The organism is Streptomyces sp. NPDC003300 (genome assembly GCF_040610915.1).
Classification (GTDB): Bacteria; Actinomycetota; Actinomycetes; order Streptomycetales; family Streptomycetaceae; genus Actinacidiphila.
In genome coordinates, this window is sequence record NZ_JBEXNE010000021.1 from 53249 (window position 1) to 101421 (window position 48173).

General features: G+C 69.8%; 88 protein-coding genes, 1 other RNA gene and 1 pseudogene (1 of these 90 cut by a window edge). 24 read left to right on the forward strand and 66 right to left on the reverse strand.

Going from position 1 to position 48173, the window contains the following annotated elements:
- From ABZX65_RS26805 to ABZX65_RS26845, 9 genes are all read right to left on the reverse strand, one after another.
- A protein-coding gene (locus ABZX65_RS26805; protein WP_355345072.1) for a DUF2637 domain-containing protein crosses the window boundary here: on the reverse strand, positions 1–1119 show its 5' portion. It extends 3 nt beyond the left edge of the window; 1119 of the gene's 1122 nt are visible here — the first part of the coding sequence; the start codon lies at positions 1117–1119; the stop codon falls past the left edge of the window.
- Positions 1120–1164: 45 nt separating this feature from the next.
- Positions 1165–1338 carry a hypothetical protein gene (locus ABZX65_RS26810; RefSeq protein ID WP_355345075.1) on the reverse strand — a complete coding sequence of 58 codons (174 nt, stop codon included), beginning with the start codon at positions 1336–1338 and terminating at the stop codon, positions 1165–1167.
- Complete coding sequence (locus ABZX65_RS26815; protein WP_355345078.1) at positions 1335–1460, reverse strand: hypothetical protein; 126 nt, start codon at positions 1458–1460, stop codon at positions 1335–1337. The genes ABZX65_RS26810 and ABZX65_RS26815 overlap by 4 nt, the downstream gene beginning before the upstream one ends.
- A 39-nt stretch (positions 1461–1499) precedes the next feature.
- Positions 1500–1634: a hypothetical protein gene (locus tag ABZX65_RS26820; RefSeq protein WP_355345081.1), complete on the reverse strand. Its 135-nt coding sequence runs from the start codon at positions 1632–1634 to the stop codon at positions 1500–1502.
- 65 nt (positions 1635–1699) lie between these two features.
- A complete protein-coding gene (locus tag ABZX65_RS26825; protein ID WP_355345084.1) occupies positions 1700–1861 on the reverse strand; it encodes a hypothetical protein in 162 nt (53 codons plus the stop codon).
- Positions 1861–2010 (reverse strand): hypothetical protein, encoded by a 150-nt coding sequence (locus tag ABZX65_RS26830; RefSeq protein ID WP_355345087.1) that lies wholly within the window; start codon positions 2008–2010, stop codon positions 1861–1863. Before ABZX65_RS26830 ends, ABZX65_RS26825 begins: the two co-directional genes overlap by 1 nt.
- Positions 2007–2345, reverse strand: a complete 339-nt coding sequence (locus tag ABZX65_RS26835) for a hypothetical protein (RefSeq protein ID WP_355345090.1) — start codon at positions 2343–2345, stop codon at positions 2007–2009. The genes ABZX65_RS26830 and ABZX65_RS26835 overlap by 4 nt, the downstream gene beginning before the upstream one ends.
- A gap of 81 nt (positions 2346–2426) precedes the next feature.
- Positions 2427–2642, reverse strand: a complete 216-nt coding sequence (locus ABZX65_RS26840; RefSeq protein WP_355345093.1) for a helix-turn-helix domain-containing protein — start codon at positions 2640–2642, stop codon at positions 2427–2429.
- Positions 2643–2769: 127 nt separating this feature from the next.
- A complete protein-coding gene (locus tag ABZX65_RS26845; protein WP_355345096.1) occupies positions 2770–3531 on the reverse strand; it encodes a GntR family transcriptional regulator in 762 nt (253 codons plus the stop codon).
- A gap of 142 nt (positions 3532–3673) precedes the next feature.
- Here ABZX65_RS26845 and ABZX65_RS26850 point away from each other — a divergent pair, with 142 nt between their 5' ends.
- The 3 genes from ABZX65_RS26850 (at position 3674) to ABZX65_RS26860 (ending at position 6512) form a co-directional block, all read left to right on the forward strand.
- Positions 3674–4456, forward strand: a complete 783-nt coding sequence (locus ABZX65_RS26850) for a GntR family transcriptional regulator (protein WP_355345099.1) — start codon at positions 3674–3676, stop codon at positions 4454–4456.
- A gap of 956 nt (positions 4457–5412) precedes the next feature.
- Positions 5413–5727 carry a hypothetical protein gene (locus ABZX65_RS26855; protein WP_355345102.1) on the forward strand — a complete coding sequence of 105 codons (315 nt, stop codon included), beginning with the start codon at positions 5413–5415 and terminating at the stop codon, positions 5725–5727.
- Complete coding sequence (locus tag ABZX65_RS26860) at positions 5724–6512, forward strand: Bro-N domain-containing protein (protein WP_355345105.1); 789 nt, start codon at positions 5724–5726, stop codon at positions 6510–6512. Before ABZX65_RS26855 ends, ABZX65_RS26860 begins: the two co-directional genes overlap by 4 nt.
- A 374-nt stretch (positions 6513–6886) precedes the next feature.
- On the opposite strand, the gene ABZX65_RS26865 is transcribed toward ABZX65_RS26860, so the two are convergent.
- Both ABZX65_RS26865 and ABZX65_RS26870 read right to left on the reverse strand, forming a co-directional pair.
- Entirely contained in the window at positions 6887–7603 is a 717-nt protein-coding gene (locus tag ABZX65_RS26865; RefSeq protein WP_355345108.1) for a hypothetical protein, read from the reverse strand.
- A 29-nt stretch (positions 7604–7632) separates the two neighbouring features.
- Positions 7633–8148, reverse strand: coding sequence for a hypothetical protein (locus tag ABZX65_RS26870; protein WP_355345111.1), 516 nt, complete (start codon positions 8146–8148; stop codon positions 7633–7635).
- Positions 8149–8420: 272 nt separating this feature from the next.
- Here ABZX65_RS26870 and ABZX65_RS26875 point away from each other — a divergent pair, with 272 nt between their 5' ends.
- Together ABZX65_RS26875 and ABZX65_RS26880 are read left to right on the forward strand one after the other, a co-directional pair.
- Positions 8421–8927, forward strand: a complete 507-nt coding sequence (locus ABZX65_RS26875; RefSeq protein ID WP_355345114.1) for a hypothetical protein — start codon at positions 8421–8423, stop codon at positions 8925–8927.
- A gap of 222 nt (positions 8928–9149) precedes the next feature.
- Positions 9150–9431 (forward strand): hypothetical protein, encoded by a 282-nt coding sequence (locus tag ABZX65_RS26880; RefSeq protein ID WP_355345117.1) that lies wholly within the window; start codon positions 9150–9152, stop codon positions 9429–9431.
- A gap of 326 nt (positions 9432–9757) precedes the next feature.
- Here ABZX65_RS26880 and ABZX65_RS26885 read toward each other — a convergent pair whose 3' ends face one another.
- The 3 genes from ABZX65_RS26885 to ABZX65_RS26895 are packed head-to-tail and all read right to left on the reverse strand — an operon-like array spanning position 9758 to position 10417.
- The gene (locus ABZX65_RS26885) at positions 9758–9964 is read right to left on the reverse strand and encodes a hypothetical protein (RefSeq protein WP_355345120.1); all 207 of its coding nucleotides are present in this window, start codon (positions 9962–9964) and stop codon (positions 9758–9760) included.
- Positions 9961–10170 carry a hypothetical protein gene (locus ABZX65_RS26890; protein ID WP_355345123.1) on the reverse strand — a complete coding sequence of 70 codons (210 nt, stop codon included), beginning with the start codon at positions 10168–10170 and terminating at the stop codon, positions 9961–9963. Before ABZX65_RS26890 ends, ABZX65_RS26885 begins: the two co-directional genes overlap by 4 nt.
- 1 nt (position 10171) lies before the next feature.
- Positions 10172–10417, reverse strand: coding sequence for a type II toxin-antitoxin system prevent-host-death family antitoxin (locus ABZX65_RS26895; RefSeq protein ID WP_355345126.1), 246 nt, complete (start codon positions 10415–10417; stop codon positions 10172–10174).
- 123 nt (positions 10418–10540) lie between these two features.
- On the opposite strand from ABZX65_RS26895, the gene ABZX65_RS26900 reads away from it, so the two are divergent.
- The 10 genes from ABZX65_RS26900 (at position 10541) to ABZX65_RS26945 (ending at position 13843) form a co-directional block, all read left to right on the forward strand.
- Positions 10541–10843 (forward strand): WYL domain-containing protein, encoded by a 303-nt coding sequence (locus tag ABZX65_RS26900; protein WP_355345129.1) that lies wholly within the window; start codon positions 10541–10543, stop codon positions 10841–10843.
- Positions 10844–10852: 9 nt separating this feature from the next.
- Positions 10853–11122 (forward strand): hypothetical protein, encoded by a 270-nt coding sequence (locus tag ABZX65_RS26905; RefSeq protein ID WP_355345132.1) that lies wholly within the window; start codon positions 10853–10855, stop codon positions 11120–11122.
- Positions 11123–11288: 166 nt separating this feature from the next.
- Entirely contained in the window at positions 11289–11573 is a 285-nt protein-coding gene (locus tag ABZX65_RS26910; RefSeq protein ID WP_355345135.1) for a hypothetical protein, read from the forward strand.
- A gap of 111 nt (positions 11574–11684) precedes the next feature.
- A complete protein-coding gene (locus ABZX65_RS26915) occupies positions 11685–11954 on the forward strand; it encodes a hypothetical protein (RefSeq protein WP_355345138.1) in 270 nt (89 codons plus the stop codon).
- Complete coding sequence (locus ABZX65_RS26920) at positions 11951–12364, forward strand: hypothetical protein (RefSeq protein ID WP_355345141.1); 414 nt, start codon at positions 11951–11953, stop codon at positions 12362–12364. Before ABZX65_RS26915 ends, ABZX65_RS26920 begins: the two co-directional genes overlap by 4 nt.
- The gene (locus tag ABZX65_RS26925) at positions 12361–12711 is read left to right on the forward strand and encodes a hypothetical protein (protein ID WP_355345144.1); all 351 of its coding nucleotides are present in this window, start codon (positions 12361–12363) and stop codon (positions 12709–12711) included. The genes ABZX65_RS26920 and ABZX65_RS26925 overlap by 4 nt, the downstream gene beginning before the upstream one ends.
- The gene (locus tag ABZX65_RS26930; RefSeq protein WP_355345147.1) at positions 12708–13124 is read left to right on the forward strand and encodes a hypothetical protein; all 417 of its coding nucleotides are present in this window, start codon (positions 12708–12710) and stop codon (positions 13122–13124) included. Before ABZX65_RS26925 ends, ABZX65_RS26930 begins: the two co-directional genes overlap by 4 nt.
- Positions 13121–13438 (forward strand): hypothetical protein, encoded by a 318-nt coding sequence (locus ABZX65_RS26935; protein WP_355345150.1) that lies wholly within the window; start codon positions 13121–13123, stop codon positions 13436–13438. Before ABZX65_RS26930 ends, ABZX65_RS26935 begins: the two co-directional genes overlap by 4 nt.
- A complete protein-coding gene (locus ABZX65_RS26940) occupies positions 13428–13649 on the forward strand; it encodes a hypothetical protein (RefSeq protein ID WP_355345152.1) in 222 nt (73 codons plus the stop codon). The genes ABZX65_RS26935 and ABZX65_RS26940 overlap by 11 nt, the downstream gene beginning before the upstream one ends.
- Positions 13646–13843: a hypothetical protein gene (locus ABZX65_RS26945; protein ID WP_355345155.1), complete on the forward strand. Its 198-nt coding sequence runs from the start codon at positions 13646–13648 to the stop codon at positions 13841–13843. The genes ABZX65_RS26940 and ABZX65_RS26945 overlap by 4 nt, the downstream gene beginning before the upstream one ends.
- Here the strand turns inward: ABZX65_RS26945 and ABZX65_RS26950 are convergent.
- The 5 genes from ABZX65_RS26950 to ABZX65_RS26970 all read right to left on the reverse strand — a co-directional run bounded on the left by ABZX65_RS26950 (position 13840) and on the right by ABZX65_RS26970 (position 16079).
- The gene (locus ABZX65_RS26950) at positions 13840–14730 is read right to left on the reverse strand and encodes a Ku protein (RefSeq protein WP_355345157.1); all 891 of its coding nucleotides are present in this window, start codon (positions 14728–14730) and stop codon (positions 13840–13842) included. The genes ABZX65_RS26945 and ABZX65_RS26950 overlap by 4 nt on opposite strands.
- A gap of 90 nt (positions 14731–14820) precedes the next feature.
- Positions 14821–15036 (reverse strand): DUF6011 domain-containing protein, encoded by a 216-nt coding sequence (locus ABZX65_RS26955; RefSeq protein WP_355345160.1) that lies wholly within the window; start codon positions 15034–15036, stop codon positions 14821–14823.
- On the reverse strand, positions 15033–15506 hold the full coding sequence (locus ABZX65_RS26960) for a hypothetical protein (protein WP_355345163.1): 474 nt from the start codon (positions 15504–15506) through the stop codon (positions 15033–15035). Before ABZX65_RS26960 ends, ABZX65_RS26955 begins: the two co-directional genes overlap by 4 nt.
- Before the next feature lie 196 nt (positions 15507–15702).
- Positions 15703–15870: a hypothetical protein gene (locus tag ABZX65_RS26965; RefSeq protein ID WP_355345166.1), complete on the reverse strand. Its 168-nt coding sequence runs from the start codon at positions 15868–15870 to the stop codon at positions 15703–15705.
- The gene (locus ABZX65_RS26970; protein WP_355345169.1) at positions 15867–16079 is read right to left on the reverse strand and encodes a hypothetical protein; all 213 of its coding nucleotides are present in this window, start codon (positions 16077–16079) and stop codon (positions 15867–15869) included. The genes ABZX65_RS26965 and ABZX65_RS26970 overlap by 4 nt, the downstream gene beginning before the upstream one ends.
- Positions 16080–16243: 164 nt before the next feature.
- Between ABZX65_RS26970 and ABZX65_RS26975 the strand changes: the two genes are divergently transcribed.
- Positions 16244–16540: a hypothetical protein gene (locus tag ABZX65_RS26975; RefSeq protein WP_355345172.1), complete on the forward strand. Its 297-nt coding sequence runs from the start codon at positions 16244–16246 to the stop codon at positions 16538–16540.
- Positions 16541–16736: 196 nt separating this feature from the next.
- Here the strand turns inward: ABZX65_RS26975 and ABZX65_RS26980 are convergent, their stop codons facing one another.
- The 16 genes from ABZX65_RS26980 to ABZX65_RS27055 form a co-directional block, all read right to left on the reverse strand.
- Complete coding sequence (locus ABZX65_RS26980; RefSeq protein WP_355345175.1) at positions 16737–17660, reverse strand: hypothetical protein; 924 nt, start codon at positions 17658–17660, stop codon at positions 16737–16739.
- On the reverse strand, positions 17657–17911 hold the full coding sequence (locus ABZX65_RS26985; protein ID WP_355345178.1) for a hypothetical protein: 255 nt from the start codon (positions 17909–17911) through the stop codon (positions 17657–17659). The genes ABZX65_RS26980 and ABZX65_RS26985 overlap by 4 nt, the downstream gene beginning before the upstream one ends.
- A complete protein-coding gene (locus ABZX65_RS26990; protein WP_355345181.1) occupies positions 17904–18281 on the reverse strand; it encodes a hypothetical protein in 378 nt (125 codons plus the stop codon). Before ABZX65_RS26990 ends, ABZX65_RS26985 begins: the two co-directional genes overlap by 8 nt.
- 444 nt (positions 18282–18725) lie before the next feature.
- Positions 18726–19127 (reverse strand): hypothetical protein, encoded by a 402-nt coding sequence (locus ABZX65_RS26995; protein WP_355345184.1) that lies wholly within the window; start codon positions 19125–19127, stop codon positions 18726–18728.
- A 40-nt stretch (positions 19128–19167) separates the two neighbouring features.
- Positions 19168–19983: a hypothetical protein gene (locus ABZX65_RS27000; RefSeq protein ID WP_355345187.1), complete on the reverse strand. Its 816-nt coding sequence runs from the start codon at positions 19981–19983 to the stop codon at positions 19168–19170.
- Entirely contained in the window at positions 19980–20363 is a 384-nt protein-coding gene (locus tag ABZX65_RS27005) for a nucleoside 2-deoxyribosyltransferase (protein ID WP_355345190.1), read from the reverse strand. Before ABZX65_RS27005 ends, ABZX65_RS27000 begins: the two co-directional genes overlap by 4 nt.
- Positions 20360–21052, reverse strand: coding sequence for a VUT family protein (locus tag ABZX65_RS27010; RefSeq protein ID WP_355345193.1), 693 nt, complete (start codon positions 21050–21052; stop codon positions 20360–20362). The genes ABZX65_RS27005 and ABZX65_RS27010 overlap by 4 nt, the downstream gene beginning before the upstream one ends.
- The gene (locus ABZX65_RS27015; RefSeq protein ID WP_355345196.1) at positions 21049–21333 is read right to left on the reverse strand and encodes a hypothetical protein; all 285 of its coding nucleotides are present in this window, start codon (positions 21331–21333) and stop codon (positions 21049–21051) included. The genes ABZX65_RS27010 and ABZX65_RS27015 overlap by 4 nt, the downstream gene beginning before the upstream one ends.
- A 283-nt stretch (positions 21334–21616) precedes the next feature.
- On the reverse strand, positions 21617–22030 hold the full coding sequence (locus ABZX65_RS27020) for a hypothetical protein (protein ID WP_355345199.1): 414 nt from the start codon (positions 22028–22030) through the stop codon (positions 21617–21619).
- 13 nt (positions 22031–22043) lie between these two features.
- Positions 22044–22361: a helix-turn-helix domain-containing protein gene (locus ABZX65_RS27025; RefSeq protein ID WP_355345202.1), complete on the reverse strand. Its 318-nt coding sequence runs from the start codon at positions 22359–22361 to the stop codon at positions 22044–22046.
- Positions 22358–22669 (reverse strand): hypothetical protein, encoded by a 312-nt coding sequence (locus ABZX65_RS27030; RefSeq protein ID WP_355345205.1) that lies wholly within the window; start codon positions 22667–22669, stop codon positions 22358–22360. Before ABZX65_RS27030 ends, ABZX65_RS27025 begins: the two co-directional genes overlap by 4 nt.
- Positions 22666–22938 carry a hypothetical protein gene (locus ABZX65_RS27035; protein ID WP_355345208.1) on the reverse strand — a complete coding sequence of 91 codons (273 nt, stop codon included), beginning with the start codon at positions 22936–22938 and terminating at the stop codon, positions 22666–22668. Before ABZX65_RS27035 ends, ABZX65_RS27030 begins: the two co-directional genes overlap by 4 nt.
- Positions 22935–23267: a hypothetical protein gene (locus ABZX65_RS27040; protein ID WP_355345211.1), complete on the reverse strand. Its 333-nt coding sequence runs from the start codon at positions 23265–23267 to the stop codon at positions 22935–22937. Before ABZX65_RS27040 ends, ABZX65_RS27035 begins: the two co-directional genes overlap by 4 nt.
- Complete coding sequence (locus ABZX65_RS27045; protein ID WP_355345214.1) at positions 23264–23536, reverse strand: hypothetical protein; 273 nt, start codon at positions 23534–23536, stop codon at positions 23264–23266. Before ABZX65_RS27045 ends, ABZX65_RS27040 begins: the two co-directional genes overlap by 4 nt.
- 17 nt (positions 23537–23553) lie before the next feature.
- Positions 23554–24273 carry an ATP-binding protein gene (locus tag ABZX65_RS27050; RefSeq protein ID WP_355345217.1) on the reverse strand — a complete coding sequence of 240 codons (720 nt, stop codon included), beginning with the start codon at positions 24271–24273 and terminating at the stop codon, positions 23554–23556.
- Between the two features lie 3 nt (positions 24274–24276).
- Positions 24277–25185, reverse strand: a complete 909-nt coding sequence (locus ABZX65_RS27055; protein ID WP_355345220.1) for a hypothetical protein — start codon at positions 25183–25185, stop codon at positions 24277–24279.
- A gap of 177 nt (positions 25186–25362) precedes the next feature.
- On the opposite strand from ABZX65_RS27055, the gene ABZX65_RS27060 reads away from it, so the two are divergent.
- Positions 25363–25623, forward strand: coding sequence for a hypothetical protein (locus ABZX65_RS27060; protein ID WP_355345223.1), 261 nt, complete (start codon positions 25363–25365; stop codon positions 25621–25623).
- Positions 25624–25638: 15 nt separating this feature from the next.
- Entirely contained in the window at positions 25639–25881 is a 243-nt protein-coding gene (locus ABZX65_RS27065; RefSeq protein WP_355345226.1) for a GIY-YIG nuclease family protein, read from the forward strand.
- A gap of 87 nt (positions 25882–25968) precedes the next feature.
- Here ABZX65_RS27065 and ABZX65_RS27070 read toward each other — a convergent pair whose 3' ends face one another.
- The 27 genes from ABZX65_RS27070 to ABZX65_RS27200 form a co-directional block, all read right to left on the reverse strand.
- Positions 25969–26160 (reverse strand): hypothetical protein, encoded by a 192-nt coding sequence (locus ABZX65_RS27070; protein WP_355345229.1) that lies wholly within the window; start codon positions 26158–26160, stop codon positions 25969–25971.
- Entirely contained in the window at positions 26157–26888 is a 732-nt protein-coding gene (locus tag ABZX65_RS27075; RefSeq protein ID WP_355345232.1) for a hypothetical protein, read from the reverse strand. Before ABZX65_RS27075 ends, ABZX65_RS27070 begins: the two co-directional genes overlap by 4 nt.
- The gene (locus ABZX65_RS27080; protein WP_355345235.1) at positions 26885–27211 is read right to left on the reverse strand and encodes a hypothetical protein; all 327 of its coding nucleotides are present in this window, start codon (positions 27209–27211) and stop codon (positions 26885–26887) included. Before ABZX65_RS27080 ends, ABZX65_RS27075 begins: the two co-directional genes overlap by 4 nt.
- Positions 27212–27302: 91 nt before the next feature.
- Positions 27303–27647: a hypothetical protein gene (locus ABZX65_RS27085; protein WP_355345238.1), complete on the reverse strand. Its 345-nt coding sequence runs from the start codon at positions 27645–27647 to the stop codon at positions 27303–27305.
- Positions 27644–28408 (reverse strand): hypothetical protein, encoded by a 765-nt coding sequence (locus tag ABZX65_RS27090; RefSeq protein WP_355345241.1) that lies wholly within the window; start codon positions 28406–28408, stop codon positions 27644–27646. Before ABZX65_RS27090 ends, ABZX65_RS27085 begins: the two co-directional genes overlap by 4 nt.
- A gap of 74 nt (positions 28409–28482) precedes the next feature.
- Positions 28483–29010, reverse strand: coding sequence for a hypothetical protein (locus tag ABZX65_RS27095; protein WP_355345244.1), 528 nt, complete (start codon positions 29008–29010; stop codon positions 28483–28485).
- Positions 29007–29432, reverse strand: coding sequence for a hypothetical protein (locus tag ABZX65_RS27100; RefSeq protein ID WP_355345247.1), 426 nt, complete (start codon positions 29430–29432; stop codon positions 29007–29009). Before ABZX65_RS27100 ends, ABZX65_RS27095 begins: the two co-directional genes overlap by 4 nt.
- Complete coding sequence (locus tag ABZX65_RS27105; protein WP_355345250.1) at positions 29429–29686, reverse strand: hypothetical protein; 258 nt, start codon at positions 29684–29686, stop codon at positions 29429–29431. Before ABZX65_RS27105 ends, ABZX65_RS27100 begins: the two co-directional genes overlap by 4 nt.
- Complete coding sequence (locus ABZX65_RS27110) at positions 29686–30027, reverse strand: hypothetical protein (protein ID WP_355345253.1); 342 nt, start codon at positions 30025–30027, stop codon at positions 29686–29688. Before ABZX65_RS27110 ends, ABZX65_RS27105 begins: the two co-directional genes overlap by 1 nt.
- A 72-nt stretch (positions 30028–30099) precedes the next feature.
- A complete protein-coding gene (locus ABZX65_RS27115; RefSeq protein ID WP_355345256.1) occupies positions 30100–30954 on the reverse strand; it encodes a hypothetical protein in 855 nt (284 codons plus the stop codon).
- Positions 30947–31828 (reverse strand): PD-(D/E)XK nuclease-like domain-containing protein, encoded by an 882-nt coding sequence (locus ABZX65_RS27120; RefSeq protein ID WP_355345259.1) that lies wholly within the window; start codon positions 31826–31828, stop codon positions 30947–30949. Before ABZX65_RS27120 ends, ABZX65_RS27115 begins: the two co-directional genes overlap by 8 nt.
- Complete coding sequence (locus ABZX65_RS27125) at positions 31825–32457, reverse strand: hypothetical protein (RefSeq protein WP_355345262.1); 633 nt, start codon at positions 32455–32457, stop codon at positions 31825–31827. Before ABZX65_RS27125 ends, ABZX65_RS27120 begins: the two co-directional genes overlap by 4 nt.
- 120 nt (positions 32458–32577) lie before the next feature.
- Positions 32578–33195 (reverse strand): vWA domain-containing protein, encoded by a 618-nt coding sequence (locus ABZX65_RS27130; RefSeq protein ID WP_355345265.1) that lies wholly within the window; start codon positions 33193–33195, stop codon positions 32578–32580.
- A 94-nt stretch (positions 33196–33289) separates the two neighbouring features.
- A complete protein-coding gene (locus ABZX65_RS27135; RefSeq protein WP_355345268.1) occupies positions 33290–33475 on the reverse strand; it encodes a hypothetical protein in 186 nt (61 codons plus the stop codon).
- Positions 33472–34044, reverse strand: a complete 573-nt coding sequence (locus ABZX65_RS27140; protein ID WP_355345271.1) for a hypothetical protein — start codon at positions 34042–34044, stop codon at positions 33472–33474. The genes ABZX65_RS27135 and ABZX65_RS27140 overlap by 4 nt, the downstream gene beginning before the upstream one ends.
- Entirely contained in the window at positions 34041–34349 is a 309-nt protein-coding gene (locus ABZX65_RS27145) for a hypothetical protein (RefSeq protein ID WP_355345274.1), read from the reverse strand. Before ABZX65_RS27145 ends, ABZX65_RS27140 begins: the two co-directional genes overlap by 4 nt.
- Entirely contained in the window at positions 34346–34609 is a 264-nt protein-coding gene (locus tag ABZX65_RS27150) for a hypothetical protein (RefSeq protein ID WP_355345276.1), read from the reverse strand. The genes ABZX65_RS27145 and ABZX65_RS27150 overlap by 4 nt, the downstream gene beginning before the upstream one ends.
- A complete protein-coding gene (locus tag ABZX65_RS27155; RefSeq protein ID WP_355345279.1) occupies positions 34606–34995 on the reverse strand; it encodes a hypothetical protein in 390 nt (129 codons plus the stop codon). The genes ABZX65_RS27150 and ABZX65_RS27155 overlap by 4 nt, the downstream gene beginning before the upstream one ends.
- Positions 34995–35402, reverse strand: coding sequence for a hypothetical protein (locus ABZX65_RS27160; RefSeq protein ID WP_355345281.1), 408 nt, complete (start codon positions 35400–35402; stop codon positions 34995–34997). The genes ABZX65_RS27155 and ABZX65_RS27160 overlap by 1 nt, the downstream gene beginning before the upstream one ends.
- Complete coding sequence (locus ABZX65_RS27165; protein ID WP_355345284.1) at positions 35399–35704, reverse strand: hypothetical protein; 306 nt, start codon at positions 35702–35704, stop codon at positions 35399–35401. Before ABZX65_RS27165 ends, ABZX65_RS27160 begins: the two co-directional genes overlap by 4 nt.
- Positions 35701–35970, reverse strand: a complete 270-nt coding sequence (locus ABZX65_RS27170; RefSeq protein ID WP_355345287.1) for a hypothetical protein — start codon at positions 35968–35970, stop codon at positions 35701–35703. The genes ABZX65_RS27165 and ABZX65_RS27170 overlap by 4 nt, the downstream gene beginning before the upstream one ends.
- Complete coding sequence (locus ABZX65_RS27175; protein WP_355345290.1) at positions 35970–36320, reverse strand: hypothetical protein; 351 nt, start codon at positions 36318–36320, stop codon at positions 35970–35972. The genes ABZX65_RS27170 and ABZX65_RS27175 overlap by 1 nt, the downstream gene beginning before the upstream one ends.
- Positions 36317–36817: a hypothetical protein gene (locus tag ABZX65_RS27180; RefSeq protein ID WP_355345293.1), complete on the reverse strand. Its 501-nt coding sequence runs from the start codon at positions 36815–36817 to the stop codon at positions 36317–36319. Before ABZX65_RS27180 ends, ABZX65_RS27175 begins: the two co-directional genes overlap by 4 nt.
- Complete coding sequence (locus ABZX65_RS27185) at positions 36814–37155, reverse strand: hypothetical protein (RefSeq protein ID WP_355345296.1); 342 nt, start codon at positions 37153–37155, stop codon at positions 36814–36816. Before ABZX65_RS27185 ends, ABZX65_RS27180 begins: the two co-directional genes overlap by 4 nt.
- Positions 37152–37340, reverse strand: coding sequence for a hypothetical protein (locus ABZX65_RS27190; RefSeq protein WP_355345299.1), 189 nt, complete (start codon positions 37338–37340; stop codon positions 37152–37154). The genes ABZX65_RS27185 and ABZX65_RS27190 overlap by 4 nt, the downstream gene beginning before the upstream one ends.
- Positions 37341–37407: 67 nt before the next feature.
- On the reverse strand, positions 37408–38238 hold the full coding sequence (locus ABZX65_RS27195) for a phage antirepressor N-terminal domain-containing protein (protein WP_355345302.1): 831 nt from the start codon (positions 38236–38238) through the stop codon (positions 37408–37410).
- An 83-nt stretch (positions 38239–38321) separates the two neighbouring features.
- Positions 38322–38663 (reverse strand): hypothetical protein, encoded by a 342-nt coding sequence (locus ABZX65_RS27200; RefSeq protein ID WP_355345305.1) that lies wholly within the window; start codon positions 38661–38663, stop codon positions 38322–38324.
- A gap of 532 nt (positions 38664–39195) precedes the next feature.
- Between ABZX65_RS27200 and ABZX65_RS27205 the strand changes: the two genes are divergently transcribed.
- The 3 genes from ABZX65_RS27205 (at position 39196) to ABZX65_RS27215 (ending at position 41399) form a co-directional block, all read left to right on the forward strand.
- Positions 39196–39642, forward strand: coding sequence for a hypothetical protein (locus tag ABZX65_RS27205; protein ID WP_355345308.1), 447 nt, complete (start codon positions 39196–39198; stop codon positions 39640–39642).
- Positions 39643–39835: 193 nt separating this feature from the next.
- The gene (locus ABZX65_RS27210) at positions 39836–40117 is read left to right on the forward strand and encodes a hypothetical protein (protein WP_355345311.1); all 282 of its coding nucleotides are present in this window, start codon (positions 39836–39838) and stop codon (positions 40115–40117) included.
- Positions 40065–41399, forward strand: a complete 1335-nt coding sequence (locus ABZX65_RS27215) for a site-specific integrase (protein ID WP_355345314.1) — start codon at positions 40065–40067, stop codon at positions 41397–41399. The genes ABZX65_RS27210 and ABZX65_RS27215 overlap by 53 nt, the downstream gene beginning before the upstream one ends.
- A gap of 95 nt (positions 41400–41494) precedes the next feature.
- Here the strand turns inward: ABZX65_RS27215 and rnpB are convergent.
- An RNA gene (gene rnpB, locus ABZX65_RS27220) (RNase P RNA component class A) lies at positions 41495–41900 on the reverse strand.
- 253 nt (positions 41901–42153) lie between these two features.
- Between rnpB and yaaA the strand changes: the two genes are divergently transcribed.
- Positions 42154–42939: a peroxide stress protein YaaA gene (gene yaaA / locus ABZX65_RS27225; RefSeq protein WP_355345317.1), complete on the forward strand. Its 786-nt coding sequence runs from the start codon at positions 42154–42156 to the stop codon at positions 42937–42939.
- 93 nt (positions 42940–43032) lie between these two features.
- On the forward strand, positions 43033–43650 hold the full coding sequence (eda, locus tag ABZX65_RS27230) for a bifunctional 4-hydroxy-2-oxoglutarate aldolase/2-dehydro-3-deoxy-phosphogluconate aldolase (RefSeq protein WP_355345320.1): 618 nt from the start codon (positions 43033–43035) through the stop codon (positions 43648–43650).
- A gap of 61 nt (positions 43651–43711) precedes the next feature.
- Here eda and ABZX65_RS27235 read toward each other — a convergent pair.
- The 3 genes and pseudogenes from ABZX65_RS27235 to ABZX65_RS27245 form a co-directional block, all read right to left on the reverse strand.
- Positions 43712–44407 (reverse strand): annotated as a pseudogene (locus ABZX65_RS27235) (histidine phosphatase family protein); the annotation flags it as partial.
- Between the two features lie 20 nt (positions 44408–44427).
- Entirely contained in the window at positions 44428–45171 is a 744-nt protein-coding gene (locus ABZX65_RS27240) for a C4-type zinc ribbon domain-containing protein (RefSeq protein WP_355345447.1), read from the reverse strand.
- A complete protein-coding gene (locus ABZX65_RS27245) occupies positions 45168–46091 on the reverse strand; it encodes a Nif3-like dinuclear metal center hexameric protein (protein ID WP_355345323.1) in 924 nt (307 codons plus the stop codon). The genes ABZX65_RS27240 and ABZX65_RS27245 overlap by 4 nt, the downstream gene beginning before the upstream one ends.
- 381 nt (positions 46092–46472) lie before the next feature.
- On the opposite strand from ABZX65_RS27245, the gene ABZX65_RS27250 reads away from it, so the two are divergent.
- Positions 46473–47825: a hypothetical protein gene (locus ABZX65_RS27250; RefSeq protein ID WP_355345450.1), complete on the forward strand. Its 1353-nt coding sequence runs from the start codon at positions 46473–46475 to the stop codon at positions 47823–47825.
- Positions 47826–48173 lie beyond the last annotated feature (348 nt).

A 48173-nucleotide genomic window follows, 5' to 3' on the forward strand; every position in this document is an offset into this window, starting at 1 on the left:
TCCGTCGGTTCCGGTGAGAGGGCGAACGTTCTCCGATCCGAGGGCGGCGAGTTTCGGGTCGTCCTCTTCGATCTCGGTACGGAGCTTGTTCGCGTACTGGCGGGAGGTGTACCGAGACTTGATCCGGATCAGCTCGGCGATCATCTGGCTCTCCAGGGGCCGGGAGCTGAGGCTGCCGTAGAGGCCGCGGATCGCCTCCTTCGCTGCTTCACGGCTGCCGGGTGCGCTCTTCTTCCGGAGCGCCGCACGGGGCGCCTTGGTGGCGGCGCCACGAACGTGCCCTGTGGCGTCGGGCTGGGGCGCCACGGGGGCCTTGGTGGCGGGTGCTTCGTGGCGCACCTGGGGCACCATGGGGGCGTGCTCCGTAGCGTCGCCTGTGGCGCCCATTGGGGGCGGGGCTGGCGCCGTGGCGGGCATCGGCTGTGGCGCCTCGGATGCACCGTCAGCGGTCGCTTCGAGGCCGCCAATCGGAATGCCATATCGGCTCAGCCGCAGCGGGATCCGCGTCTCGACCGGAGCGGCCGTCCGCCACGCCCGCCCGTAACGGGCACGAAGCCGGACCCGGTAAACCAGCCGGTCCTGCTCGCGCCGGATCGCCTCACCGTAGGTGCGGATTTCCCACAACTTCATGCGCCGCCATAAGCGGAACGTCGGCCACGGTGCGAGGACCCAGCGGGACAGGCGCACGGGCTCGATATGCCGGTCCGCGGTGATGTCCGCGAGTCGGCCGACTGCGTGCCGGCCGGCTTCGACGGTGACGATGAACAGCACCGGGATAGAGGCGTGCATGGCCACCCCGAGCGGCCGGGGCCAGGATGCTGCGGCGTTGAACGCCACGGTCGCAGCGGTCAGCAGCCAAGCGGTCTGGCGGAGTAGCGGGAACGGAATGCGTTTCCAGGTGAGGAGCATGTCGAGGGCGAGGAGGACGACGATTCCGGCGTCGATGCCAATGGGGAACACGTTGGAGAACCAGCCGAAGCCTTGCTGGCGGGCGAGTTCCCGGACGGCGGCGTAGGACCCGGTGAAGCCGATTCCCGCGATGACGGCCGCGCCCACGGCGACTATGCCCACGAGCACATGTTGGGTGCGGGGCGTGCGCTGGGCGTCGGGGCTTGTCACGGTGGGTCCCTTCGGGGTGGTTGGGGTGCGGTCTGCGGTCGGTTGTCAGCGGGTGGTTGGCCAGTTGTGGCCGGGTGGCAGGGTCCGGGTTTCGAGGCCGTCGCGGAGGACGCGTGCGAATTCGTCGTCGTCGGGGAGGTCGGCTTTTGCGGCGGCGAGGAGGGCGTCGGTGAGCTGGTGGTCGGCGAAGTCCTGGCTGCGGTCGCGGCGGAATGTCATCTGTCGTTGTCGTCTTTGGCGGGCGGGGGCGGGGTCGGGAGGCTCATGGGGAAGGTGATGGTGTAGTCGCCGTCCGCCTCGTACTCGATGTCGCTGCCGGTTTCCGGGTTGGCCTGGCCCATGGCGGGCTCCTCTCGGTGGGTGGTGCAGGAGGGTCCTGGTCAGTCGAGGAGTTCGTCTTCGGTGAGGCCGCCGGGGCAGTCGTGGATGGCGACGCCGTCGCTGGTGATGATCACGGTGGTGGTGCCGTCGTCGTTCTTCTCGGTGGTGACGGAACCGCCGGGGTTCTCGGACATTGCTGCTCCTGGGGTGGGGGTTGGGGCCCGGCCCGCAGCGGGGGGTGTGACTGCGGGCCGGGGGCTTAGTGGGCGCCGGGGTGGAAGGCCCGGTCGTGGGTGGGGCAGAGGAGTGTGGTGGTGCAGCAGGTGGGGGCTTGCTCTTCGCGCACGGGTTCGGGGTTGGGCCAGTCCTGGGCGGTGGCGTAGTCGGCGTCAGCGGCGGCGTGTTCTTCGGCGGCGGTCATCACCAGCCCCTGACGGTCATGGCGAGCCTGCGGTCGTGCGGGTCGGCGGGCAGCGGCGGGAGTTGCACGGGCTTCGCGGCGATCGCCCGCTCCAGGGCGGCGTCCTCCGGACTACGCGGGGCCGGAACCGGCTCGGAGTCGGCGGTCATGCTGCCGCCCCCTGCGCCCACTGCCGGTACTCGTCGTAGCCCTGCCGGTCGCGCAGCAGGTATGCGGTCTCCGTCTCCACGCGCAACCGGGCCGCATCCACCGCGGGGGCGGCCTTCGGCTGGCACACGTGGGCACTGCCCGAGAACGCGGCGTGGCACTCCGGGCACACCGTCAGATTCGAACGCGAGCTACGGACGCGGCGCAGCAACTCATCCGCATCCGGGTCCGAATCGGTCGGGGCGGAGGCGGAGGGGTGGACGAAGGACGCGGCACGGTGAGCCGCCGCGTCGGCCCGCGACACAGGCGCGGTGCTGTTCTGGGGCGTAACGTTCATGTCGATCTCCCGGTTGCTTCGAGGCTTCGGGTGGTCTGGCCCCGGTCGGCGTTCGTAGCGCCGACCGGGGCGTCTTGCGTTCTAGGCGGCGTCGCCCAGGGCGTTATCGGCGCTGGCTAGTGCGTCTTCGGGGATCCTGATCGATCCGCCGCCGCCCTTGATCGGCGTGCCGGGAACAATCGGCTTCCCGTAGCGGACGGCGGGAAGGCGGCCGTCTGCGATCCAGCGGTACACAGTCGCGGGATGAACCCTTAGGCGGTCGGCGACCTCCTTCACGCGCAGCACGTTGACTCCCATCGCAGGCTTCGACTTCTCTTGCGTTCATCTAGATAACCATCATGTCCTCTAGATGTCTAGCGGGCTCATGGGCACACAAAAGAGCCCCCGCCCAACAGAGTTGGAGGGGGGCTCGCGAACCGGCGACCTAGGCGGGGAAGTCGTACTCCAGCACGTATGCGTAGGCATTCAGCAGCATGTCGTTGACCTCAACCGGGATCCCGGTGTCGTCGTAGGCAATGCGGGTGATCTCAAGCACGGGGGTTGCGGGCGGCAGGGCAAGGTCATCCGCCTCTTCCTTTGAGGGCATACGGGCTCGCAGCGCTTCTGTGAATCTCGCCGGGGCATGCCCGATGTCGGCGAGGCGTGCATAGATACCACCGGGGCCGGTGTCCAACTGGGTAATGGCCGTGCCCTCAACCAGCGACGACGGCAGGTAGGACACAGCCCGTTGCACCGGGTGGTCGGCGAGCAGGAAGAGGCGATCACGCTTCCAGACGTACTCGTTCTCGCTGACGCTGAGTTGCCTCGCAATAGTCGGGGTCGCCGGGATCTTCTCAATCTGCACCCGCTGAGTCATGTCGTCGGCGCGCTCTTCGAGATCCATCTCCCAGATGGACCGCCCCGACCCCCACTGCTCCGCCGCGAGGCGCGCTGGCGAACGTCGCGGAAGGGGTCGATACGTGCGCGGGTACACGCCTCGCCCCTGGACGGCGACCGTCAGACCTTGGTCCTGGAGTGCCTGCAATGCCTGCCGGGCGGTCCCCATGGCGACGTCATACTGCTCCATGATCTCTTCTTGTGACGGGAGCCTGCCGTCCGGCTTCAGCTCGCCTCGCTCGATTTTCGCGCGCAGATCACCCGCGATCGTTCTGTAGCGCGGCTCGTGACCTTGCGGCTGGCGTGGCACCCGTCCTCCTTCATGAGACCTCTAGATGACAAAGCTACAGGTGGCCGCCCGGCATCGGTCAAAGGAGTCATGCGACCAACGCGAAAGATGCAAACAGAGGTTGACAGTCATCTAGATAACTCTATTGTTGTCTACATCACAGATGACGGCCTTTGAAGCGGGAGCCTCCGTGCACCTTCACAAGCGATCGCAAGCCAGCCATCCCGGACCGGACTGGATGCACGAAGTGCCGCCGGATCTCTACCCGCGCCAACTCATCTCGCCCCGCTACCTCGGTACGGCAGGGAGCTGCAAGCGGCCAGAGCCCGGCTTCTACTACTACGTGGACGATTGGGAATCGGACTACCCGATCTCATTCGGGCTTGAGGTGGTCCGGCACGTTCCCCGACGCCGCAACAAGCAGGTCCCCACCGCCCTCTACCGGCTCTTCGACACCGAGGGCCGCCTGCTCTATGCGGGCATCAGCGATGACCCCGACCGCCGGTGGCGTCAGCACGCCGACGACAAGTCGTGGTGGCCCCAGGTGGCCAGCAAGACCGTCGAGTGGTTCGACACCGAACCCGAAGCGCGCGCCGCCGAGACTGCTGCGATAAAAACCGAACTGCCGGTCCATAACAAGAGCAACGCTGCGTCGCCGATGTCCCTCTCCGCGACTTGGCAGCAGGCTGAGGTCGAGCGGAGCTACGCGAAGGGCGCTCCCAGTCTCATCCGACAGGTGACAGACGTCCTCCGCGCCGAAATCCTGGCTGGCTACATGAAGCCTGGCGACCGGCTGCTCTCGCGCTCCGAGATGGCCGATCACCTTGGCGTCAGCGCCATGACCTGCACGCTGGCGGCGCAGGCGCTGGCCACCGAGGGCCTAGTGAGACCGCAGGGGCTCCGCGGCGTGTACCTGAACGCCTACGAGCCCGACCGGTGTGACTAGGTGTACCGATCGGCGCGCGTTTCGGTCATGGATCATCGCTGCCGCGCGCTTCGCCCCGTCTGGGCGCACTCGCACCACCAGGCAATTCACTCGGAGTGATCACTCAGGGCTGCCAGAGGTCACGGAGAAGACATATAACTTTCGGCAATCAGGGGCGCGATCCTGCTGGTGCGTTTTGGCGGGTTGCCTACTCGCCGGGGATGATCCGAACGGCGAATTCCAGCCGTCTCGCCACAACGGGTACGGCTCGGAGCTTCTCGGAGGCTCTCGGTGAGCCGTAGTGAGTACCAGGGAGGACAGCGGCGCGTGGAACGGGAGGTGTACGCCCGCATCAGGCGGGTGCTAATCCCTTGGCACATCGAGGCGTCGCCCGATTTGATCGGCTCGCTCCGGTCGCCGTCTCACGTCGTTGTAGCGTCCTTCGTGTCGGTCCGGAAGCGGCGACTTCAAGACAACGATCTAGGGCGGAAGGTCCCTAGGCGGTGCGTAGTTGTGCGTATCGATCGATCCCGGAAGTCAGCGAACGGCACAGGTCAGCAGGTCGTGTCGCCACATAAAACACACCCTGAGCTGCGCAAACAGTCAACCTATAAGCGTCAATCTAACGCGGATCTAACATCCGGTTTTGATCACCGCGTGCTTGGCCGGTCTTAGCGTCAGGCCGGAGAAGAGCACAACGGCCGGGGGCTCTGACCTCCCCGGCCGCTGCAAGACCAGCGGGTTGCACCCCGCCAGTCGATGAGTCCCAACCTCTACGAAAGGACTTCGCTATGGAGTCTACGGCCCTCGGCATGCCCGCAGCCGCCCCTGAGGCGGCCGCTCCTCCCCCGGCTTTACCCGCTCCTGCCTCGTCGCCTGTTCCGCGCCGTTGGTTGCGCCGTATCCACGGCGGCGGTGTGATCACCGAATCGTGCCCTTCGTGGTGTGTGGCCACCCATGCGCATGACCAGGGCGGGATGGTGGGTGACCTGACGCACGACTCGGCGGCCGTGGCGATGCGGCTGCCGATGCGGGTTCAGGGCGGTGTGGACGCGGTGGCGTGGCCGGTGCTGTCGGCGATGGTCCGGCAGTGGCCGTACGAGGACGACGGCGACAGCCCCCGCGAGCCGCACGTGTCGTTCGAGCCCAGCCCTGACGAAACCCTGGAGCTGGACGCGGACGGCCTGGCTGCGGTGATCGACCAGATCCGTGCCCACGCCGACCGGCTGGAGCAGGTCCACGCCCAGCTCCTGGCCGCCGTTGCCGAGCACAAGGCGGAGGTAAGCCTGTGAGCATCGAGCGCTTTACGACCGACGAGTTCGACATCGAACTACGCCCGGACGGCGACGCCTTCAAGGTGGTGGCAGCGGGCGTGGCCCGCGCGCTGGGTTTCCACTCGGCGAAGGACATGCTGCGCACCGTCCCGGATGCCGAGAAGGGGTGGGAGACAGCTCCCACCCCTGGCGGCGAGCAGCAGGTCTGGCATCTGACCGAGCCCGGCTTCTATCGGGTCATCGGGCAGCGGCAGGCGAACCGGGTGAAGGATCTCGGAGTGCGCGAGCAGGTCGAACGGTTCCAGTCCTGGGTGTATGGCGTCGTCCTGCCGGGCCTCCGCAAGGAGGCGAATCCCGGCACTCCCCCGCTGGAGCTTCCTCCGCCGTCCGGTGTTCTGCCGTACCGGGATCAGGCGGAGTTGCTGGTGTTGCTGCGGCCGGTTCTGCCGGAGCCGTATGCGGTGGCAACGGGCAAGGTCATCATGGCGCGGGCGATGGGTGAGGTTCCGGCGCTGGAGTCGTCGGAGACGCCGTTGTACGCCGCAGTGTTCCTCGCGGAGCAGGGCCACAAAGCCAAGACCGTGGCGAAGTTCCAGTCCGGGTTCGGGGCGCGCGTCTCGAACCGGTACTTCAAGGTCCACGGGCGGCGTCCGGGCAAGGTGCCAGGCCCGGCCGGGTCGCGGATCGACAAGGTCGTCGCGTACACAGAAGACGACCGGCCGCTCCTGACGCAGGTGTACGCCGAAATGGCCGACGTCATCAACATGTTCGAGACCGGCGGCCAGCAGGCCATCGGGGCGTGAGCACGAACTGCCCGCCACCGTGGGGTGGCGGGCAGTTCCATGCGCGGATTAGGTCAGCGGTCGGTCCAGCCCGCCGTGGGGTGCGCGGCGGCGAACGCACGCCGGGCCTGCCGCCTCTTCCACGCCCTCCAGGCGGCCCGGGGGAGCTCGAAGTACACCAGTCGGCAGGGCCAGTACAGCCCGTACAGAAGCACCCACCAGAGGAGCATTACCGGCGCCACGAGCGTCCCGCCGGGTGTGCCCGATGCGCGTGAGCGGCGCCTGCGCCGCCCGGACGTCACCGGCACCGACACGCGAATCGGACCCAGGCCGCCGGACAGTCGAATTCCCATTCCCAACCCCCAATGCTCGAACGCTGCTTCCCCGTGCGGCGCTCAGCCGACGGGCTTCCAGGTTCCGCACTCCTGCGACGTGAAGAGGTCGTCAGACGGCAGAATCGTGACGGTGATCTTTGTGGCGGCGGTGGCGAAGTTGTTGTCGATGATGTCGCCGTTGGCCCTGGTCCGTTCCCAGTAGCAACCTTCGAGGTCGCCGGTCGTGCGATAGGTGCCGGGCGGAACGGTGTCGTCGGCGCGCTTCGATGTGACCTTGTAGGTTCCGCTGCCGATGTACACCGGGTAGTGGCCGGACACGGCCTGCTTGACCGTCTTCGTCCATTCCGGGCAGAGCAGGGGGATGCCTGTCTTGAGGATGTTCATCTGGCCCGACGACGTGGCCTGGCCTTCAGCGAGCCACTGAGCGGGGCCGTTGGCAGCCTGGTCGGGCAGGGAGTCGCACATGTCCTGGACGAAGTCGGCTGGCGTGGCGTAGAGACTGTCGGCGTCGTAGGGATCGTCGTAGGAGTCGTCGTCCTCGGCTGCGGGATCGTCGAGAGTCCAGCCGTGGTCTGCGGCGATCGTGTTGATCTTTTCTTCCGGAGTGGGCGGCGTGGTGGTGGCCGGCGTCGTCGGGGCCGGCACGGTGGTGGCCGCTGGTGCTGCGGCGGTGACGGTCGCGGCGGGGCTCGCCTCGGCGGTGGAGGCACGGTCCGGCCGGGTGCCAGCGTCGCTGCCTCCGCAACCTGCGGCGAGCGCGGCCACGGTGAGCGTCACGGCACCCGCGGCGAGGCGCCTGGCGGCTCTCACAGCTTGTCTCCGGCCTGGTCGTATTCCTTGGCCTGTGACGGGGTGAGGAGGTGGCTGATGCGGAGGACGGTGGTGCCGTGGACGTAGTCGTACTCCGATAGTGCGGGCAGGCCCTTGGTGACGGTCTGGATGTAGTCGGCGCGGGCCTGGGCGTCGGCGTGGTTGCCGAAGACCTCGATGCCGCCGCCGCGGGTCACGTCGTCTTTGTCGAGGCCGTCCAGGTCGGCTGCCTTGAGCCTGCTGTCAGCGAATTTGATCGCGGACGTGTACTGGTGGGGGCGGCCCATAAGGTGGTTGCCGTCGTTGGCTTCGGTGACGACGGCGGTGATGCTGGTCGTGGGCACTGCGGTGTGGATGGTGCGGTAGGCCGCGCTGGCGTCGCCGTGCTGAGCCTTGCTGGCCCCTGTGGTACCGCTGCTCTTGCTGTCGCCGTCGTCGCTTCCCCCGCAGGCGGTGAGTGTGAGCAGGAGTCCGGCGGCGAGCATGGCGAGGCTGGTTGTGCGGGTGTTCATGGTTCCCCCCTGGTGCGGTTGTGGGGGGAGCTTGGCAGGCCGGGGGGCTGGCTCGGGTGGGTGTGACGCAGTCGTGACCGTTGATCACTGATGACCGTTTCTGATCATCCCGGTCGCGTTTGTCACGACACTGCAACTTGCCCGGTTACCTGCTGGTACGCCTGCGATGCTCCCCGCCTCAACCGCACCGCCTTGGGGGCACCATGTCGCAGCAGCAGCCAGGCCAGCAGTGGGGCACGCCACCACCCGGAGGGCCAACACCGCGTCGGCGCATGTCGAAGCGGAAGCGGATCGCCCCGTGGTCGACAACCGGGGCGGTCGGGTTCCTGGTGCTGATGTTCATCATCGGCACAGTCGGCGGTCCCGCGAAGAAGAACACCAGCGCCGAGGCGACGCCGAGCCCGTCGGTGAGCAGCAGTCCGAGCCCTGTCGCGACCGTAGCTCCCGCGACCACTGCGGCCCCGGCAAAGACCGCCGTGGCGACGACGAAGGCACCACCACCGCCCAAGCCGAAGCCGACTCGGACCGGGTGCGGGCCGATCCGCGACGTAATCATCTGGATGCGCGTTCCGGACCTGCCCGACGGTGCCCAGGTCGTCGGCAACTGGAACCAGGCCGACTGCCGAAGCACCTTCGACACCCTGCCTGACGAGTCACCGACCGGCCCAGGTTTCTGCACAGAGGCGGCGTGGGTCAGCGACAATCCCGGCTACGACGCCGACGCCACCCCTGCGAAGCGGCCGAAGAAGGTCCAGGTGAGCGCTGGCCCGGCGTGCTGACGCCACAGGGTGGTTGCCAGTTCGAGTGCGCACGGAGGCCGACAGTGCCACCCTGGTGCCATGTCTGAGACGTGTCCGGCCTGTCACGGTCAGCGAGTGACGACGCACACCACCGTTGAGGTGGAACTGGACAAGGACGGCAACCAGGTGTCGCATGTCCGTGAGTACACGGCGTCGTGCAATACCTGCGGCGGTACCGGCACGGTCGGCTAGGAGGCCAAGGTGCGAAGCGTCTACTGCTGCGTGATCTGCGGGGTTCACTACCTGCCGCCCGAGGGCATGGTCTACCCGGAGTCGGGTGTCGTGGCGTCCCCTGCGCACTGTGCCAGCCCTGTCTGTACGAAGGCCGCGCGGGACGGTGAGGCGGGGCTGCCGCTGGCGATGCTGGAGACGCTGGCGCTCAAGGCCGCTGAGGAGCAGCAGGCCGTCGATCGCCGCGTCCGGCGGGGCCGTGGGCGCCGGGCTGGTGCGGCGCCCGGAGGCGGCCGCAGCAAGCTCCGCTGACCCCGACAGCAGCAAGCCCCCAGCCGGTGTCGGCTGGGGGCTTTTCCGCCGCCCCGTCCATGGGGGCGGAAGGGGCGGCGGGCCGGGGCCGTCCGGTAACCAGCCGGGCGCCATCAGCTCACCCCGTCCGCGGTGGCCGTTCAGGGGAAACCGAGGGCAGCGCGTCAGGGGCGGGATCAGGCTGCCACCGGGGCATAGGCGGACGCGGGCGGTGTGGAGTATTGCGCTCCGGGCGACCATGGGTGACCGGATGCGACCAAAACTGACCACGCGGGCAGCAAGCGACTCCCGGCTCATTGAGGCTGGGGGCTTTGGTGTGCGCGGGGTCAGGCGTCGAGTCGCTCCGCCAGGGCGCGGTCGAGCCTCTCGCCATCGAGGGCGACGCTTCCGTCCGGCGCGATGATCGCCATCCCGGCGAGCCTGCCCGCTTCCTCACCCCACGCGAGGAAGCCGATCGCCTCTTCGAGGGTGGGGAACTCTTCCTCGCCGGGATGGTGGTAGGTCAGGTAGCGCGCGATCCATACCTCGTTCATGCGTTGCTTCGCATGGTGGGTCGGACGACGTTGCGCAGGGCGGACCCGATGGCGGCAACGTTCTCGGTGAGGCGGCGGGCGGCCTCTTCGGATGTGATGCCCGACGCCAGCAGGGCGACGCGGGCGTTCACGGTGCGCGGCGCCTGCGCGTGGCGGTCGAGTTGGTGGCGGGCTCGGTCGGCGTCCGGGTACGGGCGGTAGGCCATGTCAGCTCTCCTCGGCGGGATTGGGCTTCCGTGCTGCCGACAGTTCCTTGCGGAGTGTCTCGGCGTCCTCGCGGAGGCTCCGGATTTCTTCGCGGAGCGCGGGGACGAGGGCGGGCGGCACTAGTTGCCCGGCTGGCTTGCCTCGTCGGGTGATCTCGTACTCCGCGTCGTGGTGCTGGGTGCCGTCCAGGAGGTCGGCGATCTTCTTTCGGGCCTCTTCGACGGGGACCTTCTCCGGCTCGGTCATGTCAGGAGTGTAAGGGAGTGGTGGTCCGTAAGGAACTGTCAGTTGATCCCGTAGGGACCTTGCGAACCTTACAGTTCTATCTGTAAGGTTCGTAGGGACAGCAAGGAACAACTGGGGGATTCAATGGCCCGTACCGTCCGCACGATCCGCCGCAGTATCCGTGCCGCGCTGCGCGCTGGCCGCCACCTGGTGACGGCGGTGCGGGGCCGCCACTACGGGCTGCTCGTCCGCCTGTACGCCGCGATCGACACCGCGGCCACCGTCCGGATCACGTACCGGGACCGCGACGGGGTCGGCAGTGTGCGGGCCGTCCAGCCCCGAAGCCTGTGGCTCAGCAGCGACGGGGCTGTCCTCGTCACCTGCCACGACCTGCTGCGGGACGACCGTCGCGACTTCCGCACCGACCGCATACTCATCGCCGCCTAGAAGGCAATCATGGCCAACATCGAACTCCGCAGTGCACCGGGCGGCCCGGTCGTGTGGGTCCTCAGTAAGGGCGAAGACAGTGAGGGCGGCGACGTTCTCGGCGTTTACGCCAGCAAGGACGCCGCTAAGGGAGCGTTTGCCGAGGCCGCTCGGTCCATTCCGTTCGACCTCGACGGGGCCTGGCAGGACGAGGAGACCGGCGCGGTCCATGCACATGGCGGCTGCGACTGGGTGACGCTCGGACCGCACCCGCTGATCACCCGAGCACAACTCACATGACCGCCTCCGCCCTCCCGCTGGCCGAGGACACGCCCGCTCAGGTGGGGGCTGAGGACCGGCGTTACTGGACCGAGCGCTGGGACGACGAGCCCGACACCGAACCCGAAGCCGCATGACCCCCGCGCCCATCCGGTACACCGGAATCACCACAACCTGGGAGGAAGCCATGAGCGAGGACTGGGGTATGCCCGAGCAGTTCGGCGCGATCTACGAAGTGCCCGCCGGGGAAGCCTGTCCCGAATGCCCGTGCTGCACGAGGCGGTTGTGCGAGGCCGGGCGCAAGGTCGTCGGCGGCTGCAATTCTGCCGCCGCTGGCGGGGACCGCGATTTGGTCGCCAACTGCACGTGTGGTGTCGGTGCGGGTTCGGAGACCGCAGTGTGGCAGGAGCGGGAGGCCGTCCGCCGGGCCGAACGGAAGGCGCGCATGACCAAGGGCAGCACCACCCAGTGACGCCCGCCACCTGCCGTCTGACCTGCATGTTCCTGGTCGCCGCAGCGGTCAACACCCTTCCCTGGCGGGCCAGTTCGCGAGATACTGAAGCATTACATACCGGGAGAAATTATGACCGATGACCTAATCGCCGACTGCGCAGAATGCGGCGCGTCCATTGGCTGGGTCGAGTGCCCCAGCGGCAGTTGGTGGTCCCACCGAGTCCACCCCGCCAAGGATCACGACGCTCACCCGGTGAGCTGCCCCCGCTGCAAGGGGTCCGGCATCGACCCGGTGTACTCCTACCCGGCCGAAGGCCCGTCGTACTACAGCATGGGCGAGCCGGAGTGGCTGGAACCGTGCATTGCCTGCCAATACCCGCAGGCAAAGGTGATGTCATGACTGCCCCTGGCCTAGCTCACCGCATAGCCCACCTTCTGCGCTCCACCCCGTCCGCCGGGTGGACGTACACGCCGGGCCAGGAGAAGTGGGATCACCACAAGGGCGGCGGCAACCCTGGACACAGTTACTCGGTGACCTGCGCTCTCTGTGTTGGCGACGTGGACGCGCTGGCCGCCGCCGTGCTGCCGCTGGTCGCGGCCGTCAGCCCCGCGCAAGTGGTCGCCGATGACGCGTGGGGCACGGTGTGGTTGCACGGCAAGTGGCGGTACCTGACGAAATGCATGACCACCCAGGAGCGGGAGCACGCCGCCGCCTGCGTGGCTCGCTGGTCGGCCCGGCTCGCCGAGATCGACGGCGACCCAGGCCGCCCCGAGCCCGATGGGCTGCGCTGGTGGAGGGAGGCGTCATGACCACCGTCCTGCCGCCCGTCGCCCTGCCGCCGCCGGGTCCGGCTCTGGTGCTGCATCAGGCGGCGGCCAGGCTGCGAGGGGCGGCGGAGGCTGCCCAGGCGAGGCAGGCGGAGGATGACCGCCCGCCGGAGCGCTGGTACGCCGACCTGGACAACGCGCTCGGCGGCCCCATCGGCATCCTGTGCGGCCTCCTGTCGCCCGAACTGGCCCTGGAGTTGTGCGACTGGCTGGACGCGACCGCCGTGGAAGCCGTGCGGCACGCTGCGGGCGGCTGGGGCAACCTCCAGGAAGAGATCACCGACGGCTACCCCACCGCCATCGCCCGACGAATCCTGGAGGCGGTGTGACCACCGATGCGCACTATCCCGGCGGACCCCTTGACGGGGCGCACCCCGGCCTGGCGGACAACTGCCCCGATCCGGTGTGCGTGAAGCGGCGAGCGCGGCCCGACATCACGGTCCGGCCGACCCGGTTCGAGGTGTCGCTGCTACCAGAGGACGACATCAACTACCCGGTGTTCGTGGTCGCCGTAGAGGCGCGGGGCCGTGGTCGATGGGCTGTCATCCGGCACCGTAAATGCCTCGGTGCCAACGGCGAGTGGTCCTACGAGTCGATCCCTTCCGAACGCGAAGACGAGTGGCTGGACGCCCACCGCTTCGATCTGGAGACCGCCAAACGGCTGGCCATCGAGGCGGCACCCGGCATCAGCGTCAACGGGATGACCGCCGCACAGGCGGTCGCACGGAAGGAGACGCCGTGACCATCAAGCCCGCCCTACCCGAGGGCATGTTCGACCCGTTCCCGCGCATCCCCGTCGACACCAGCGACGGCAGTCCGTTCGCCCAGATCCTTCGGGTCGGGCTCCCTGCGGCAGATAACTGGACGTTCGGCCCTGACGGGCCCTATGAGTCGCCCGGCCAGACTGGTGCTCAGGTCACGCGAGCGCAGGTGACGGAAGTGCTGCTGCACCTGCTGGAGCTGGGCTTCATCGACATCGACGTGGAACGGATGAAGGCCGCCCCTGGTTGGCCAATGCAACGGGAGCCGACCCGAGGCGAGCCCAATGACCGATGACCTCGACACCCCCGTGGCGTCCAGCCGCTTCTTCCGCTGGGCTGACGTCGACTGGCCGTGGTGGCGGCCCCTTTGTCTCGTCGGCTGGCGCGACGGCGACGAGAACTGCAACCGCACCATCGGCATCCGCTGGGGACACGGCGCCCAGTTCGTCTGCCTGAACGTGCCGCTGCGCCAGGAACCCCACGACGGCTGCCGGATGCCGTCATGAGCGCCGTCCCGGTCTGCGGCGACCGCCACGCCGTCCTCGGCCAGCACATCACCTGCACCGAACCGCCCCTGCACCGCGGCCCACACAGCGGACCGGGCGCTGACGGCATCGTGGGCGCCGCCTGGTGCACGCTGCCCTGCCAGGGGCGTCTGTGCCGCGGTCCCTGCCACCCCGACGACCCCACGGCCCACTAGCCGGCCTTCTTCCGCGCTGCCTTCTTGGCCGTCGCCTTCCTGGCGGCGGTCTTTTTCGCGCTGGCCTTCCGCTCCCCCATGTGATGGACGTCGGCGTCCTCCCCGCGGTCCGCGCGCGCCTGGTCCGCAGCGGCCTTGAGTGCGGCCATGAGGTCGACGGGGCCCGCGGGGTCGGAGCGGCGCTTCGGCTCACGCTTCGGCAGATCAGCATGCTCGACCTTCGCCGTGACCAGATCCGCAACAGCCGCTGCGTACTCGTCATGAAACGCCGCCATGTCGGTGTCACCGAGCGCCGTCACATAGTCGAGAGCAGCCTGAAGCTCATCCTCCGACAAGTCCACCTCACCGCGGGGCGCGGCGTCGCCGGCGGCGCGGAGTTCGTCGGGCCAGCGGAGGCGTTGCAGGACGAGGACGTCGCCTGCGGCGTAGACGACGCCGAGGTTTTCGCCGCCGCGGATCGCGTACTTTCCGACGGCGGCTTTGCCGGAGCGGGCGAGGGCTTCCCGCATGAGGACGTAGGGCTTCTTCCCGGCCGGGCTGCTGGGGGTGAGGAAGTAGGGGCGGTCGAACATCTCGCCGGGCACGCTGGCGAGGTCGAGGAACCCGGAGACCTCGATGGTCTTCGCCGTCGGCAGCGGCAGCTCGTCGAGTTCGGCGTCCGTGATGGGGACGAGGGTGCCGTCGGCGGCTTCGTAGGCGCGGCCGATGTCGCCCTGCTCCAGGGTTTCGCCGTCGATCTCGCAGGTCTTCCGGTACTTCACGGGGCCCATGTCTGCGGTGTGGACCTGCCGGAACGCGATTTTGTGGGATGAGGAGGCGCTGACGAGCTGCACGGGTATCGCGACCAGTGCAAACGTCAACGTCCCGGACCAGATCGGCGACGGCATACGCGCTCCCTCAGCTCGCCCCCACGGCCAGGCTAAGGCGGGAACCGGAAAGGTGCAGGTCGGGGTGGTGCAGGTGAGGAGGACCACCGCTCATCCTTCGGGCAGCGTGTCCTGCTCGATCTGGAACCGTCCGGGGCCGCGCACGGGCCGCTCGCCGAGCTTGCGGCGGCAGTCGTCGCCCATGCCCCGGCGGCGGGAGGCGGCGTCCGTGAGCGGATGAGCGCAGAGGCCGCACCGAACAACACGAGGTCCCGCCGCTGGCTCCTCAGGGAGGCCAGGCAACGGGGAGGGGTTCGCTGTGGTCACGGGCGCTTGTTCCGGTGGAGGGCGCGTTCGTGGCCGAGGCTGATGATGAACATCGACAGAACGAGCCCGCCAGCAATTCCTGCGACCGCCCAGGACCGAAGTAGGACGGCGGCGATGATCACGAGGACTGCTGCGAACCCTGGTGCGCTCTGGGCTTGCCGCCAAATTGCCGCGTCGGCCTTGGCGAACTCCCACCTGTCGTAAAGCTGGGCCGCCGCGCACGGCGCACACAGCGGTAGCAGGTGGGAGGTCTGGCCGTTGCTCCAAATACTGACCCGAGCCACGGACGTGTGGCCGTCCACGTCGCACGCCCGGGTGAGGTAGTCCGGGTGGGCGATGTTGCAGGGGCAGGCGCATCCCGGACCGAGGGGTCCGCGTTCAAGGGAAAATCCGCCGGGACGCCATACGGTCTGGCGTTCATCTTTCCCATCGAGGCCGGGCGCGGTGTAGCCGTCGAGGTCGCGTTCCATGTTTCCCCCCTTGGTGCGTGGTGCGGTCATCATGTCGCGCTGGCGGGTGCTGCGGGTGGTTTCCGTCCGCCTTTGCATCGGTTGGTGCTGGCGGTGGTGGGGCAGAACCAGGGCTGGTAGTGGCGGGTGATGAGGCCGCCTGGGGTGAGAGTGCAGGGCTGGCCGCACGCCGGGCATCTGGCCGTGGGTGGGCCGGTCACGGTTGGCGGTCCGCTCGTTTCTGGTCCTGCCAGGTGATTCGCAGGTTGCGGAGTTCGTCGCAGAGCCCGTCGTAGTAGGAGTGGGCTCGGATGTAAGCCTTCTTCGCATCCGCGATGTCGGCTTCAAGGCGCCGTCGCAGCGCCTCGTACTCCTCCTCCGTCATGACATGTCCTTCCCGGTGAGGGTTTCGAACCATCGCCAGAGCCCGTCTTCCCAGTACTCGATGCGCGCCTCACTGGCGGGGCTGTCGGTGCCGAGGCTGGCGCGGACGAAGGTGTACGCCTTGGTCTCGCTGGTGTGGTCCGACTGGGCGGCCACATCGGGGCCGGTGAGGATGACCCGCCACGGCTTCGACGGGCGGCAGGCGGTCACCGTTCGACCTGGGGTACACGGTGGGACTCGGCGAGGCTGGTGCGGGCGTCGGCGGTCATGACGGTCTCCTCATAGATCCTGAGTAGCGCTCCTTGATTGCGCTGCTTCAATCAAGCTACCGCCCTCCGCTGTCCACCGCAACCCTGTTGCGGTACCTTGATGCCATGACAGCGACCGAGCCCCAGCCGCCGACCCTCGACGACATCGCCGCCGCAGGGGCCCGGCGCAAACGCGACGCCGACCGCCTCAAGAAGTCCAGCGAAGAGCTGAAAGAACTGGTCCTCGCCGCCCTGCGCGACGGTGCACACCGACCCACCGAGGTCACCAAACGGTCCGGGTGGACGGCCGCCTACGTGCGGAAACTCGCCCGCCAGGAGGGCATCGAACCGGACGATCGGTACCGCAGCCGAGCCGAACAGATGAAGGCGCGCGCCGCCGACGCTGCACCGCCCGCCCCCTGACGTCACCGCCCGGCCGTCCGGTCGTGGCAAGGACACACGCACGCCGCGCCACAGAATTTGCACTGTGCTGGCTTCTTCGCCCCGGCCTGCCCAGTCTTGCCCTGGCAGTAGGCGTGCTCACCGTGCAGGCAGCCGGTGGACAGGTAGGCGTGGGGGGCGCCCGGCTGCTCGCTTCGGGGTGTGGGTGTCGGGCCGGTCACGATCCGCTCCCGTCGGCCTGGTCGGCGGGCGGGGCGAGGGCGGTGCGGAGGCTGGTGGCGATGGCCCCGTAAAGCTCCCGGTCCGGGACTTTGAGGGCCGCGTCGGCGAACTGGTCAAGCTGGGCGGCCACTTCCCGGACGCGGGTGATCGCAGCCTCGGCGGTGTATGCGCGGAGGTCGGACCGACCGCGCTCAGCGGTCCGTGCCTCCAGTTGCTCCCATCGGCGGCGGGCCATGGTGATGAGTTCGGGCCAGTCGATCTCCGGCCGCGTGTGGAGCGCCTCGGTGAGCTGCGACCGCATCGCGGCGAGTTCTTCGGTGAGCCGGTCGCGCTCCGCCTCGGCGGTTTCGGCGCGCATGGTCTCGGCGTAAGCGGCGTCGAGGGTGCGGGCGCACCCGCCGCAGGTGGTCTCCCAGGTGATGCGGTTGCGGTAGTCGGCCAGCTCGTCCAGGAGCGGCTGTACGACGGTGAGTGCTACGTCTGCGAGTTCGTGCTCGGTGAGCCCGATCTCGGTGCCGGTGATGGGGCGGCCGAGGTAGTCGACGATCGGCGGAACGGTGCGGGTCTTGAGGGCATTGCGGAGGGCCGCGCCGATGCGGTCGCGGAGCGTGCCGCCGGCCTGGGCGGGCCTGGTTGTGGGGGCGGTTTCTGACCGGCCGGACGGGGCGGGTACCGCCTCCGTGGGCAGTGCTGCCCGCCCGGCATCGGTGAGCGTCAGCCTGCGGCCCTTCCCCGGCTCGTGCTGGCCGCGCCTGATCAGGCCGCGCTGCATCAGGCCGCGCAGGGTTGCCGTGGCGTATCTGGTGCCCTGCCAGGGGCTTCCGGGGTCGCGGCCGAAGTACAGGGTGCGGGTGGCGGTGGCGGCGAGGGCTTCGCGTTTGGCGGGGCTGAGCGGTGCCGGGTTGGTGTGGCCGGTCACGGGCGGGGCTCCTCGGAGGTGGGCTGGTGTACGGCGACGACGGCGCTGGTGGTCGTTCGGCGGACGGTCCGGTAGGTGTGGTGCGGGTGGTCGTCCATGAACCACGCCGCTTCGGCCAGGGCCTGTTCAGGAGTGGGTTCCGGGCCGATGCTGTCCACGACCCACCGGTCGTCGCCGATCGCGCGTTCGATGACGTACTCGACGTGGACGGGGTGCGCCTCGGGCAGCGGGTCCGGCGTGGTGTCAGGCATGGGGCTGCTCCCCGGCGGCGGCAGGGATGAGGTGGGGCTGGGCGACCGCTTCGGCTGCGGCGCGGGCGAGGTCGGCGTACTCGCCGCCGGACAGGCCCACCGCCTCACCGCGGTGGAGCATCGCCAGGGCGTTCGGGCCGAAGTGGACCCGGACCTGGCGCAGGGCGGGCTCGATCAGGTCGGCCAGCTCGGTGACCGTGAGGCGGTCGCCGACGATCGCGGGCATCCCGTCGTCCATCAGACGGGTCCGCATCAGGGTGACGGCAGGCTCGGCCTCGGCGGCGTACTCGCAACGGCCCCAAGTGAGGGTGTGCACTCCGCTGGTCCGGCAGTCGCGGCTACAGCCGTCGAAGTCGGCTGACTCGGGCATCGTCTGCTCCTTGGGTGGTGGTGTGGGGCCACCCCCGGGGGCGGCGGGGGCGGCGTGGCGGGGGTGCAGTCGTGCTTGCGGATCCGCCCGTCACGGTTCGGCTGGTACAGGTGCTCGCACCCCGGGCACGGGACGGGGACGGCCCCGGGCTCGATCAACCACACGACGTCGGTGTCGAGGTCGAGCCACACGAGCAGGGTCACCAGGGCGTCGGCTTCGATGGAGTGGCCGAGGCCGAGGCGGGAGAACGTGGAAATCGGCAGACCGGTTTCGCGGCCGACGGCCCGCCAGGACATGCCGCGCTCACGGCGCCGGGCATCGAGCCGGGCACGGAGCGCGGGCACGTCCAGGCGGTGCGTGCTCACCAGGTCACCGCCCATGTCACGGTAATGAGCAGCGCGATGGCGGCGGCCGTCACCAGCCACGGGACAACCGCACGGGCGGTCACTGTCCGCCCCCGGGGATCGCGTCGGCCAGCGCCAGGGCGGCCGGGTCCGCGGTGGAGCCCCTGCGGACGGCCTCGGCAGCGGAGTCGAGGAGGTCGGCGATCAGGAGCCCGACCGGGGGGTGCAGGGTCGCGGCGTAGACGGCGTGCTGGGTGTGCATGTAGGCCGGGCGGACGGGGGAGCCGCCGCACAGGAGGAGCGGCCAGGTGATCAGGCGACCGTCGTCTCGGGTGATGTGGTCGCCGTAGAGGTAGCTGCCGCTGCCGGGGTTATCGGGCTGGCGCTGCTCGGTGGTCCAGTGGGCGGTGGGTTCGCCGTCGGGGGCGGTGCTGGCGGCCCGCGCAAGCGTGCGGAGGTGGGTGGCGGCGGCCGTGAGGCGCGCGGCCGGGGTGGTGGTCATGGGGCTCCTTGGTGGGTGGTGGTCGTGGCCGAGGTAGGCGTCAGGCGGCGGTGTCGAAGTCGAGGGTGAGCTGGCGGGGTGTGCTGACGCCGGTGGCTATGGCGGCCAGGACGCGCTGACGCCATAGCTCGGCGTAGCGCAGGCAGTTGGCTTCGTTCTTGTGGGGACCGCGGGATCCGGGGAACCGAAAGGTGCACCCAGCGGGTTCGCGGCGGCCGGCGGCGGACCAGGCCATGGAGTCCGCGGACGGCAGGAGGTGCGCGACCCGCCGCAGCCCGGCGATCTTGAAGCCGAAGCCGTGCAACCGGATCCCATGCCCCGCGATCCGCTCCACCAGCGCAGCGGCCTCCTCGGCACCCTGCCTGCGGCACACCGACCCGATACCAACCAGAGGCTGGGCCCGCAGGTCGATGCCCGCCCGGTCGTACAGGGCGATGCAGTGCTCGTACTCGGCCGGAGTCCAGCCCTGCAGGACCGGGATGACCGGCACCGCCGGGTCGATGGACTTCAGGTCCAGGTAGTTCCCCACCGTGCGGGCCTGGTGCTCCGCGACGCTCAGTCCGGTCTTCGCGACGATCCACGGCTCGCACATCCAGTCCTGCGGTGCGGCCCAGTCGATGCCGATCTCCGCGGTGTACCGGGTCACCTGGGCCACGTACTGGCGGGGGGTGGGCCCGTTGTCCCAGGTGCCGTGGGCGTCGAGTTCGGAGAAACCGCCGGAGTCGATGGCGACCGGGCCGCGGGAACGGTGCAGGGTGTTCCGTTTGGACAGCGGCCGGTTGGAGACGAACAGCGGCACACTGGTGTACTTGATCCACGTGGGCGGGGTGCCGAGGTAGAACCGGGTGCCGATCATGCGGTCATCTCGCGGATGGCGGTGACCGCGTCAGCGACCGTGTGGACCACCGCGGTGGTGTGGTACCGCAGCCACGGGGACACCGGGACCCCAGGGGGCACGACGGCGATCACCGGCAGGCCCCGGGTGTGGGCGTGGTGGATTTCCATGGCGGTACCCCAGGACGGGCGGGGGCACCAGGCGAGGATCGCGTCGCATTGGGCGATGTCGGCGAGGTCACCTTCGACGATCGCGGTCACGTTGGCGTCCTCATGGCCGCGGTAGTCGCGGGCCATGGGGTCCAGGACGTCCCCGTTCAGCAGGGCGCGGGCTTGGGCCCGCCAGGTGGTGGCCTGGTCGTCGGTAAGACCGTTGATGCCTCCGGCCAGGTATGTGGTCATGCGGTCACCGCCAGGGCGGGGCAGGTGTGGGTGCAGCCGGGCCCAGAACATGCCCCGCAGTCCTCGCACCGGTCGTGGGCGCAGTGCCCGCACCAACTGCGGGCCCCCCGCCGGCAGGTGCAGGTTCCGTCGGGGCGGAGCACCCCGGGCCGGCGGACCCGCTGCCACCCGGCGAGGACCACGACAGCGGCAGCGGTCATCCAGGCTTTCCCTGCGAGTTGCCCGCCCAGGTAGTGCAGGGAGTGGAACGCAATCCACAGGAACAGCAGGCTGTCCGCGACCAGGCCCACCGCGTTCGACGCGGCCAGCGCCCCCGTGCGCCCGCGGGCCCGGAGCTGTTCGTACACGGCGAAATCCAGGGTCTCCGACACCAGGAACGCTGCAGCCGACGCCGTCGCCACCACGGGCGACGCCAGCCAGTACGACACCCCGACCCCGGCAACCATCGCCAGCAGGACCGCCTCACGGCCGGCGAGTTCACGGGCCCAGTCCCGCAGGACCAGGGCCAGTCCGACCATGTACACCCCGGCGGGGGCATGCAGGCCCAAGGGCACAGGGGCGGCCGGGTAGTGCTGCACGAGCCAGTTCGCGGCAGGGATCGTGCCCAGGTACCCGGCGAGCACGAGGGCGGCGGTCAGGGTGCGGGCCGTGAGGCGCGCGGCCGGGGACGGAACCGGGTGGTCGGTCATCGGGTGCTCCGGTCGCTGGCGTTGGCGGGGGTGCCGTCGGCGTGCTGGACGAGCCGGTAGCCGGTCTTGCGGGTGGGCGACGCGTGCAGGTGTCGGGTGGGGATGGTGCGTGGGCGCAGCTCCCGCCCGTCGGGGGCGATCGTGATGACGGCGACGTTCGGAACGCCCCAGCGACCGGTGGGGGTTGGTGTGCCCTTGATGCGGATGCGGGTGATGACTCCGTGGCCTGGGTCGTAGGACTCGTACTCCTGGCCGGGCTCGATGGTGGTGGGGTGGGTCATGGTCGTGGGTCTCCGTTTCGGCGGGGTGCGGTTTGGGCGGGACGGGCTGCGTGCCCGCGTGCGGGCCTAACTCGCGTGCGGACCTAGCGAGGGGCGTCCGCCACCCCAGAGGCCGGGAGAGGCGGCACCACGGCCCGCGACGGGGTCACGGTGTCCGGCGCGCCCACCACCAGCAGCGGAAAGGGGGCCCACCCGGCGTGGCGCTGGCCAGGGACCGCCGACCGGTAAACGGACCCCACGGACGCGGCGGAAACGGACGTAACAGGCATGCGGCTTGTGCCTTTCAGGCGGCGGGCGGGGCGGGAGCGGTGTGCGGGCCGAGCGGCAGCGGGTCCCAGAGGGCGGCAACGGTGGCCGCGCACTCCTGGAGCCACGTGCGGACGGCCGGTTCGTCCTCGTCGGTTACCGCGATGCCGACGGAGCACAGCCACGCCTTGCGCTGGAGGACGAAGAACAGCAGCAGTTCGTCCGGGTCGTCGCCTCGGAGGTCGGGGTCGGGGTGGCGGGTCGGGGAGTTCCAGTCCCAGCGGATGAGGAGGTTCTGGTCGCGGTCGGCGCCGTGGAAGGCGGTGTCGGTGAACTCGGCCCAGGAGGCGAACAGGGTGTGCTGGCCGCTGCTGAACCAGTTCCCTTCCTGGCAGTAGTACGGGTGGTCGACTTCCCACAGGTGGGCGGTAGTGGTGTCGGCGTCAGGCATTGGAGCCTCCGGGTTAGGCGGCGGGCGGGAGGGCGTGGAGGTGGCGGCGGGGTTTGGTGCGGGCGCGGACGTTGAGCGGGGCACCACCGAGTGCGGCGAGGAGTTCGGCGCGGTGGGCGGCCTGCTCGGCTGCGGTCCACGGACGGGGCTTGAAGGCAGCGCCCGTGGGCACGGACTCCAAGGCGAGCTGCCCGTCTGGAGTACGGGAGCGCCAGCGCAGTTCGTGGCGGGCCTTATTCGCGGTGGTGCGGTCGATGCCGAGGCGGGCGGCGATACCCGTGTCGGTGTGACCGGCGGCGATGAGTGCGGCGATGTCGGGGCGGACGCTCATGCGGCCACCTCGGCTTCGGTTTCGCGCTGGGGGTGCACGGCGCCTGAGGCGAGCGGGGTTCCGTCGACGGACCAGCATTCGACGCCGGGTTCGACTTGGCAGGTGGGGCAGCAGGCGACGGTGCGGACCCAGGCGGTGATGCGGCCGGGGTGGGGTTCGGTAAGGCGGCGGCGCTTGCTGATGGTGGTGCAGGGGGCGTGGGCGTGCGCGCCGCAGTGGGGGCAGGGGACGGCGCGGGCGGGGTGGTGGGGGGCGCGCACCAGGTGCCGGATCCCCTTCGGCGCCGGAGCACCCCAACGGGCGCTCACGCCGACCCTCCGATTTGCTGGGAGGCGACGCGGAGCATGGCTGCGACTTCGGTCCGGGTGCGGCCGGGCTTGCGCTCCCACGGCACGGTCAGTTCCTCGCCGAGGTGAGTCACGACGGCGTCCCACAGGTCGATCCCGTCCGGACGCTCCCCGCCAGGAGCGACGCGGTCGAGGATGTCGGCGATCGAAAAGCCGTGCGGATCCCAGCGGGTGGACGCGAGCGCTGCGGCGGACCGGAGCATGGACGCGATCTCGGGGCTGTCGGTCATCGGGTTCCTCCTTCGAGGAGTTGGCAGTTGGGGCATTCGCAGCGGTACTGGCCGGGCGGCGATCCGGCGTTGAGCCAGTGGCGGTACTCGGTGATCGCCCGCTGGATTTCCTCGGGCGGGATCGGTTCCGGCGGGTCAGGCGGCCGGGTACCGGCGGGCCACGCGCCCGGCTTCTGGTTGCTGCGCCGGGCGGGCTTGTCCGGGGGTTTCGCGGCGTCAGCAGCCCGCTGGCGGCCCCTGTCCATCTCCGACCGCAGGTACTCCCGCCAGTCCCCCGGCGTCGCACGCATCGCCGCCGTGTCCTCCGGCGTCAGACCATCCGCGCTCACGACAGCTCCTCGGGGATTGCTGGGAGGTCGAGACATTCGGTGTCCGGAGGGCGCCATCCGGCGTCGAGCAAGCGGGCAACGACTCGGCGGGCAGTCTCTTCCGGGGTGCCGTCACCGAAGCCGGGGAAGTTCATGGGGTTCTTGGCGCGCTCATCGCGAACGGCGATGAACGCTTCGAGGTGGGCGACGATCCACTGCTGGGCGATCTCGATGCCGGTCTTGCCAGCGTCGTAGTTGATGCGGGCAATGGCGCACTCGACGGTGGCCATGCGGGGGTCGTCGGCTTTCACGCGACCACCCGCCGGAGGTCGGGGCCGTCGAGGACGACGACGGTCGTCATCTGGGCGAGGCGGGAGGCGATGCGTCCGCCGAGCCGGTCGCTGAGGTCTTCGCCGTCGGTACTGCGGGTGGGGAAGTTGCTGGTGACGATCAGCGGACGGCATTCGTTGTAGCGCTCGTTGAGGAGCCGGTACGTGGCTTCCTCGGTCCACTCGCTGATCTTCTCGGTGCCCAGGTCGTCGAGCAGCAGCAGCGGGATCTTGCACAGCCGCTTCAGTTCGGCTTCGGTGCCGCGCTCGGACCCGCCGGGGCGCAGGAGCCCGTACATGTCGGGGGCGGTGATCGCGATCATCTCGAAGCGGTCGGGCCCGGACTCGGCGATGCGGCGCAGCGCACCGTATGCCTGGTGGGTTTTGCCGGTGCCGAACGTTCCGGTGAGGACGAGGAATCCGGCGGAGCGCCAGTCGTCGGCGGCACGGTCCGCCCACGCGGCGATGTCCCGGTGGGTGGCGGTGGCGTCCCGGTACCGGAAGGGCACGGCGGTGCGCCAACGGCCGACCGCGATCTCGACACGCTGACGGTGGTGGTACTCGGGGTGGCCGGGCTCGTCGGGGTTCGGCGTCTGGTCTACGGGGCCGGGTGCGATGTTGCCGAGGCCGCGGGCTTCGAGGATGGCCTGCATGCGGCGCATGACCTCCTCTCCGCCGAGGCGCTTGGGTTCAGGCATGGGTCAGAAGCCCTTCTGCTGGTGGTAGACGTGGGGGGGCGGAGGCTCGTAGGGGCGATACCCGAAGCCCCTCACTGCCTTGAGATTGGGTTTGCCGTCGGGCACGGGGGCGTGTTTGTCGAGGTAGCGCTTGTCGCGGAGCCAGCCAGCGGAGGACTTGACGAACTGCCAGTCGTTGCCTGCTTGGTCGTGGGCGTAGGCCACGGCGGCGGCGGTGATCTGCCGGGGGTCGGCGCCGTCGAGGACTTCGGCGGTCCAGGCGTCGCGGGTCTTCTTCGGGTCCTGGCTCTTGGGGAAGAGCGCCCAGAAGTTGCCGAACTCGACCTTGTCCTCATCGGTGATCTGGCGGGCAGGTTGCCGCCGCGAAGAAGAGGTTTTCAACCCCGTGTTCTTAAGACCGTCTTCTTCTATAGACGTACCGGCGTGTGGTACGTCGGTAAGCGGTACGTCGGTGCGACCTGCGAGAACGTCTGTTTGTGCAGGTCGCACCGAGGTGCCACCTGGTGGTACGTCGGTCGGGCTGTCCGACGTACCGGCGTGTGGTATGTCGGTCCCACGTGCATCGTTCGGGAATTCCGCAGGTCGCACCGACGTACCGGCATGTGGCATGTCGGTGAGGGTGAGCACTGTGGCGTGGCGACCTCCGCCGATGGGCTCGCGGGTGCCTATCAGGTAGCCGTATTCCTTCAGTTCGGCAAAGGCGGCACGGAACTGGCGCCGTCCGGGGCTGTCCTTGCCGTGAATAGCGACGGAGGCACGCCACGTGTCGTCTGCGGTGGCCTCCCATCCATCGGGGCGGCTGAGCAGTTCGGCGAGGATGCCGCGGGCCATGTGACTGAGGCGCTCGTCTCGCACGGTGCTGTTGGGGAGTTGCACGAAATCCCCCTTCAGCTTGGTCCGGCGAATCCTCACGGTGATCTCTTCTCGTTTCGTGCTGGGCTGGGGCTCAGAGCGTGTGGAACCAAGGACCTAGGGAGGTCCTTTCGTGCACTGGCGCTTTCCCTGATAGCCAACATACACTTGTCCACATGAATGTTGGCTACTGTCGTGCAACTTCTTGTGGCCACACCGATGTGGGACCATGCGCCCATGACCGAGGAGGAAGCCGTGACCCGCCTTAAGCAGGCAGCTCAGGCCAAGCGGGCCGCTGAAGAGGCCGCAGCCGTGTCGTTCGAGACCGCCGTAGTCGAGGCCCTGCAAGGCGGCCTGCGGCCGGCCAAGGTCGCCGAGGCCACTGGTTACAGCTACGAGACCATCCGTCGTATCGCGCGAGCCAACAACGTCGGACGCCTCCGCGAGCCGACCGTCACCAGCCGCAAACCGAAGCCGGGGGTTGAGCCCTCGGCCTGATCGAGGACATCTGACGTGGTCAACATCCACACCGCTCCCACGGCCCTCTACCGGCTCTTCGACACCGAGGGCCGCCTGCTCTATGTGGGCATTACGAACATGCCGAACGTGCGCTTCGATGCCCACCGCATGAAGGCATGGTGGAAGCAGGTCGCACGCAGGGAACTCGTTTGGTTCGATAATCGGCAGGAGGCGGGGTGGGCTGAGGTGCGTGCGATCCGAGCCGAGCGGCCCATGCATAACCGCATGCACGCTTGACCGCAGGCCATCGGCGACGACTGGCGCCATATTCCCTCCTCCTTTCGTCGTCTTGGCCCCGCGGTTTTCCGCGGGGCTTCGTTGTCGTTAGAGCTGTGCTCCGATGCGCCGGAGTGCGGCGCGCGCGTTGGCGATGGAGCGGTGGCTGCGTGTGGGTGTGGCGGGGATGGTGATGGTCCGGCCGTCGCGGGTGATGCGGTAGTGGCCTGCGCCGCCCATGCGGACTTGGAAGCCCTGGCGGCGGACCCGGCGCAGGAGCGTCTGGATGTCTTTGTTCATGCGGCGGCCTGCGCGGACTGGGCAGCGTGGCGGAGGCCCTTTTCGGCGTAGTCGCGGGAGATCCCGAGCCGGTGGGCGATCTGGTCGACGGTGAGCCCCGCCTGCTTGAGCCAGGTGGCGTCTTCGCCGACCTGGTCGATGCGCAGTTGCTTCGCGCCGGGGTCGAAATCGGGGTCGTCGATGCGGTCGACGTCGTCCCAGAATTCGGTGTCGTGCCACTGGTATTTGGCGGCGAGGAAGAGTGCGCGCTTGGACGTGCCGTCGCGGTCGGCGAGTTGCCGGTAGGCGTTGGCGATGCGGTCGGCGATGGTCTGGCGGACGCGTGGGGCGCCGAGGGAGATGACGCTGATGCGGTGCTGGGTCGTGGTGGCGGCGTCGGCGATGGCTTGCTGGGAGTGGCCGCGGGCCATGAGCGCCTGGATGCGGCGGCGGGTGCCGGTGGCGTCGATGTAGAGGCCGCCGGAGGGGGTGACCGCGGCGGGCGTGTTGAGGATTTTGTCGTGGGTGACGCGGTTGATGGTGAGAGTGGCTCCGGAGAGGATCGCCCGGAGGTGGCAGGCGCTGCATCCGGTTGCGGCGGCGATGTCGGTCCAGCCCATGGTCTGGCGGAGCAGGGTGAGGTGCTGGCGGGCCTGGGTGGCGTTGACGCGGTTGGGGATGCCGCGGTGGGTGTTGAGTTCGCGCTGCTTACGGTTGAGGTAGCGGCGGGTCGGCGTTGCGGTGGTCACCGGTTTTCCTCCTGCCAGATGGCTTCGCATTGCTGCCGGGTCTGGTCGTCGTCCCCGCGTTGCCCGTGCTGGTGGACGGCGTTGTACAGCCGTTCCCAGTCGCCGTGGTCTGCGAGGTGGGGGTGGGCCCACGACGGGGCGGGCCTGGGTGCGGCGTTGTGTGCGCGCTCGATGGCCTGGTGCCTGAGCCGTGTTCGGCGGTCGTTCCACCAGGTGCCGCCGAGAATGGCGGCGAGGGTCATGGAGCCGATGACGGCGATGTCGAGGCCGTGCGCACCGAAGGTGACGGCCCACGACAGGAGCGTCCAGCGGGAGGGCTTCATGTCCGCTTCCTGTGGTCGAGACCGGCGGTGACGGTCGCGGCGAGGACGAGGAGCACGGCGAGGAATCCGGTGCCGATGAGGACGGGGGCGTTCATGCGGTCACCTGCTTGCGGGCTGCGCGTGTCCCCCGCCAGGTGCGGACGCCGGAGTGGCGGGTGGTGGGCCGGTCGGAGGCGGCCCACCCGGCTGTGCGGATCCAGCCCTCAGCGGCGAGGAGGTTCATCAACCTGCCCCATTGGTGCGCGGCGTCGGGGGGTTCGGGGAGGTTCGCGGCGTGGGCGATCTCGTACGTCGTGAACGGGCGTCCGGTTGCGGCGGCGGCCTCGAACGCGGGGCGGACGGCACCCAGCCACGTCTCGTAGTCCGCCGCGCGCTGGACGGCGGACGGGGTGGGCGGCTCCGGCATGCCGGGCAACGGGGTCGGGGCGGTGGTCACAGCGCACCGCCTTCGAGCGCAGCGCGGCCAACGCCTTCGAGCTCCAGGCGGATCTGGATGCCCTGGAAGGCCCGGAGCTGCTCGTCGGTCTCGACGGCGAGACGGATGAGCTCGGGCAGGGCGTGCGGGTGGATCTCCCAGGCGGTGCCGGTGAACCAGAACATGCGCCTCGCGTACTGGGCTTTGGGGCCGCCGCTCTGCTTCATGACGCCCGCGGAGCGCAGCTTGCGGCGCCACTGCTCCTCGCCCCACGGCACGCCGTACCGTTGCTGGACTATGGCCGCGGCTTCGGCCCACGTCCAGGTGAGGGGGTCGCCGACCGCGCGGCGAGAGAGGGCGTCGGCCTCGATGGCGCGCACGGCCGCCTCGCTGTCGAGGAGGTAGCGGCGGACCTCGCGTGCCACCTCGGAGTCGCGGAGGAGCATGGCGACGTTCAGGAGGGTCCGGCGGTTGAAGAGGGCCAACGACCGAGCCCGGGAGCGGATCCCACTGACCTCCTTGAAGGAGGTCAGTTCCGAACCGGAGATCACCTGGTATCCGTTGCGGTCGAGTTCCTCGCGGTTGTCGAGGGCCAGGGACTCGATCGCCTTGATGCCGACATCGAAGAAGGCTGCGACGCCCTCGGTGGTGACGTGCAGGTCGTCGGGCAGGAACGGGATGGTCCGCACCTTGTCCAGGACGTCGACTCGGTTGCCGTACTGCTCGCGAGCGATGCGGGATTGAGTGAGGATCAGTTCGTGCAGGGTGACCGGCGTGGTCATGGCGTCTCCCTCGGGCGGGTACGGGCGCTGGGTGGGTGGCCGCCCGCGTTACGGGCGCGGGCGGCCGGGGCGGGTCAGGCGAAGCTGCTGGCCGGCTGTTCGGCGAACACGCCGCTGTTGAGCTGGTTGTCGTCGTCTTCGAGTGCGGAGAGGCTGTGGCACCGGTTGCACAGGTTGATCTGGACGAACTCGGCCCAGCCCTCGGGGACATAGGAGAAGGAGAAGAGCGGCCGGGTCTGGCGGCAGCGACCGCACCGGCCCTCGGCTGGCTGCTCCGGTTCGGGCTCCGGCTGTGCGACCGGTCCGGTCTTGACCGGTCCGACGCTGGCGATGGCGGCGATGAGGCGGGCGAACGCGGCCAGTTGGCCGACCTGGTCGGCGGCGTACCCGACACGGGACCGGCACCAGGTCAAGCCCTCGGGCGGGTCCACGGGCAGCGGGTCGATCACGACCGGCGGCGAGTGGGTGTGGCCCCAGCCCGCGGCCCCGCACAGGGCCTGCTTGCCCGCGAACTTCCCGTCCTCGCGCATCACGTGCAGGCGGCGTACCTGCCTGGCTCGGCGGCCAGTCGCCTCGTGGTAACCGCGGTAGAAGGCCCTCATGCCGTCACCTCGATCTGCCGCATGACGGCATCGAGGGTGGTGGCGTCGGGCGTCCAGAGGCCCAGCGCGCCCTTCGCGGGGGCGGGCGCGGGCAGGGCTACGACGTCGGCGAGGGCCCAGTGGTAGACCTCGGGGTTGGCCCACGGTCCGCAGCCGCGGAGTTTGCAGGCGATGCTGTCGAGGTGGCAGCCAGCGAGGAGGGCGGTGCCGATGATCGCGCCCCGCACGTCGGGGCCGGGCATGACTCCGGCGTCGAGGGCGCGGCGGTCGCCCGTCTTCGCGGCGTGGATGAGGATGCGGGTGCCGATGGCCGTGGCCGGGGCGGCCCAGGTGCGGTTCTCGATGCGCTTGCGGCCCCAACGGGGGTGGTCCACGTGGACGATCGCGTCAGCCCACGGCTGCCGGATGGTGAGCGTCTTCATGCCGCCTCCTTGCAGTCGCAGTGCGGCCCGGTGCAGGCGTGCTGGTCGAGCGGCGTCCGGGTGTCGGCGTGGAGGCGGTACTGGTCGAGGACGTCGTCGATCTGGTACCAGGCGGGGACGCGGCCGTAGCGGTCTTCGTGCTTGTCCCGCTGGTCCTTCAGCCACGTCTCGAAGGCGTCACCGCGTGCGGGCTGGGGCAGGCCGGGGCCGGAGTGCGTCAGGGACGCCACGGCACGGCGCAGGAAGGCGCGCATCAGACGCTCACCTGACGCGCCTTCTGCACCAGTGCCCCGATTGCCCCGGTGGTCCGGTCGATCTCGTCCTGGTCCCACTCGGTGCTGTAGTCCTTGTCGGCCTGCCGCTTGTTCAGGTGGTCGATCAGGGTCTGGGGACGGTCGATGCGGGTGATCGTGTGACGTCCGCTCTGCTCGAACATCGGAGGGCAGGAGCAGCCGGAGTCGTCTCCGTAGTAGAGGGCTCCGGTTTCGACGTCCCGCCAGACGACAGTCAGGTCGAAGCCGTAGCCGCCGGTGCCCCATTCGATCTCGCCTACGGGCTTCAGGCCGAACGCCTCGGGGTCGGTGTAGATGTTCATGGCTTGTGGTCTCCTGGGGTTGCGGCGGCCCCGCCTGTTATGGGCGGGCGGGGCGGCCGTGCTGGTGGGGGGTTAGGCGGCGTCGTTGCGCCAGCGGGTGACGAGGTCGCGGATGGCCTGCGCGGGGGCGTCATTGAGGGGCATGCCGAGGGCGGCGTAGGCGTCCTGCTCGATGTCGGGGGCGTCCATCTCGGCGCCGAACGCCCGCAGTTCGGCGACCGCCGCGGCGTGCTCGGCGTCGTCCGCCGCGGGGTCGACCACATCCGGCTGAGCGACCGGCTGAGACGCCGGGGTCGGGGCGGCGGTGAGCTGGGTGACGGACAGCGGTGCGGCCCGGACCTGCTCGACAGTGACCTCTGTCGTCCCCGACAGCTCCTCCGCCGCGTAGGGCATGCCATGCAGGACGTCCGAGGCGATCAGGCGGCACAGCTCACCCGTCGCGCGGGCCACGAGCATGGTCTGCGGCTGCTTCTTCCACTCGTTCTTGCCGAGCAGACCGAGTTTCCCGGCCCGCTGGATCGTCCAGGTGACGGTCTGCCAGTTCTCGGCCCCCTTCCGGCGGCCCTGCATGATGCAGTGCTGCTCGTCGGACTCGACCAGCTCGATCTCGTGGCCGTGAGACTGCACAAGGCCGCGCATCGCGTTCGCCCGAAGGGCCGGGGTGCCCTGGATGATGTCGACGGACTTCAGGGCCGCCATCGGCTTCAGGCCCAGTTCGTTCCCGGCGAGGATCACCGCGGTAACCTCCAGGGGCTTGCCGCGGAGGGCGCCGGCGAACGGGGTCTTGGCGATGGACTCTGCGATGGCGTTGACGACGCGGGCTTCTTCGGCCCACTTCACGAGGGCGCTTTGGGTGGTGATCTGCTGCTGCGGTGCCGCGGCCGGGGTGGCGACGGTGTTGTCATGGCGGATATCGAGTTCAGACATTGAGGTACTCATCGGCCTCTCGTTGGGCCGCCCAGGCGGGCAGGCTGATGTAAGGGATGGAGTCGGTGGGGCCGGTCCAGTCGGGCCAGATGCCGGACTTGGTGCACTCGGCGTAGGTGCGGAGTGCGCGGGCGTTCTTGGCGCGGCCGATGGCCCGGTCGGCGTCGGACAGCTCCCGCACCGTGATCAGGTACGGGGCCGTCTTGGACTGGAACACGAACAGGAACCGGGCAGGCTTGCCGAGGACGGCCTGGATGCCGTCCAGGTAGAAGGCGTCCTGCTGGTGGTAGCCGCGGTCCGCAATGGCCTTCGACACGGACTCCGGATCGGCCTTCGCTGCCGTCTTGTAGTCGACGCACAGGGTCAGGTCGGGGTACTGCTTGAGCCAGTCCGGGCGGGCCCGGCAGGACACCCCGGTCTGCGGGTCGGTCCAGTACAGGGACTGCTCGGCGAGACCGCTTCCCGGCGTGAACAACGGGCCAGCGACCGGGTGCTGGCGGATTGCCTCGGCCATCGCCTGGACCATGTCGTGGTCCTTGGTGAGCAGCGGCACCTTGCCTTCGGCGTAGGCGTCGTCGCGCAGGTTTTGGGCGTCCTTCTTCTTCCAGTCCGGGAAGTCGATGACGGCCAGCTCGGGACCTTCGCCGAGGACGAACTTGTGGGCGGCGTGTCCGAGATCGAATTCCTTCTTCGGTGCCTGCGGGTGTTCCCGGTCGTAGGCGAACTGGGCGGGGCAGCCGGGGGCGAGCAGTGCGCGGAGTCCGGATGAGGAGATCGACGTCTTGTCCGCGTGGTATGCCTCGGCGGACAGGCCGTCCACGATCCTCGGCGGGTCGAGACTGATCTGCTCGGGCGCGTCGATGGTGGCGGTCACGCGGCACCGCCGGTGACTGCGTCCCAGACGTCGCGGGCCCACCGGGCGTCGCCCAGTGCGGTGTGCGCTACGTCGTCGGCGGGGCGCTTGACGTCGATGGCTTCAGAGACGTCATAGGACTTGAACGGCACGGCCGGGTAGTCGTCGGCGAAGTAGTCGCGGTCTCCCCCTGCCTTCATCGTGAGCGCGCCGTACAGGAACCCGGCGGCGAGGGTGGCGACGCACACGGGCCGGTAGTGCCAGGGCTGCTGCTCGCCGCGGAGGTCGAGGAGTTTGCGAAGGTGCCGGTCGTCGAACGCAGCATTGGAGCCGATGAGGACGGCACCGCGGAGGATCTCTGTGACCTCTGTGATGGCGTCGGCGCGGGTCATCGGGTCGATGTCGCCGCCCGTGATGTACGCCGCCGTGCAGCCGTCGGGTACGGCGAACCGTTCGTGGTAGCGGCCGACTTGCAGGGCCTCGCCGTGGATGTCGGCGTCGAGGGTGCGGGGCGCGAACTGCCAGACGTGCTCGTTCTCGGTGCCGCCCAGGTCGCGGAGGATGACGGCGAGTTCCCAGATCTCGCCGATCTCGGCGGACAGGTGTGTGGTCTCCGTGTCGACGAAGGCCAGGGGTGCGGTGGTGCTCACGTGTCCTGCTTTCTGTGTGGTTCCGGTGCCGCCGCCCGGTCTTGGGGAGGTCGCGGGTGGCGGCACCGGGCGGTCGTGCGAGCGGGGGGAGGCTCCAGCACGACCGGTCTGGGGTGGTGGTCAGGCCGTGGCGTCGCGTTCGGCGTCGGTGAAGGCGTAGAGGCCGGAGGCGGTGCCACGCGAGACCATGCGGCCCGCAGCGGTCATCGACGCCCTGGTGTTGGAGCTGACGTAGCTGAGCGTCGAGTCACGGTCGATGCCCAGCGAGCCACCCGCCTCGAAGGCGTCCTGGTCGGCGCCGAGGAATACGAACTTCCAGCCGTAGTTGTCCTGCTGGCGGGTGACCGACGCCTTGACGGACTGGCCGGTGAACTCGCGGGATGCGTTCTCCTGGCCATCGGTGAGGATCACGACGACGACCTCACCGGGACGGTCCGCCTCGGGCTGTGCGACAAGCTGTTCGCCCACGGCGTTGACGGTGCGGCCGACCGCGTCGAACAGGGCGGTCGCGCCACGCGGCACCAGTCGGTAGGCGGGGACGTCAGTGAGGGTCTTGTTCTCGTACACGGCCTCGTACTGGTCGTCGAACTGGTAGAGGCTGACGGTCGTCTCGCCGGGCGCGTCGGCCTGCGCTTCGAGGAACGCGGCGAGGCCGCCCTCGGTGTCGGTCTTGACCTTCTGCATGGATCCTGATCGGTCCAGGACGATGGCGATGTGGCGGCGGTCAGCGTTGGTCATCGGGTTTCTCCAGGTGAGGGCGTGCGGCGTATACGAGGTGGTGGTCCTGGGGCTGGTCGGGGTGACACGACCAGCCCCAGGCGTGCGGGGTGGGTTACAGCGGGGGCTGGCAGGCGCAGGCGTCCTGGAGGCCCAGGTCGCCGAGGTAGCAGCCGGGGATGTGGCGGCTGATCGGGTCGAGGCCCGCCGCCCAGTCGGTGGCGTAGAACTCTGGGCCGTCGATCGTGAGGACCGCCGGGTCCGGGATGGTCGGGTTGTACAGCAGGCCGTCGACAGTCACAGGGCGCCTCCGGCTGCGGCTTCCGCGAGGGTGCTGACCCGGAACTGCTGGGTGGTCTCCCCGTCCGGCTCCGGGTCGCGCGGGTACCCGAGGTCGGTGAGGGTCCGCTCGTACAGCGGCGCGACCGGCTCCGGCATCGTCGTGTCGCGGTGCATCGGCGCCACGTCGATGGAGCCCAGGTTCTGGATTTCGGACCGCAGCTTGCGGTTCTCCGCCGTGAGTCGGTCGTTCTCCTTGACAGCCTCGGTGAACTGCTTCTCCCATACGCTCTGATCGACGTGGTCGGCTGCCGCCTGGGCAAGCTGGGCGTTCAGCTCCTGGATGATGAGGCGCTGGCCCTTGATCAGTTCGTCGGCACCAGCGAGTTGGAGCACCTTCTGCGTCAGCTCGTGTTCCAGTGCCCCGATGTCTGTGGCCTCCGCCCGCTTCAGAAGCAGTTGCAGGCGCTCGATCTCGGCTGCGGTTTGGAGGCGGCTGCCGTCGGCGCTGGGCTGGAGGTGACGCCGGAGCCAAGCGCGGAGGCCGTGTCCCGCGTTGTCCGTTGCCGCGCGTTGGGCGATTGTGGTCATGACGCCTCCTTGTGGGGCGTGGGCAGCGGCAGGTTGGCGGGGCGCTGGTGCCGGGTGGGTTGTGTGCCGGTGCGGGTAGCCCATTCGTCGGCGGTTTCGCCGTATCCGGCGGCTTGGGTGGCGACGAAGTCCGGGTCGGCCTCGCCCGCAAGGAGGGCGAGTTCGGCGCGTTCGCCGGCGTGGACGGGGCAGCGGCAGTCCATGGCGGGCTGGTCGCAGGCCGGGCACGGGGTTCCGGCGGCCCACAGGCAGGCGACCGCCACGGCCACGACGATCACGGCGAGGACCACCAGCAGAGCAATCACCGGGGATCACCCGGTACGCCCTCGGGTGCGAAGTCGAACAGGATTCCGGCTACGTCCTCGACGTAGAGGAACTTCTTGCCGTTCTCCAGCCGCCACGTCCGCGTCATCCCGATCGCGTGGAGCTTCGCCTCCAGCTCCGCGATGCGGCACCAGGGGCAGGCGTGGTCGTGCTCCGAGTCGACCGCCCAGTCCGCGTGCGTACCGGCCCGGCAGGTCTGCGGGGTCATGTCCGCGAGCAACGGCTCGCTCAAGCTGCTCATGCGGCGGCCTCCTCGGTCGCGGCGGGGATGGTCCAGGAGCAGACAGCCCACGGGGTGTCGAGGGCACCGGGGCACAGGCGCTGTACGACGGGGAAGTGCTCGTGGCCGTTGCGGAGGTGACGGACGACAGTGCCGTCCAGGCGCAGGGCGCGCTCCTCCAGGCAGTGCCAGCACCAGCCACGCGGCCGGGGCGGCAGCGGCACGGTCGGGTACGTCAGGTTCAGCGGGTGAACCACGGCGGCCCGCTTCTTGCCCGCCGGGAGGACCCGCACGTACTGGCGGTGGCCGCCCATGACCACGGCAGGCTGACCCTGGTACGTGACCGTCAGACCGGTGAAAGCGGGCACGTTGTAGTTGCGGCGCACCCACTTCAAGCTGCGGCTCATCACGCACCCGCCGTCTCGGTGGCGTAGCCCATGAGCTGCCCGAATACGGCGACCTTCGGGGCCCCGTACTCCGGGTACGGCGCGGCATCCATGGCGGCGATCACGTCGTCGCGGCCCATCAGCCACGCGAACTCACGCAGCTTGATCACGGACCGCTCGGCGGAGATGCCCCGCTCTGCGGCGATCTTGCCGAGGGCGAGGAGGTGGTACTTGCGGGCCGCCTCACCGACCTTCGCCGGGTCGCTGGCGACCTTCGCCCATTCCTCGGCGGTCACTCCGTCATTGAGGAGCGGCAGCACTGTCTCGTAGTCGCAGTAGTTCAGGAGAACTTCCTGCGCCCAGCCGAACAGGTCGTCGGCGGCCTGAGCCCGAGCGAAGATCTCAGCGGAAGTACGGGTAACGGTCATGAGTGGTCGCCCTCCTCGGGCGTCGTGGAGGGGGCGGGCTTGGCGATCTGCCGCAGGTGTGCGGCAACGCGACGGACCGCGATGTGAGCGGCGGTCTCCGAGTCGGTCAACCCGCCGTGGTGGTACGCCGCCGCGTCATCCGCGTCGTTCTGGAACTCCTCAGCAAGGTCCGCAGCCTCGGCCAGCACCTCGGCGCGGACCTGCCCGTAGAGCCATTCCACCCGGTCAGTGGTCTTCTGGGGCGGGGTCCAGGAGTCGGCCAGGAGGTTGGCGTACTTCCGGAGTTCGTCACGGGCGCTCATGCGGTCACCCGCCGGCCCAGTTGGTTGCGCTTCCAGAACGGGTCCGCGCACTCCGTCGGCAGACCGGCGGCAGCGTTCGCCGCAGCCAGCCCCTCCAGGAACCCGGCAGCCGACGACGCGTGACCGTCCACCAGCAGCGACCGCAGGAACCGGGCCGAATCCACATCCAGTTCGGCCGCATGCAAACCCGCATTGAACGCCAGGAGGAACGCCTCCGGGTTGTCTGCCGTGAGGCTCCGGGCCCCGGCAATCTTCAGTGCGTCCATCAGGCGGCCCTCCCGAACTGCGGGCGGAACCGGGCATGCACGCCGTCGATACGGAGCAGGTAGTCGGCGGTCTGAGCCGCAGTCCACGCCGAGTCGTCCAGGCCGTACACCTCGTGCAGCGCCGCATCCACTGCGGCCAACTGCGCCTGCTCCGCGTCCTCCGCCGTCACCTCAGCCAGCGGCCCGAACCACATGGCGACCGTGCGGGCCGTCCAGGGGAACGACGGACCCGTGCCGCGGTCGTCCGCGTTCCGCGGTTCGTCGCACGCCAGCAGCAGTTCACCCGACGAGGCATCCGTGCCGTACCCGCGCCAGACCTCACCGTCGCGGTCCATGAAGAGACTGGTCACCGGGGATCACCCGCCTCGGCGGTTGCGCTGATCGCACCCGCGATAGCGGAAGCGAGGTCACCAACCCACTCGGCGTACTCGCTGCGGGGGTCGACGTCGTCCAGGCCGTAGTTGCTGAAGTCGAAGTCGCGGACCGTGGCACGGATAGCGGCCGTCGGATCGGCGGCATCCGCCACCGCCTCCAACTCGGCGATCCGGCCCTTGGCCTCCGCGATGCGGGTACGGGCGATCCGCTGCACGTCGTGGAGCAGCGACCGCAGCCGCTCGACCTCTGCCAGCAGCTCCGGCACGTCCCGGCGGGCGGCGGCGGCGAACTGGGCGTTCTCGCGCACCGGGTAGGAGTCGCCACCGAACGCGGCCACGAGAGTCGGGCCGTCCCCATGGATCTCGAAGTGGTGCGGGTCGTCCTCGACAGGGACGACGTGCCAGCCATCCTCAGCGGCCACAGCGCGAGCCGCGATCTCGGCGAGCCGCTCCGGGCTCATCGGGGCGCTCACGCTTCATCACCCGCCTCGGGTGCCGGAACGATCGTCATGCCCTTGCGCTCAGCCCACGTCCGGGCGTTCCGCTCGGCGGTCAGCTCGCAGTGCGCATCGAAGTCGGCGTATCCGTAGGCCAGGAACGTGATCGGGCCGAACAGCATCGGAGCCTCACTGTTGCCGTCGGCGTCATACGACACCTCCAGGCCATGCGCGGCAGCGAACTCCTCCACCGCAGCGTTCGTACTGAGTGACAGCAGAAAGCGCTGCCCGTGCGGCTCCCGCACGTCCTCATTCGCTTCCAGGAAGTCCGCGAACTCCCGCAGGGCCGCGATGTACTCCTCGCGCGCGCTCACAGCGTCACCACCACGGTCTCGGCCGGGTAGCCGGGCGCGAGATGCGCGAACAGGCCGTCCAGCGGGTCCAGGTCGTGACGGTCCGGATCATCCAGCGGCAACGACAACCGCAGACGGTCCACCAACGTCGTCACCTCAGCCACCGGCACATCCAGGCGGGCCGTCGACGTCAGGTCAGCAGTCATCGCACACCACCCGAAGGCGCGGCGGACGGGAACCAGTTCGCGGACAACGAGGGGAACCAGTTTGCGCTCATGCCGCACCGCCAAGCTCACCCTGAGCCGGGCCGGTCGGGAACTGGTCGGCGTAGTAGCGGTCCCACGTCTCCTCGAACAACCCCAAGTGACGGGCCGTCCACGCGTAGGTCTCACGCACACTGCCATTCGGCAGATCCGACTGACGCTTCCCCGGCCTCTCGCCGTGCTCCGCCTCATACAAGGCGGCAGCACGTCGGCCGAACCACGACTGCACCGACTCGACCTGCCGCCGGTTGAGACCCTTCCCATTCAGGAAGTCCGGCACATACATCGGAATGTCCAGCGGGTCCAGCTCAGGCTCCTCGCCCAAAACGCGGGCGGCCAGCATGCGGCCCTTCGTCTCCAGCCAGTCCGAGTCAACAACCCCCGTGAGGATCGCCAGCACCTCGGCCTGCTGCTTCGCGCGGGAGATCAGCGAGTCGAGCTGTTCCTCGGACGCCCGCGGGTTGATCGCCCCGCCCTGCGTCCAGTACGACTCGATGGCGTCGGCCGTCTCGTTCTGGAACGCGACCAGCGTCGGGCGGACCTCGTCCTTCACGCGGTTCTCGTTGACGTTCGCGAGGAGCATCAGGAACGTGCGGACAGGAACCGTGATGTGCGAGCGAACCTGGTCGTCGCCGGGCACCTGCATTGCCGTCTGGGCAACGGAGGCCCAGGAACGAGTCTGGAGCTTGCGGTACTGGGCGGCGTAGCTCAAGCCCAGGTCTTCGATCGCGGGCTTCAGCACGATGTGCGGAGCACCGTCGACCAGCGTGGTGTGGATCGAACCCGCAGACAGGTCGAGCTGTACGACCTCGCGCGGTTCGGCTGATGGGACCATGGTCATGGTCCACCTCTCTCTTCAAGGGTCAGTGGTGGATCGAGGGCCGTTGCCGGGGACCGGGAAGAAACCGGCGGCGGCCCGGGGGGCTAAGCGGCGTTGGCGTCCGCGTCGTCGTGGCGTGCACGGCGCTGACGGCCTACGCGCGGCTCCGGCGGGCGAGCGTCGTGCGCGGCGGTTTCGTCCGCCGCATCCCCGTCGCTCTCTCCGAGTCCGGCAAGCCAGGCGTCGACCACGGACTCTCGGGCCATGACGCGCTTGCCGTGGCGGAACGTCTTCGGTCCCTTTTTGGCCAACCGCCACTTCTTGTAGGTGCTGACGCTGATGCCGAGGCGGGAAGCGACGCCCGGGGTGACGTTTCCGTCCTCGTCTTCGTAGTCCTCGATGAACACGAAGCCCGGCGGGGGCTTCTGCGTCTGGGTGACGGGCACTGGGTTCTCCTTCACGTGGGGGGTACTGATCGGTAGCCGCTTTGGTTCACTTGGGAGACGCAGGGGGCGCGAAAAGGACCAGCACAGCGACACCAACGGCCTCCGCGATGCGGTGTGCGGTTTCCATGTCACATGTCTCCTGGGTGCCGTCGAGGAGCCTGCCGATCAGCGAGTGATGGCAGTCAACGGCCGTAGCGATGGTGCGCGTACTGTGCGGGACCCCCCGCCCAGGGTGCTCCATGAGCTTGCGGAGCATCTCTCGGTCGCGGAGTTCGTATCGGACTCTCAAGCGGTTCTCCATCGGAACGTTTCGGCTCTCGATGTGAGTATCGAATCACACTAGAACCGTCGCGTCTACAGATTCGACCGACCAGATCTGCTGTATCCCTGGCGACACCGGATCGCTACCATCGACCCGTAGACGAATCGTCTTTACAGCGAAACGGTTGTACGCCCTGACCTGCTATTTGTAGAGTCGCGGCGAATCACATGAGAGACGGTCGGTGTGGATGAGACGCGAAAGGACGGCGGCATGGAGGCCCCAGCCCCCAACCTCAACCGCAACACGCCCCCCAGCGCCCTACCGGAGGACGTCAGGTCTATGGACCGCGACCCCCTGAGCCGCCTCGTCCGGGAGGTCAACGACTCCGGCGTGAGCTTCCAGAAGATGGCGGACCAGTCCCAGGAAGCCGCCGAGCCCCTGTCGAAGCCCTACTTCCAGAAGCTCGCAGCCAACAACGTGACGACCCCGCCGACCGAAGCACGTCTGCGCGCCATCGCCGCCGGCCTTGCAAAACCCCTCAGACTCGTTCAGCGCGCCGCGGCCGAGCAGTACATGGACTACCGCACCACGGAACTCGCGGGTTACGACGAGGAGACACGCATCATCGTCGCCCACCTGGCCGGGATGGATCCTGCCGCCCGCCGCAGATGGCGCCGCATGATCGAGGCTTCGGAGCGGGAACCGGACGACGAGTAGCAGCCGGCCGCCCACGACGCGCGTGACCGTCTGGCAGATGATCTGATTAAGTGTCACGAATGGCTCTACATCCGACCGTTGTGCGACCATTGCGGAGGCAGTAAGTTGCCTCATCCGCACAAGTTCTTCACGACGTCGGCCAGCCTTGACCCAGCCGCCCCGGCGTCTCAGAAGTGAAGTTGGGGGGTTGCGCATGCTGTCCATCCGGTACGTAATCGACGACCTTGACCCAGAGATGCCCGTCGAGGTGGCCGAGCGCCGCGGCGACGTGGTCTACCGTCTGGCCCGCGGGCTCTTCGTCCCCGAGGGTGTCGCCGCCCTCAACTCGGCCACCGCAGCCATGCTGGCCGGCGGCCAGTGGTTCCAGTTGTGGCGAGGCGACATCATCTCGATGAACTCGCCCGAGAGCGAGGGAGGCCGCCGTGGCGGGGTACATCGAGGACAGGTGGTATCGCAAAGGTCCCGTCGACCCTAAGACGAAAAAGCCGACGCGGGAGAGGACAGACCGCTACGGCAAGGGGAAGCGCTGGCGGGTGGCCGGGATTCCTGGCGTGCGTGACCGCTCGTTCGAGAACCTTGAGGGCGAGCGCGGGGCGAAGAACTGGCTGAAGACTGCGGCTACGGATACGACCCGCGGTGCCTTCTACGATCCGCGTGACGGCTCCATGCTCCTGGACGAGTACGTGCGCGTTCACTGGTGGCCCCACCTCCGGCAGCCGCCGACGACTAAGCAGTCGATGGAGTCGCGGGTCTTCAAGCACATCCTTCCGCACGTCGGCCACCTGCCTCTGAACCGCATCGGGTTCGATGAGATCCGGGCGTGGCAGACGCGCGCCGAGCAGGACATCGATGTGGGCACCCTCGTGGTGGCGTGGCGGCACTTCTCCTCGATCATGCAGGCGGCACACAAGGCGAAGCGGATACCCGTCAACCCGTTCCGGGATCCGGACCTCAAAGCCCCGGCGGTGCCCAAGTCCAAGGCGAAGGCGTGGGAGCACGAGACGGTAGCCGCCGTCCGGCGCGAGGTCGCAGACCGGTACCAGGTGCTGATCGACCTCGCTGTTGCAGCCGGACTCCGGCAGGGCGAGGCGTTCGGGTTCGCCCCGGGCGACATCGAGGGTGAGGTCATCCACGTGACGCGGCAGATCATCGTCGTGCGCGGGAGGCTGGCGTTCGCGCCGCCGAAGGGCAACAAGGAGCGGGACGCACCGTGCCCCCCGGAACTGGCAGCCGCGGTGAAGGCGCACGCCGACAGGTTCCCGCCGGTGGAGGTGACGCTGCCCTGGGTGGACCCGGACCGGCCGAGCCTCGCCTGGGAGTCCCGTCCGAAGCGGACAGTACGTCTCCTTGTGACCACTTCCAGGACCACCGGGAAAAACGGCGGGGCGCTGAACCGGATGACGTTCGACGACAAGCAGTGGAAGCCTGCCCTCGTCCGCGCCGGGGTGCTGCCTGCACCGGCCTTCGAGATGGTGATGGGCAGGAGCGGGCGGGCGTGGAAGCGGATCGCGTGGGAGATGCCGCGGGAGGACGGCTTCCACGTGCTGCGGCATACGTTCGCTAGCGTGGTCCTGGCTGCGGGTGAGACAATCACTCAACTGGCCGCGTGGCTCGGGCACTCCGATCCGGCATTCACTCTCCGGACTTACGTGCACTTCATGCCGAAGTCCGGGCGGCGTGCCATCCAGGCTCTTGGCCGGTGGCTGTCGGGTGAGGCGGAGTCCGCCCCCGGCGAGGAAGCCGAAGCTGTGCCTTAGAAGGCTCAAGCCGTTCTTGTTCTCCCCAGATTCTCCCCAGGGCCCTACTGGATCTTTTCCAGTAGGGCCTTTTTGCTGGTCAGGACTAGGGGCGGCAGACGAGTCGAGCTGTACGCCGGGTTCTGTCGCCGGGCGGCCTCGCGGCCGGCCGGGAGACGGCCATCCATCTAGGGCCGGCGTTGCCACCGGCCTCGTGCGGTCTACCCGCGGACTCGGGCGGGCAGCCCTCGAACGTCCGCGCGGGTGCCGTATCGCTACGACGCCCTCTTGACCTTGCTCCGGGTGGGGTTTACCTAGCCGTCCAGGTCACCCTGGACGCTGGTGGTCTCTTACACCACCGTTTCACCCTTACCGGGGACCGAGATCCCCGGCGGTCTGTTTTCTGTGGCACTGTCCCGCGGGTCACCCCGGGTGGCCGTTAGCCACCACCCTGCCCTGTGGAGCCCGGACGTTCCTCGGGAAGCCCCCGAAAGGGCTCCACGCGGCCGTCCGCTCGGCTCGTCTGCCGTGTGGACCATGGTAGTGGCTGCGCGGGGGCGAAGAGCACCGCGGGGTCGGCGGCGAGCGTACGGCCGCCCGCCGGGGCGTCCGGCCGGGCGCGGCCGGACAGGTCCCGTGGGCGGCCCGCCCAGGTCCTACTCTGGTGCGGGCCCCCCGACCAGGCGCGGGCAGCCCGAGCGCGAGCCGTACGACCCCGCGCACCGTACGACCGCCTGGACCGTACGAACCGCAAGAACCGTATGAGGGAGATGCCGTGCTCGTCCTGTTGCCGCCGTCCGAGGGGAAGGCCACCGGAGGGACGGGGGCCGCGGTCGCGCTGGACTCGCTGTCGCTGCCGGGGCTGAACGAGGCGCGGGCGACGGTCCTCGACGAGCTGGTGGAGCTGTGCTCGGGCGACGAGGAGAAGGCGGCGGAGGTGCTGGGGCTCAGCCCCGGCCTGCGCGGCGAGGTCGCCAAGAACGCGGCGCTGCGGACGGCGCCCGCGATGCCCGCGGCGGAGCTGTACACCGGAGTGCTGTACGACGCGCTGGGCCTGGCGACGCTCGGACGGGCGGCGCGGCGCCGAGCCGAGGAGTCGCTGCTGGTGTTCTCCGGGCTGTGGGGCGCGGTACGGCTCGGCGACCGCATCCCCTCCTACCGCTGCTCGATGGGCGTGAAGCTGCCCGGCGTCGGCGGCCTGGCGGCGTACTGGCGGCGGCAGATGGCCGATGTCCTGCCGGCCGAGGCGGGCGACGGCCTGGTGCTCGACCTGCGCTCGTCGTCGTACGCGGGCGCCTGGAAGCCGGCCGGGGAGGTCGCCGGGCGTACGGCGACGGTCCGCGTGCTCCAGGTGACGGTGGTCGGCGGGGTCGAGAAGCGGACGGTCGTCAGCCACTTCAACAAGGCCACCAAGGGCCGTCTGGTCCGCGCCCTGCTGGAGTCCGGCGCCCGGCCGAAGGACCCCAAGGGCCTCGCGCGAACGCTGCGGAAGCTGGGTTTCACGGTGGAGGAGCAGCCGGGTACGGGACGGCTCGACGTCCTGGTGCGCGAGATCCACTGAGGCGCGCGGCGCGACGGTACGGAGCAAGACCCTCGTTGCACCCTGCGCAACGGCCGTTGCGCACGCTGGCGCCCGCCAGGCAGGATGACGGGCATGACTTCCGTGCTCGACCTCGCCCCCGTCATCCCTGTGGTCGTCCTGGAGGACGCGGCGGACGCCGTACCGCTGGCGCGGGCGCTGGTGGCGGGCGGGCTGCCCGCGATCGAGATCACGCTGCGGACGCCCGCCGCCCTGGACGCGATCCGGGCCGTCGCGGACGGCGTCCCCGGCGCGGTGGTCGGCGCGGGCACGGTGCTGACGCCGGAGTTGACGGACGCGGCCGTGGGCGCGGGGGCCCGTTTCCTGGTCAGCCCCGGCTGGACGGACCGCCTCCTCGACGCGATGCGCGGCGCGGGCGTGCCGTTCCTGCCGGGCGTCTCGACCGCCTCGGAAGCGCTCGGGCTGCTCGAACGCGGCGTCACCGACATGAAGTTCTTCCCCGCCGAGGCGGCGGGCGGCGTCGCGTACCTCCGCTCCCTGGCCTCACCGCTCCCCCGGGCCCGCTTCTGTCCGACGGGCGGCATCGACGCGGCCCGCGCGCCCGAGTACCTGGCGCTGCCGAACGTGGGGTGCGTCGGCGGTACGTGGATGGTTCCGGGCGACGCGGTGCGGTCCCGGCGGTGGGATCTCGTGGAGAGCCTGGCGCGCGAGGCGGCGACGCTGCGGGGCTGACGCCCTCAATAGCCGTACGGAGAAGGCCCGTACGGAGAAAGCCCGTACGGGAAAGGCCCGTTCACCGCAGGTGGGCCGTCTCGTTCAGCGACCGCAGCGACGCGTTGCCGTCCGCGTAGTACGCCACCTCCGAGAGCGACGCCGGGGCGAGGTACATGCGGAAGAGCGCTTCGGGCGGCGCGTCCAGGGCGAGGCGCGCGAGCGTCTTGATCGGGGTGACGTGGCTGACGAGCAGGACGGTACGGCCGCGGTGGGCGGTCAGCAGCGCGTCGCGGGCCGCGGCGACGCGGGCGGCGACGTCGGTGAAGCTCTCGCCGCCGGGCGGCGGGACGTCGGGTGAGCCGAGCCAGGCGGTGAGTTCGGCGGGCTGCCGGTCCCGTACCTCGGCGAAGGTGAGGCCGTCCCAGGCCCCGAAGTCCGTTTCGCGCAGGCCCTCTTCGAGGTGGACGTCCAGGCCGAGGCGGTCGGCGGCGATCCGGGCGGTCTCCCGGCAGCGGGCGAGCGGCGAGCTGACGACGGCCTCGATGCCGTGGCCTTCACTCAGTCGCCCCTCGGCGCGCACCGACTCCTCGGCGCGCACCGGCCCTTCGGCGCGTACGGCCAGCGCCGCCGCGGCCCGTTCGGCCTGGCGCCGCCCGGCGGCCGACAGCGACGGATCGCTTCCGCCGCTCCCGGAGAACCGCTTCTCCCCCGTCAGCGCGGTCTCACCGTGCCGCAGCAGGACGAAGGTGGTGGGCGCCGCCATGTCGGGCGCCGCACCCTCGTGAACCAACGCCACTACAGGCCGGACTCGGCCGTACGCACCAAAATCCGGCGGCAGTTCTCGCACCGTACGACGGTGTTGGCGGGCGCGGCCCTGACCTCGTTCAGCTCGGTGATGTTGAGTTCGAGGCGGCAGCCCTCGCAGCGCTTCTGGTAGAGCCGCGCCGCGCCGACGCCGCCCTGCTGCCCGCGGAGCTTGTCGTACAGCTTGATCAGGTCGTCGGGCACGGTCCCGGCGATGACCTCGCGCTCCTTGGCCGCCGTGAAGCCCTCCGCGTCGATGCTCTCGATGGCGGCGGACTTGCGGGCCTCGGCCTCGGCGACCTTGGCCTGGACGGACTCGACGCGCGCGGCCAGTTCGGTGGCGCGCTCCTGGGCGCCCTCGCGGCGCTCCATGACGTCCAGCACGACGTCCTCCAGGTCGCCCTGCCGCTTGGCGAGCGAGGTGATCTCGCGCTGGAGGTTCTCCAGGTCCTTCGGCGAGGTGACCGCGCCGGAGTCCAGACGCTGCTGGTCGCGGGCGGAACGCTGGCGTACCTGGTCGACGTCCTGCTCGGCCTTGGTCTGCTCGCGCGCGGTGTCGCTCTCCTCGGTCTGCGCGGCGACCAGCAGGTCACGGAGCTGCGCGAGGTCGGCGCCGAGCCGCTCCAGCTCGGCGTGCTCGGGCAGGGTCTTGCGCTTGTGGTCGAGTTGCGCGATACGCGAATCGAGGGCCTGGACTTCGAGAAGTCGGATCTGGTCGGCGGGCTCGGCGTTCAGCGGGGGGCTCCTGTGCGGCTGGAAGGGCGGGAAGTGGATTGCGGGAGTTCCCGGCCGCCCCGGAATTCCGGGGTGTCCGAGCGCTCCGGGGCGACAGCGTGCGCTGTCCACGGGTCGGTGACCGCGTACGAGACATGGGTGCGCAGCGCCCAGCCGTGCCGGTCGGAGATCTCGTCGAGCTGCGCGGCGGCCTGCTCGCACCACGGCCACTCGGTGGCCCAGTGCGCGGCGTCGACCAGCGCGGGCGGGCCGGACTCGCGCGCCTCGGAGACCGGGTGGTGGCGCAGGTCGGCGGTGACGTACGCGTCGACGCCCGCCGCGCGGACCTCGGCGAAGAGACTGTCGCCCGAGCCGCCGCAGACCGCGACCGTACGGACCGTGGCCTGCGGGTCGCCGGCGATCCGCAGCCCGGTGGCGGTACGCGGCAGCCCTCGCGCCGCCCGCTGCGCGAATTCGGCCAGCGTCAGCGGTGCGGCGGTCTCGCCGATCCGGCCGAGGCCGCGGCGGCCCGCGGGGTCGGTGGGGTCGGGTACGAGCGGGCCGGTGATCCGCAGGCCGAGCGCGGCGGCCAGGGCGTCCGAGACGCCGGGGTCGGCGCGGTCGGCGTTGGTGTGCGCGACGTGCAGCGCGACCCCGTTCCTGATCAGGTCGTGGACGGCGCGGCCCTTGAAACCGGCCGGGCCGGTCGGCGCCACCGTCGTCGTACCGCGCAGATAGAGCGGGTGGTGCGTGACCAGCAGGTCCGCGCCGATCCGTACCGCCTCGTCGACGACTTCCCGCACCGGGTCGACGGCGAACAGCACGCGTCCGACCTCGGCCTCGGGCTCGCCGCAGACCAGGCCGACGGCGTCCCACGCCTCGGCCAGCTCCGGGGGCCAGAGGGCGTCGAGCGCGGCGATGACGTCGGACAGTGTGGGCACGGTAGGAAGGTTACCTGGCCGCCCGTGTCCGCCGGATGCCGTACGCCGTGACCGCGGGCGCCGGGGGGTGCCACGACGGGTGCGCGGGCCGGTCCGTCAACCGTGCGGCACCCGTTCGGCACCCGTTCGGCACCCGTTCGGCACCCGTTCGGCACCCGTGAGTCAAGGGCGCGCGGGGCGCATCCGAGGTCCGCGGGGAGCGCGACCGCTCGCCGGGCGGAGCACATCTGCCCCTTCGCGCGGAGCAGAACGGGAAAACCCGCACTCTTACGTGTGAACCGCACCGAGTCGCGTTGATCGTCCGGAAAAAGGAAAACTACGGTCCTGTGCCGGAGGTGGGTGAGTCATATGAGCGCCAGTACAGATGCCAGTGCCCGTGCCATGGAGATCCCCCCGGCCGTCCGCGTACTGCGCCGGTCGGGCTTCACGATCGCCGCGGACGGGTCGTACGCGGCCTGCCTCGCCGAGGCTCGCGTACCCGCGCCGGAGGGGGACGGGGACGTGGACGAGTACGGCGGGGGCGGCGTCAGCGGCTGGTTCCCCGAGCGGTGGACGCTCGGGCCCGAGCCGTACGCGGTGCCGCTGCCCGGCGCCCAGCCGGAGGAGGCCGGGACACAGGTCGTACCGCTGCCCGACGGCCGCGTCCTGATCCGGCGACGGGTCGCCGACCGCCACGACCTGGCGCTGCTGTATCCGGCGGGGGCCGGTACCGGGGAGGTGCCGATCGGGTCGCTCGGCGGGGATGCAGTAACGCTTCTTCCCCCGTGCCCCTTGGGTGGGGCGGCTTTCGCGCTCGTGTACGAGGGGGGTTCCGGCGAGAGGGGTTCCGGCGAGAGGGGCTCCGCTGGTGGGGGCTCTGGCGAGGGGGGTTCCGGGGAGGGGGACTCTGCTGAGGGGGACGGGGTCACGACCGTCTGGCAGGTGTACGGCGCCGGGAAGGACGGGCCCGTCGCCGTCATGCGCGTGCCCGGCCGCTGCACCGGCGGCGTCTGGCTCGACCGTACGGGGCGGCTGCTCGCCGTCGACCGTACGCTCGCCGGCCGCACCAAGGCCGTCGCCGTCGACCTGCGACTCGGCGAGGCCAGCCCGCTCCTCCAGATCACCGAGGACAGCGACGACCGGCTCGTCCTCGCGGAACCCGACAGCGGGCTGCTGCTCCTGCGCAGCGACGCCACCGGGGAGGCGCGGCTCGGCTGGGGCGTCCTCGGCAGCCGTCGGCCGGTACGTTTCCCCGACGCGCTCCAGGTGCCGGGCATCCTGCTCACGCCGGTCGCCGCGCAACCGGGGCAGATCCTGATGCCCGAGGCGGCGGTGGTCGCGCTCCGCGCGGAGGCGCCGGGCGGGGCGGAGTCGCTGGCGCTGTGGCGGCCGGGTGAGCGGCGGCTGCACTGGCGGGCGTCCCCTCCGGGGTGGCTGGGGGCGACGGGGTACTGGGGGGCCGACGATTTGCTGCGGCTGCCGTGTTCGGTGCCGGAGTGGCCTTGCGGGGTGGCGCCGTACGAGGCGCCACGGGTGCGGCCTGCGGCCGGGGCTTCGGGGTCTCGGCGTGGGCGGGGTGCGGTGCCCGCCGCTCTGCCCGGGCCTGGTTCTTCCGCCGGCCTCGGCTCTTCCGGTGGCCTCGGTTCCTCCGCCGGCCTCGGCTCTTCCGGTGCGGCTCTGCCCGCGCCGACGCGGCTGCCCTGGCGGGTGCTGCCGCTTCAGCAGGCGCCGCTGGCTGCCGCCAAGGCGGGGTGACCCCCATGACCGTGACGTCGACCCCGCCAGTAGACTCACCCGAAGCCGCGCATCCGGGCACTCCGCGTGACCACCGCGGGGCGGCTTCGCCGCAGTCCGGGTCGAGTTTGTTCGCGCGCTTTCGGCGTAGGCCGGTTCGTTGTTCCACGGGGATTTCGGGGAGATTCAAGAAGATGACGTCCGACGCGCGTTCCTCTCACGACCACGGGGGGTCCGGGGACAGCTCGGGGCGCCACCGGGGGCCTGCTTCTTCCTCTGAGGAGGGGGAGGCTCAGCCTCAGGGGAAGCATCGGCGTCCTTCGGACGATTAGCGGGTTTTTCTTTGCCCGCCCGCCCACCCGTGCGGGT

Bases quoted from the DNA above. Each gene is read 5' to 3' on its own strand.
- ABZX65_RS26975 (WP_355345172.1), top strand. From the start codon at position 16,244: ATGACAGCGACCGAGCCCCAGCCGCCGACCCTCGACGACATCGCCGCC.
- ABZX65_RS27090 (WP_355345241.1), bottom strand. From the start codon at position 28,408: ATGACCACGCCGGTCACCCTGCACGAACTGATCCTCACTCAATCCCGC.
- ABZX65_RS26965 (WP_355345166.1), bottom strand. From the start codon at position 15,870: ATGACGGAGGAGGAGTACGAGGCGCTGCGACGGCGCCTTGAAGCCGAC.
- ABZX65_RS26820 (WP_355345081.1), bottom strand. From the start codon at position 1,634: ATGTCCGAGAACCCCGGCGGTTCCGTCACCACCGAGAAGAACGACGAC.
- ABZX65_RS27105 (WP_355345250.1), bottom strand. From the start codon at position 29,686: ATGCGCGCCTTCCTGCGCCGTGCCGTGGCGTCCCTGACGCACTCCGGC.
- ABZX65_RS27100 (WP_355345247.1), bottom strand. From the start codon at position 29,432: ATGAAGACGCTCACCATCCGGCAGCCGTGGGCTGACGCGATCGTCCAC.
- ABZX65_RS27210 (WP_355345311.1), top strand. From the start codon at position 39,836: ATGCTGTCCATCCGGTACGTAATCGACGACCTTGACCCAGAGATGCCC.
- ABZX65_RS27130 (WP_355345265.1), bottom strand. From the start codon at position 33,195: ATGACCAACGCTGACCGCCGCCACATCGCCATCGTCCTGGACCGATCA.
- ABZX65_RS27190 (WP_355345299.1), bottom strand. From the start codon at position 37,340: ATGACTGCTGACCTGACGTCGACGGCCCGCCTGGATGTGCCGGTGGCT.
- ABZX65_RS26915 (WP_355345138.1), top strand. From the start codon at position 11,685: ATGACCGATGACCTAATCGCCGACTGCGCAGAATGCGGCGCGTCCATT.
- ABZX65_RS26900 (WP_355345129.1), top strand. From the start codon at position 10,541: ATGGCCCGTACCGTCCGCACGATCCGCCGCAGTATCCGTGCCGCGCTG.
- ABZX65_RS26940 (WP_355345152.1), top strand. From the start codon at position 13,428: ATGACCGATGACCTCGACACCCCCGTGGCGTCCAGCCGCTTCTTCCGC.
- ABZX65_RS26925 (WP_355345144.1), top strand. From the start codon at position 12,361: ATGACCACCGTCCTGCCGCCCGTCGCCCTGCCGCCGCCGGGTCCGGCT.
- ABZX65_RS26890 (WP_355345123.1), bottom strand. From the start codon at position 10,170: ATGGCCTACCGCCCGTACCCGGACGCCGACCGAGCCCGCCACCAACTC.
- ABZX65_RS27035 (WP_355345208.1), bottom strand. From the start codon at position 22,938: ATGACCGACAGCCCCGAGATCGCGTCCATGCTCCGGTCCGCCGCAGCG.
- ABZX65_RS27140 (WP_355345271.1), bottom strand. From the start codon at position 34,044: ATGACCACAATCGCCCAACGCGCGGCAACGGACAACGCGGGACACGGC.
- ABZX65_RS26885 (WP_355345120.1), bottom strand. From the start codon at position 9,964: ATGAACGAGGTATGGATCGCGCGCTACCTGACCTACCACCATCCCGGC.
- ABZX65_RS26825 (WP_355345084.1), bottom strand. From the start codon at position 1,861: ATGACCGCCGCCGAAGAACACGCCGCCGCTGACGCCGACTACGCCACC.
- ABZX65_RS27010 (WP_355345193.1), bottom strand. From the start codon at position 21,052: ATGACCGACCACCCGGTTCCGTCCCCGGCCGCGCGCCTCACGGCCCGC.
- ABZX65_RS27150 (WP_355345276.1), bottom strand. From the start codon at position 34,609: ATGAGCAGCTTGAGCGAGCCGTTGCTCGCGGACATGACCCCGCAGACC.
- ABZX65_RS27110 (WP_355345253.1), bottom strand. From the start codon at position 30,027: ATGAACATCTACACCGACCCCGAGGCGTTCGGCCTGAAGCCCGTAGGC.
- ABZX65_RS26875 (WP_355345114.1), top strand. From the start codon at position 8,421: ATGTCGAAGCGGAAGCGGATCGCCCCGTGGTCGACAACCGGGGCGGTC.
- ABZX65_RS26895 (WP_355345126.1), bottom strand. From the start codon at position 10,417: ATGACCGAGCCGGAGAAGGTCCCCGTCGAAGAGGCCCGAAAGAAGATC.
- ABZX65_RS27205 (WP_355345308.1), top strand. From the start codon at position 39,196: ATGGAGGCCCCAGCCCCCAACCTCAACCGCAACACGCCCCCCAGCGCC.
- ABZX65_RS27070 (WP_355345229.1), bottom strand. From the start codon at position 26,160: ATGAACAAAGACATCCAGACGCTCCTGCGCCGGGTCCGCCGCCAGGGC.
- ABZX65_RS27170 (WP_355345287.1), bottom strand. From the start codon at position 35,970: ATGGACGCACTGAAGATTGCCGGGGCCCGGAGCCTCACGGCAGACAAC.
- ABZX65_RS26920 (WP_355345141.1), top strand. From the start codon at position 11,951: ATGACTGCCCCTGGCCTAGCTCACCGCATAGCCCACCTTCTGCGCTCC.
- ABZX65_RS26850 (WP_355345099.1), top strand. From the start codon at position 3,674: ATGACGGCCTTTGAAGCGGGAGCCTCCGTGCACCTTCACAAGCGATCG.
- ABZX65_RS26905 (WP_355345132.1), top strand. From the start codon at position 10,853: ATGGCCAACATCGAACTCCGCAGTGCACCGGGCGGCCCGGTCGTGTGG.
- ABZX65_RS26945 (WP_355345155.1), top strand. From the start codon at position 13,646: ATGAGCGCCGTCCCGGTCTGCGGCGACCGCCACGCCGTCCTCGGCCAG.
- ABZX65_RS27020 (WP_355345199.1), bottom strand. From the start codon at position 22,030: ATGCCTGACGCCGACACCACTACCGCCCACCTGTGGGAAGTCGACCAC.
- ABZX65_RS27095 (WP_355345244.1), bottom strand. From the start codon at position 29,010: ATGAGGGCCTTCTACCGCGGTTACCACGAGGCGACTGGCCGCCGAGCC.
- ABZX65_RS27045 (WP_355345214.1), bottom strand. From the start codon at position 23,536: ATGGCCACCGTCGAGTGCGCCATTGCCCGCATCAACTACGACGCTGGC.
- ABZX65_RS26830 (WP_355345087.1), bottom strand. From the start codon at position 2,010: ATGACCGCCGACTCCGAGCCGGTTCCGGCCCCGCGTAGTCCGGAGGAC.
- ABZX65_RS26990 (WP_355345181.1), bottom strand. From the start codon at position 18,281: ATGCCCGAGTCAGCCGACTTCGACGGCTGTAGCCGCGACTGCCGGACC.
- ABZX65_RS26985 (WP_355345178.1), bottom strand. From the start codon at position 17,911: ATGCCTGACACCACGCCGGACCCGCTGCCCGAGGCGCACCCCGTCCAC.
- ABZX65_RS26910 (WP_355345135.1), top strand. From the start codon at position 11,289: ATGAGCGAGGACTGGGGTATGCCCGAGCAGTTCGGCGCGATCTACGAA.
- ABZX65_RS27165 (WP_355345284.1), bottom strand. From the start codon at position 35,704: ATGAGCGCCCGTGACGAACTCCGGAAGTACGCCAACCTCCTGGCCGAC.
- ABZX65_RS26950 (WP_355345157.1), bottom strand. From the start codon at position 14,730: ATGCCGTCGCCGATCTGGTCCGGGACGTTGACGTTTGCACTGGTCGCG.
- ABZX65_RS27250 (WP_355345450.1), top strand. From the start codon at position 46,473: ATGGAGATCCCCCCGGCCGTCCGCGTACTGCGCCGGTCGGGCTTCACG.
- ABZX65_RS26870 (WP_355345111.1), bottom strand. From the start codon at position 8,148: ATGAACACCCGCACAACCAGCCTCGCCATGCTCGCCGCCGGACTCCTG.
- ABZX65_RS27195 (WP_355345302.1), bottom strand. From the start codon at position 38,238: ATGACCATGGTCCCATCAGCCGAACCGCGCGAGGTCGTACAGCTCGAC.
- ABZX65_RS27155 (WP_355345279.1), bottom strand. From the start codon at position 34,995: ATGAGCCGCAGCTTGAAGTGGGTGCGCCGCAACTACAACGTGCCCGCT.
- ABZX65_RS27060 (WP_355345223.1), top strand. From the start codon at position 25,363: ATGACCGAGGAGGAAGCCGTGACCCGCCTTAAGCAGGCAGCTCAGGCC.
- ABZX65_RS27005 (WP_355345190.1), bottom strand. From the start codon at position 20,363: ATGACCACATACCTGGCCGGAGGCATCAACGGTCTTACCGACGACCAG.
- ABZX65_RS26855 (WP_355345102.1), top strand. From the start codon at position 5,413: ATGGTGGGTGACCTGACGCACGACTCGGCGGCCGTGGCGATGCGGCTG.
- ABZX65_RS26840 (WP_355345093.1), bottom strand. From the start codon at position 2,642: ATGGGAGTCAACGTGCTGCGCGTGAAGGAGGTCGCCGACCGCCTAAGG.
- ABZX65_RS27080 (WP_355345235.1), bottom strand. From the start codon at position 27,211: ATGAAGCCCTCCCGCTGGACGCTCCTGTCGTGGGCCGTCACCTTCGGT.
- ABZX65_RS26815 (WP_355345078.1), bottom strand. From the start codon at position 1,460: ATGGGCCAGGCCAACCCGGAAACCGGCAGCGACATCGAGTACGAGGCG.
- ABZX65_RS27015 (WP_355345196.1), bottom strand. From the start codon at position 21,333: ATGACCCACCCCACCACCATCGAGCCCGGCCAGGAGTACGAGTCCTAC.
- ABZX65_RS27050 (WP_355345217.1), bottom strand. From the start codon at position 24,273: ATGCCTGAACCCAAGCGCCTCGGCGGAGAGGAGGTCATGCGCCGCATG.
- ABZX65_RS27025 (WP_355345202.1), bottom strand. From the start codon at position 22,361: ATGAGCGTCCGCCCCGACATCGCCGCACTCATCGCCGCCGGTCACACC.
- ABZX65_RS27115 (WP_355345256.1), bottom strand. From the start codon at position 30,954: ATGTCTGAACTCGATATCCGCCATGACAACACCGTCGCCACCCCGGCC.
- ABZX65_RS26810 (WP_355345075.1), bottom strand. From the start codon at position 1,338: ATGACATTCCGCCGCGACCGCAGCCAGGACTTCGCCGACCACCAGCTC.
- eda (WP_355345320.1), top strand. From the start codon at position 43,033: ATGACTTCCGTGCTCGACCTCGCCCCCGTCATCCCTGTGGTCGTCCTG.
- ABZX65_RS26835 (WP_355345090.1), bottom strand. From the start codon at position 2,345: ATGAACGTTACGCCCCAGAACAGCACCGCGCCTGTGTCGCGGGCCGAC.
- ABZX65_RS26960 (WP_355345163.1), bottom strand. From the start codon at position 15,506: ATGGAACGCGACCTCGACGGCTACACCGCGCCCGGCCTCGATGGGAAA.
- ABZX65_RS26995 (WP_355345184.1), bottom strand. From the start codon at position 19,127: ATGACCACCACCCCGGCCGCGCGCCTCACGGCCGCCGCCACCCACCTC.
- ABZX65_RS27000 (WP_355345187.1), bottom strand. From the start codon at position 19,983: ATGATCGGCACCCGGTTCTACCTCGGCACCCCGCCCACGTGGATCAAG.
- ABZX65_RS27160 (WP_355345281.1), bottom strand. From the start codon at position 35,402: ATGACCGTTACCCGTACTTCCGCTGAGATCTTCGCTCGGGCTCAGGCC.